Genomic DNA, 57,671 nt, shown 5'->3' with positions numbered 1-57,671 from the left:
GCGGTTTTCGCGCTGGGAGACTCCTCTTACGAAAAATTTTGCCAAGCGGGTAAAGATTTCGATTCTCAGCTTGCATCATTAGGGGCGATATCATTAACGGAACGAATTGATGCAGATGTTGAATACCAAGCGGTTGCAGATGAATGGGTTGAAAACCTCACGCAGATTTTAAAAGCTCGCGTTCCTGCTCAAAGTGATAGCCAATTATTGGCGACTCAAACAGGAAGTATCAATGAAATTCATTCATCACCTTATAGTAAAACGGCACCATTAACTGCATCGCTACTGAGCAATCAAAAGATCACCAGCCGCGACTCACAAAAAGATGTTCGCCATATTAAAATTGACCTCGGTGACTCTGGTTTACGTTATCAACCGGGTGATGCGCTAGGTGTTTGGTTCGATAATGACCCCGCTTTAGTTGATGAGCTGGTGGCTTTATTGTGGCTGCAAGGTGATGAAGAAGTCTTTATTGGCTCACAGCGTCATTCATTCCGTGATGCGCTGATTTATCAATTAGAACTGACACAAAATACCCCAGTGATTGTCGAAAAATACGCTCAGTTATCAAAAGACGATGCACTATTGTCATTAATTAGCGATAAAGCCGCTATTTTGCACTACGCACAAAATACGCCAATCGTCGATATGGTACGCCAAGCGGCATCTCAGCCAGCTGCCCAAGAATTTGTTGACCTACTGCGCCCGTTAACCCCTCGTTTGTACTCGATTTCTTCTTCCCAATCCGAGGTGGAAGATGAAGTTCATGCAACGGTTGGCGTTGTCCGCTATGAGATTGATGGTAAGGCGCGAACTGGCGGTGCTTCGGGTTTCTTAGCTGATCGCTTAAATGAGGATGATGAACTCCGTATATTCATTGAGCACAATGATAACTTCCGTCTACCACAAGACCCAAATACGCCTGTGATCATGATTGGCCCTGGTACAGGGATAGCGCCATTTCGCGCTTTTTTACAGCAGCGTGACAATGACGGTGCGACAGGCAAAAACTGGTTATTTTTTGGTAACCCACATTTTGTTGACGACTTTCTCTACCAAGTGGAATGGCAGCGCTATGTCAAAGACGGTTTATTAACCCATATTTCATTAGCGTGGTCTCGCGACCAGCAAGAGAAAATTTACGTACAAGATAAACTTCGTGAACAAGGTGAAGAAGTTTGGCAATGGTTACAAGAAGGGGCCCACATCTATGTGTGTGGTGATGCAAACCGCATGGCCAAAGATGTCGAACAGGCATTATTAGATATCGTCAGCCAATACGGGAACATGGACAGTGAAGAAGCTGATGAATTTTTAAGTGAGTTGCGCGTAATGCGCCGTTATCAGAGGGATGTTTATTAATGAGCAATGAACAACAACAAAAGCCCTTAATTGTCGAAGGTAAACTTGCAGACAGCGAACGCATGAAGCAAGACAGTAATTACCTACGTGGAACAATTAAAGATGACCTCAAAAATGGGTTAACAGGTGGTTTCGAGGGCGACAATTTCTTATTGATTCGCTTTCACGGTATGTATCAACAAGATGACCGTGATATTCGTGCCGAGCGGGCGGAACAAAAACTCGAGCCTCGCCATGCAATGATGCTGCGTTGTCGTTTACCGGGGGGCATTATTACCCCCAAGCAATGGCTGGATATTGATAAGTTTGCTACGGACCACACGCTGTATGGGAGTGTGCGCATTACGAATCGGCAAACATTTCAGTTCCATGGCATCTTAAAAGGGGATGTAAAGCCTGCCCATCAAATGTTAAGTCACGTTGGTTTAGATGCCCTTGCAACGGCGAATGACGTTAACCGTAACGTGTTATGCACCTCTAACCCTATACAATCTGAATTGCACCAACAAGCTTATGAATGGGCAAAGAAAATATCTGAACATTTATTACCGCGCACAAGTGCTTACGCGGAAATTTGGTTAGATAAAGAAAAAATAGTGACAACGGATGAAGAGCCCATTTTAGGGCAAACTTATTTGCCAAGAAAATTTAAAACCTCTGTCGTGATCCCGCCATTAAACGATGTGGATTTACATGCAAATGATATGAACTTTGTTGCGATAGCCCAAAATGGTGAGTTGATCGGTTTTAACGTGCTAGTGGGCGGTGGCCTTGCGATGACTCATGGCGATACCGCAACATTTCCTCGCTTAGCCAGTGAGTTTGGGTTTATTCCATTAGAGAAAACGTTAGCGATTGCAGAAGCGATAGTGACTACCCAACGGGATTGGGGAAATCGTACTGAACGTAAAAATGCAAAAACCAAATACACCCTTGAGCGAGTGGGAGTTGATACTTTCAAAGCTGAAGTCGAAAGGCGCTCAGGCGTAGTTTTCGAACCTATTCGTCCATATGAATTTACTGAACGCGGTGACAAGATTGGTTGGCTTAAAGGAATTGACAATCGCTGGCACCTAACATTGTTTATTGAAAATGGCCGATTGATTGATTTAGAAAATAAGCCATTAAAAACCGGCGTGGCTGAAATTGCACGTATTCACCAAGGGGACTTTCGTTTAACTGCAAACCAAAATTTAATTGTTGCGGGTGTACCCGAAAGTGAAAAAGCGGCAATTGAAGCGATTGCCAGAGCTCATGGGTTAATGAGTGATGAAATTACAGCGCAACGTGAAAATTCCATGGCGTGTGTCTCATTTCCAACTTGCCCACTTGCGATGGCAGAAGCAGAACGTTTTTTACCTGAATTTATTAGTCAGGTAGAAAATATTATGGCCGCTCATCAAGTCGCCAATGAACATATCGTTCTACGGATAACGGGTTGCCCTAATGGCTGTGGACGAGCGATGCTGGCGGAAGTAGGGCTGGTCGGTAAAGCGATGGATAGATATAACTTACATTTAGGCGGGAACCGTATTGGTACTCGTATTCCACGTATGTACCGTGAAAATATCACTAGTACAGAGATTTTAGCTATTTTGGATGAGTTAATCGGTGATTGGGCGAAAAACCGTCTACCTAATGAAGGATTTGGCGATTTTGTTATTCGCACCAATGTTGTTAAGCCCGTATTGAATTCTGCTGTTGATTTTTATGAGGTTAAGGAGGCAGTATGAGCCGACTTGAACTAGCAACACTCATCGAACTCGATAAGCCCCAACAAGTCGCTTATCTCGCTGAGTTTAATTCCCAGTTAGAAGCAATGAATGCATTGCAGCGGGTTGAGTGGGCGGTTGAATACTTACCGACTGAGTTTGTGTTGTCTTCCAGCTTTGGTATTCAAGCGGCACTGACATTACATATGGTGACGCAAATTGTGCCTAATATCCCAGTTATTTTAACGGATACCGGTTATTTGTTCCCAGAAACCTATCAGTTTATTGAAGTATTAACAGATAAGCTGAATTTAAATTTACAGGTGTATCGAGCCAAACAGTCACCTGCTTGGCAAGAAGCACTGTATGGCCAACTTTGGACGCAAGGCCTTGAGGGCATCGAACGCTACAATCAGCTTAATAAGGTTGAGCCAATGGAAAGGGCCTTAAATGAGTTACAGGCACAAACTTGGTTTTCGGGGTTACGGCGAGAACAATCAGCAAGCCGCGCAAATTTGTCTGTGTTAGGTATCGGAAAAGGGATTTTTAAAGTGTTACCCGTGATTGATTGGAACAATAAGCAAGTCTATGAATACCTAACAAAATATGGTTTACCTTATCACCCTCTGTGGGAGCAAGGGTATTTATCGGTTGGTGATACGCATACGACTCGCAAATGGGAAGAGGGAATGAATGAAGAAGATACGCGCTTTTTTGGATTAAAGCGTGAGTGTGGGCTTCATGAAAACTAAATATTCGTCATAATTCAACCCACAGCGTTGTTGGTTAATCATTCTTTAAGCCATGAATTGAGTTTAGATTGTAAATAATAGCAGACTTGATGAAATATTTGTTTAATTACAAAGGGATGGTTTTTATTAAAAATAAGCATCTCTTTATTTTTTATTATTTTTGTTTTTATTATGAAAATTAGCAGTTTGCGTTAAGTTTTGTGTATTTTGTTTAAAATTAACTTATTTTGATGGTTTTTATGTGAATTTTCTGGCTTATGCTTTTCAGTTACAAGAAAGAGCTTTTTGTCATTTCAAACCTATTGTCTGAAACCATATAGTCAACTTTATATTTCTTATAATCAGTTTATATAACGATGGGTGAGCAAGATGGATTATTTACCGTTATTTGTCGATGTCCGCACGCGAAAGGTCGTGTTAATTGGCGGCGGTGTGGTCGCAGCACGAAAAGCAGAATTGCTAATAAAAGCACAAGCGAATTTAGTGATCATCTCACCAACGTTATGTACTCCGCTTCAAACTGAATATCAACAAAATAAATTTGTTTGGTTAGCAGAAGATTACCAAACTATTCATTTAGATGATGCTTTTCTGGTTATTGCTGCAACGGATGATGCATTACTGAATGAAAAGGTTTTCTATGATGCGAATGAGCGAAAAATATTCGTTAACGTCGTCGATGACCAACCATTATGTTCATTTATTGTCCCTTCTATTATCGATCGCTCGCCAGTGATTGTGGCGATCTCTTCAGGGGGGACTGCGCCTGTATTAGCACGTTTACTCAGAGAAAAATTGGAAACGATGTTGCCAACGTCTTTGGGGAAAATGGCGGAAATAGCCGGCCGCTGGCGTCATAAAGTCAAAGAAACGTTAATGAATATGCGTGAAAGAAAACGTTTCTGGGAAAAAAGTTTTAGTGGACGTTTTGCCTCCTTAGTTGAAAAAGGGCAATTCAGCGAAGCGGAGCAACAACTGGAGCGACAACTGTATGAGCCAGATAACCACGGTGAATTAACTTTAGTGGGGGCTGGGCCGGGGGATGCAGGGTTGCTCACGTTAAAAGGGCTAAGGGTTTTACAAAGCGCGGAAGTGGTTTTATATGATCATTTAGTTAGCGAAGAAATTCTTGAATTAGTTCGCCGTGATGCAGACAAGATTTGCGTAGGTAAACGTGCAGGGGCTCATAGCGTTTCTCAAGAAGAAACCAATGCGCTGATCGTGAAATTTGCTCAACAAGGTAAAAAAGTCGTGCGCCTTAAAGGGGGGGACCCTTTCATTTTTGGGCGAGGGGGAGAAGAGCTACAAGTTGCAGCGCAAGCGGGGATCCCATTTCAAGTGGTTCCGGGTGTGACCGCAGCAATTGGTGCAGCCGCTTACGCGGGGGTTCCGCTGACTCACCGTGAACATTCACAAAGCATTACATTTATTACGGGGCATTGCCGTGAAAATGGAACTGAACTCGATTGGCAGGCACTTTCCCGAGGAAATCAAACCTTAGCTATCTATATGGGCACGGTGAAGGCCGCGAAAATCAGTGAGCAATTAATCCAATTCGGTCGAGCTCAAAATACCCCTGTAGCGGTTATCGGCTGTGGTACAAGGCGTGAACAAAAAGTCGTAACTGGCAAATTGTATGAGCTCGAAACATTAGCGCAGCAGGCTCCTGCTCCTGCTTTGATAGTGATCGGTGAAGTGGCTGCATTGCACCAACAACTCGCATGGTTTGGTTCGCAAACTGAAGATATAAGATGGCGCAGTGCCGTATTGGAACTGGCTTAAGTAAGGGGCTATCGTGAACGACAAAAAATTAACTCATTTACAGCAGTTAGAAGCAGAAAGTATTCATATCATTCGTGAAGTTGCCGCCGAATTTGCTAACCCAGTGATGCTGTATTCTATTGGTAAAGATTCTTCCGTGATGCTGCATTTAGCACGCAAGGCATTTTATCCAGGAAAGCTCCCATTTCCTCTTTTACATGTTGATACAGGGTGGAAATTTCGTGAAATGTACGAATTTCGTGATGCAACGGCAGAAAAATATGGTTTTGAGCTACTTGTTTATCGTAACCCTGAAGGGGAAAAATTAGGGATCAACCCGTTTGTGCATGGCAGTGCTAAGCACACTGATATTATGAAAACCGAGGGCTTAAAGCAGGCTTTGGATAAGTACAGTTTTGATGCTGCTTTTGGTGGTGCTCGTCGTGATGAAGAAAAATCACGTGCAAAAGAGCGGATCTACTCTTTTCGTGACCGATCTCATCGTTGGGATCCTAAAAACCAACGGCCTGAGCTATGGCATAACTACAATGGGCAGGTCAATAAAGGAGAAAGTATTCGTGTTTTCCCACTATCAAATTGGACTGAACTCGATATCTGGCAATATATCTATTTGGAAAATATCGACATTGTTCCCCTGTACTTTGCAAAAGAACGACCAGTTATTCAGCGGGATGGGACTTTATTAATGGTAGATGATAACCGTATCGACCTACAACCTGGCGAAGTGGTTAGCCAGCAAAAAGTGCGTTTTAGGACATTAGGTTGCTGGCCACTGACTGGAGCTGTGCCATCAGAAGCACAAACGCTGCCTGAGATCATAGAAGAAATGTTGATTTCCACGACAAGTGAGCGGCAGGGGCGGCTGATTGATAGCGACCAATCCGCTTCGATGGAGTTGAAAAAGCGCCAAGGTTATTTTTAGTGGGCAAGGTGAATACGCAAAGTCAGGAGAAAAATCATGGCACAAGCCGTTTATAATGAATCAATCGCTCATCAAATTGAACAGCAAGGTGGTGTAGAGCCTTATTTATTGGCGCAGCAACAAAAAGGATTATTGCGTTTTTTAACCTGTGGCAATGTGGATGATGGTAAAAGCACCTTAATCGGCCGTTTACTGCATGATACTCGCCAAATATACCAAGATCAGCTGTCAACTCTGCAAAGTGACAGTAAGCGGATAGGGACTCAAGGGGAAAAGCTTGATCTTGCTTTGCTGGTGGATGGCCTTGCTGCTGAACGTGAGCAGGGGATCACAATCGATGTAGCTTATCGTTATTTTTCAACAGAAAAGCGCAAGTTTATTATTGCGGATACCCCCGGCCATGAGCAATATACGCGCAATATGGCGACAGGCGCATCAACTTGCTCACTTTCTATTTTGTTGATCGATGCTCGAAAAGGGGTACAGGAGCAAACGCGTCGACATAGTTTTATTAGCACATTACTTGGGATCCGCCATCTTATTGTTGCTGTCAATAAAATGGATCTAGTGGATTACAGTGAAACCACTTTTGACAAAATAAAGCAGGATTACCAAAAGTTTTCGACGGAATTGCCGGTTGATTTAAAGGTATGGTTTGTCCCTATTTCAGCCCTTGATGGCGATAACATTGTGAATGCTAGCGATAATTTTAAGTGGTATCAAGGTGATACATTATTATCGATATTGGAAAATGTCCAAGTGGAACAAAAAGCCTCGGAGCAAGCTTTGCGTTTTCCTGTGCAATATGTGAACCGCCCAAATTTAGACTTTCGTGGATACAGCGGAACATTATCATCAGGGGTTGTGGCAGTGGGACAAAAGGTCAAAGTATTGCCATCCGGTGCCACCTCAGCAATCAAAGAAATTGTGACATTTTCAGGATTACAAGATTTTGCGGTGCCAGGGGAAGCGATTACATTAGTGCTTGAGGATGAAATTGATATTAGTCGTGGCGACTTGATTGTCGCACAAGATGAAATCTTACAAAGCACACAGCATGCCTCTGTCGATGTGGTATGGATGTCTGAACAGTCGTTAGTTCAAGGCCAGCAACTGGATATTAAAATTGCAGGAAAACGCAGTCGGGCAAAAGTGGAAAATATTCAATATCAAATTGATATCAATAATTTAACGCAGAAAGTGGCGACAGAGCTGCCGTTGAATGGGATTGGTTTAGTGGAATTTTCCTTTGATGAACCATTGTTACTGGAAAACTATCAACGCAATGCAGACACAGGCGGAATGATTTTTATTGATAGACTCACCAATGTGACTGTCGGAGCGGGCTTAGTCCGTGAAACACAAACCCCTGTCTTTGAACAACCCAGCGATTTTAGTGAATTTGAAATTGAGCTAAATAAATTAGTTCGCCGCCATTTCCCACATTGGGGTGCGCGCGATGTATTGGGTGGGAAATAGCACGGATGACAAAAGAAAACCATATTGTTTGGCATCAACATGCAGTAACTCGCCAGTTACGTGAGAGTAATAATGGCCACAAAGGTGCCGTGTTGTGGTTCACCGGGTTATCAGGTTCAGGAAAGTCAACATTGGCGGGGGCAATAGAGCACCAACTTACGTCCATGGGAATGAAAACCTATTTACTGGATGGCGATAATATTCGCCATGGTTTATGCGGCGACTTAGGGTTTAATGAGGCTGATAGGCAAGAAAATATCCGTCGAGTGGGGGAGGTGGCGAAGCTAATGGTTGATGCAGGGTTAATTGTTGCGACTGCCTTTATTTCACCTTTTCAAGACGATAGGCAGAAAGTCCGTGACTTATTTGAACCCGATCAATTTTTTGAGCTGTACGTGGATACCCCGGTAAGTATTTGTGAACAGCGAGACCCTAAAGGGTTATATCAACAAGCGCGGGAAGGGAAAATTAAACAATTCACCGGAATTGACTCCCCTTATGAAGAACCGCAACACCCTGAGCTGCATCTGGATGGGCAGCAACCGATTTCGGATTCCCTTTCCCAAATTATTGCGCTTTTATTGCGCAATCATGTCATTCAACTAGATTATTAATACAGCTTAAATACCCCCTTTATTTTATCCGATGGTAAAATAAGGCGGTATTTTGCGGATCAAAAACCGACTTAATCTGACTTTTTATCACAATTTTAGTATCACAGTAGCGTCAATCGTTGAGTTATGGGATGATTAGCAAATCATTTCAGGGGGCAAAATGGGTAAATTAACGCTACTATTAATTGCGATATTAGCTTGGTTACAGTATTCCTTATGGTTAGGCAAAAATGGCATACATGACTACGTACAAGTCAAAGATGATGTCGCTGCTCAGGAAATTGTAAATTCGCGCTTAAAAATGCGTAATGAACAGCTATTCGCTGAAATCAATGACTTAAATGATGGCCAAGATGCGATTGAAGAACGAGCTCGAACTGAGCTTGGGATGATCAAACCCGGAGAGTCATTTTATCGAATGGTTAAAGAAAGTAATAACCAGAAATAGACACAATAATATGATGTCAAAATAGTGTACCCATTAGCCTGATAATTTCTGATGTAAGAATTCAATAATGACAAATCCAAACCATGCCCCACAAAACAATCTCCCGCAAATTGTTGCATTGATCCCTGCGGCTGGGGTCGGTAGCCGTATGAATGCAGAGTGCCCAAAACAATACTTGCAGGTTGCAGGTAAAACAATCATTGAACACACCATAAGCGCATTGCTTGAAAATGATAAAGTGCAAGAGATTGTGGTTGCTTTGAGTGCGGAAGACGATTATTTTCAGCAACTTGCAATTGCTAATGACCCTCGTGTGACGACGGTTATTGGTGGCAAAGAGCGTGCCGATTCAGTATTAGCAGGTCTGGATTTTTTAATCACTAACCCCAACTTTTCAGATTGCTGGGTATTAGTACATGATGCCGCGCGCCCCTGCCTTCATCAATCAGATTTAAATGAAATTATTCAATTAGCAGCGGAACAAAATTGTTGTGGTGGGATCCTCGCTGCCCCAGTGCGTGATACCATGAAACGCAGCTCAACAGCCAGTCAATTAATTGACCATACCGTTGAACGTGAAGCGTTATGGCATGCCCTTACACCACAATTTTTTCCGTTAATATTATTACGGGATTGTCTAAGTAAAGCCTTGAAAGAAAACGCAGTAATCACCGATGAAGCTTCTGCGCTAGAATATTGCGGCCATCAACCGATGTTAGTGGCTGGCCGCGCTGATAATTTAAAAGTGACGCGCCCAGAAGACCTCACTTTAGCGGAATTTTATCTTTCAAGAATGAACAATTAAGGAAAAAAAATGAGAATCGGACACGGTTTTGACGTACACAAATTTGGTGGCGAAGGCCCTATCATCATTGGTGGCGTGCGTATCCCTTATGAACAAGGTTTACTTGCGCACTCTGACGGTGATGTGGTATTGCATGCGTTAACCGATGCAATTCTCGGCGCAGCTGCATTAGGGGATATCGGTAAATTATTCCCTGATACTGACCCTGCCTATAAAGGGGCGGATAGCCGAGTACTATTGAGAGACGCATTTTGCCATGTACGTGCCAAAGGGTATCGCATTGGGAATATTGATATTACCATCATGGCTCAGGCGCCAAAAATGTTGCCACACATAGCTCAAATGCGTGTGAATATTGCCGAAGACCTAGAGTGTCACATGGATGATGTCAATGCGAAAGCGACCACGACAGAACAATTAGGTTTTGTGGGTCGTAAAGAAGGCATTGCCTGTGCTGCGGTTGTTCTTTTAATAAAAGATAATAGTAATGAAAGTAATGAATGTTCAGTACCTGCATGGTAAGCCATTATCTTCTGGCACATTAAAAAGTGTCCCAGAAGATTTTATCGTCAAAGAAGACTTGGGCTTTGAGCTAGATGGCGAAGGCGAACATGTCATGGTTCGCGTGGAAAAAACAGGCTGCAATACGGTGTTCGTTGCGGAACAACTTGCAAAGTTTGCTAAAATTTCAGCCAGAGCTGTCAGTTACGCAGGTTTAAAAGACAGGCACGCTGTGACGGAGCAATGGTTCTGTTTGCAAATGCCAGGTAAAGAAACGCCTGTTTTTTCAACATGGCAGCTAGAAGGCTGCCGAATACTGGCAGTCACCAGACAAAAACGTAAATTACGTATTGGTTCCTTGAAAGGAAACCAGTTCGAAATAACCTTGCGTGATATTTCGGATGCGAAAGATGTCGAACAACGTTTACACAAAGTTGCATTATCAGGGGTACCTAATTACTTCGGTGAACAACGTTTTGGACGTGACGGGCAAAATTTAACGCAAGCGTTGCGTTGGGCAAACCAAGAAATCAACGTGCGTGAACGCAACAAGCGTAGCTTCTATCTTTCTGCTGCGCGTAGTGCCATGTTTAATCATGTGGCAAGTGAACGTATTGCAAATAATACTGCCCAACACGTGATGTTAGGTGATGCATTGCAATTAACGGGCAGAGGGAGTTGGTTTGTCGCGACACAAGATGAGTTTGCTACATTGCAACCTCGCTTAGAGTCCAACGAGTTAAGCATTACCGCGCCATTACCCGGTGATGGTGCGTTGGGAACTCAGGATGAAGCTCAGGCATTTGAAACTCAGTGTTTAGCGGATTACCAACCCTTTATCTCTTTAATGCAGCGCGAACGAGTTTCTTCAGCTAGAAGGGCGATAGTTGTTAAGCCACAAGACTTACAGTGGGAATGGTTGGATGACTCGACGGTAAAACTGAATTTTTTCTTAAACTCGGGTTGTTTTGCAACCAGTGTTGTGAGAGAAATTATTAATCAAAATGGGCAGGATAATGTCGATGCTAAAGATTTTATTGAGTAATGACGACGGGGTAAATGCGCCGGGAATTCAAACTCTTGCAGCTGCACTACGCCAATATTATCATGTTCAGGTGATTGCGCCTGATCGCAATCGTAGTGGGGCATCGAACGCATTAACATTAGATAAACCACTTAAAATTCAAACACTAAGTAATGGCGACCTTGCTGTACAGGAAGGCACACCAACAGATTGTGTCTATATTGGGGTGAATAAAGTGGTGCGCCCACGTCCTGATATTGTTGTATCTGGTATCAACTGTGGCCCTAATTTAGGGGATGATGTTATTTACTCAGGCACGGTTGCAGCGGCAACAGAAGGCCGCCATTTAGGTTTACCGTCAATTGCGGTATCGTTAGATGGGGAAACGCATTATGAAAGTGCCGCTAAAGTGACATGCGAGATCCTCGCACTTTTACAGACGAACCCATTGCGAGCAGGGAATATTTTAAATATTAATGTGCCTGATATCCCATACGAAGAAATTAAAGGTATCAAAGTTACTCGCTGTGGTAGTCGTCATGCCGCTTCTGAGGTATATAGCCTAGAGGACCCGAAAGGGAATACATTGTATTGGTTAGGTCCCGTTGGGGAAATTCGTGATGCCAGTCCTGGAACGGATTTTGAAGCCGTGAAAAATGGGTATGTTTCAATCACCCCATTACAAGTTGACCTAACCGCTTATAAAGCACACTCATTAGTGGAAGAGTGGCTTGAAAAATCAGGAGTGTCAGTAAAATGAATACAGGGCTCATGAAAGAACTTTTGGCTCAATTACGCCAACAGGGAATTCACGATGAGCGCCTATTAGATGCCATTTCACTCGTTCCGCGGGAACGGTTTGTGGATGAAGCGCTCTCCCATAAAGCCTATGATAATATCCCATTACCTATTGGTCATGGGCAAACTATTTCACAGCCGTATATTGTTGCTAAAATGACGGCACTATTGGCTTTAGCACCGGATGATCACGTTCTCGAGATAGGGACAGGCTCAGGGTATCAAACTGCAGTATTGGCACACTTGGTTAAGCATGTTTTTTCTGTTGAGCGGGTAAAAAGCTTGCAGTGGGCCGCAAAGCGGCGCCTGAAACAGCTTGATTTACATAATATTTCAACACGCCATGGTGATGGTTGGGAAGGTTGGCAATCAAAAGGGCCTTTTGATGCCATCATAGTTACTGCGGCACCAACAGAAATACCAACTCTACTATTGGGGCAATTAAAAGATGGTGGGCGAATGGTTTTACCTGTCGGTGATAAAGAACAAGCGCTGAAGCTAATTACTCGACGTGGTAATGATTACCATACGAATTTTATTGAAAAAGTTCGTTTTGTCCCATTGGTTGCCGGTGACCTCCTTTAACCTATTTGCAATGGTATTTAAAAAAATGATTATAAAAATAATCGATTTAAATTAAATATCATTGTAAAGGTTTCATTAACGCAAATAGCAGTAAAACTATTCCAAATATGATATTTTACCCAGCTGAATTCGAGGGAATAGCTTAAACTGTTAGTCATTTTCTCAAATTGTTATATTTTTAATATATTTAACTTGTTCACTATTTTGTATTTCTGCTTTAATAAGTGAAATATTTTATGATAACTCTATTGCTGACATTATTTTGAATTGTCACGTCAGATTTTTCTTCACGGGAGAAGAAGCATGAAAATTGTTAGCCCTATAAGCAGAATTCGATGGGCCGTCATCTTTTCATTTAGCGGAGCGCTATTGGCAGGTTGTTCTACACCGTATCATACAGCAGCACCTATTTCGAGTGTGAATGATAGCCAATCTAGCCAGCCAACGGTGCAAAGGACGACACCGGCCTCGTCACCAAATACGGGTATGAGCACGGCAATGCCATCGTCTCGTCCAAATTTATCAAGTAATACAAATACTCAGCCTGTAAGCCGTAGTTCAGCACCGGTAACAACTAATGGTGAAGGGCGCATAGTATACAACCGTGACTATGGCAGTATTCCAAAAGGCAGTTATAGCGGTAATAGTTATACGGTCCAGCGTGGTGATACATTATTCTATATTGCATACTTAACCGGTAATGATTTCCGTGAGTTAGCATCGAGAAACAATATTTCAGAACCTTACAGTCTAAATGTAGGGCAGGTTATTAATATTGGTAACACAAATGTGAACTCGAACACTCAATTAGCGGCAAATTCATCAAATAGTCATCAGCAAGCGGTTGATCTTCGAACAACTAATGAGTATCCTGCAAACAGTGGTGGTCAAAATTCAGGTAAGATGTTGCCTAATAATAAGAAACCTGCGACACAGGCTTCAACGACAACAACAACCTCGACAACAACCGCTTCTACTGCAGTCAGCAGTACAAATAATTCGTCAATAAAATGGCGTTGGCCAGCAGAAGGGAAAATGATTGAAGGTTTCTCTGATGCTCAAGGCGGGAACAAAGGGGTAGATATCGCCGGTTCTCGTGGTCAAGCTGTGCTTGCTGCTGCGCCAGGAAAAGTCGTTTACGCAGGTAATGCTTTGCGTGGATACGGAAATCTAATAATTATAAAACATAACGATGACTACTTAAGTGCTTATGCTCACAACGATACATTGCTTGTGCGTGATCAGCAGGACGTCACTGCGGGTCAAAAAATAGCCACTATGGGTAGTACTGGAACTAGTTCGGTTAGACTACACTTTGAAATTCGTTACAAGGGAAAATCAGTAAACCCGTTGCGCTATTTGCCGCAGCGATAAACTGGGTAGAGTGTTTTGGCATTCTACCCGCATTATCTAGGGTAGGAGTCACTGATGAGCCAAAGTTCGCTGAAAGTTAACGAGTTATACAATGACCTCGATGAAAGTAATTTAAATGACACTTTTGATGAGAGTCAGTTTAAAGAAGAGGATCTGGTTACTGAGCTAGATGACGAAATGGATTTACTCCAGAACACAAGTCAGCGTGTTCTGGATGCCACTCAAATTTATCTTAGTGAAATTGGGTTCTCACCACTCCTTACAGCAGAAGAAGAAGTTTTCTATGCAAGACGTGCATTGCGTGGTGATATCGCATCACGACAGCGTATGATAGAAAGCAACCTTCGTCTCGTTGTAAAAATATCACGCCGCTATAATAATCGAGGCCTTGCATTACTCGATTTGATAGAAGAAGGAAATCTTGGGTTAATTCGTGCCGTTGAAAAGTTTGATCCAGAAAAGGGGTTTCGCTTTTCAACATATGCAACGTGGTGGATCCGTCAAACGATCGAACGCGCTATCATGAATCAAACTCGAACTATTCGCCTTCCTATTCATATCGTTAAAGAACTCAATATTTACCTCCGTACTGCACGTGAATTAGCCCAGAAGTTGGACCATGAGCCAAGCCCTGAAGAGATCGCTGAGCAGCTAGATAAACCTGTCGAAGATGTCAGTAGGATGTTACGTTTAAATGAACGTATCACATCTGTTGATACGCCAATTGCAGGGGACTCAGAGAAATCTTTGCTTGAGGTATTGTCTGATGATAATGATTCAGGTCCAGAAAATACAATTCAAGATAATGACTTAAAAGAAAATATTGTTAAGTGGTTATATGAATTGAACCCAAAACAAAGGGAGGTTTTAGCACGACGTTTTGGGCTTTTAGGCTATGAAGCGGAAACTCTAGAAGAAGTTGGCCGTGAAATAGGGTTAACAAGAGAACGTGTTCGCCAGATCCAAGTCGAAGGTTTAAAGCGATTGAAAGATATTTTACATGGAGAAGAGCTGACCTTAGAGTCGATATTTAATATGTAGATGTTGATTCGATAGTTAAAAACCCCTATAAGCTAATGTTTATAGGGGTTTTTGTATGTAAAGAATAGAGAGTGAGCTTAATTAATGGGAACACCACTGTGAAATTTAAAATCGTCATCCGGTGTTGAAATTAATTCAGCTTCAATAATGCCAAAATAATTAACTCGTTCAGTAATATCTTGTTTGCTAATTAATTGTGCTAAGTGCAAATAATCTTGATAGTGGCGAGCTTCTGAGCGTAATAATGAAATATAAAAATTTGCAAGCTGCTCATCAAGAAATGGGGCTAATTTAGCAAAACGCTCACAAGAACGTGCTTCGATATAAGCTCCAATAATTAGTTTATCAACTAAGGTTTTTGGATCATGGGGGTCGACATGGCTCAACAACCCTTTAGCATAACGGCCTGCAGTGATGCCATCGTATGGAATATTACGTTCATGCATAATCTCTAGAACTTGGTAAAAATGATGAAGTTCCTCTTTGATTAGCAGGACCATTTTATCAATTAAATCTTGACTATAAGGTGATTGTTTTTTTGCCAATATTTGTTTAGAAACCTGATTTTTGTTTCTTAATGTATGGATGTCACCAACCCTATCATAAGCAAATGATTCATAAGGTTTAAACCATTCAAGTAGCACTGCAGCACTGTCTTTATCGACAGCATACTTGCGAATTAAAAACATCGCACTTTGCGCGGCCTTTAACTCGCATAATAAATGGTCTTTTAAGATAATGGGCAAGTTTTCAGGCAAACTCGCTTTTTTTACCCACGCATCAGGTGTTTCACATTGCAGAAACTGCCTGATTGGTGCGAGTAACTGTGCATACTCATCCATGTTAGTTATCCATATCCTTTAACCGATAAATCCAATCTAGGGCTTGGCGTGGAGTGAGTTTATCTGGATCAATTTCAGCTAGAGCCGTTAATACTGGTGATGGCTCGACATCTTCTGTGGTTAAAAAGCTCAGTTGTGCGCTATCCACATGGCTCGCATTGGCATTGTTTGAGATAACTTCAAGTTCTCTAAGTTTTTGTTTTGCCCGTTTAATCACATCCTTTGGTACACCGGCAAGAGAAGCGACAGCAAGGCCATAGCTTTTGCTAGCGGCACCGTCTTGAACGTTATGCATAAAAGCAATGGTATCACCGTGTTCAATAGCATCGAGATGGATATTGACCGCACCTTCGAGTTTCTCAGGGAGTGTTGTTAATTCAAAGTAATGGGTTGCAAATAATGTCATTGCCTTGATTTTATTCACTAAATTCTCAGCGCAAGCCCAAGCAAGAGAAAGACCATCATAGGTTGAAGTCCCGCGACCAATCTCATCCATTAGCACTAAGCTATTCTCTGTTGCATTATGAAGAATATTAGCGGTTTCTGTCATTTCCACCATGAATGTTGAACGGCCAGATGCAAGGTCATCCGAGGCGCCGACACGGGTGAAAATGCGATCGACTGGGCCTATCACCGCTTTGCTGGCAGGGACGAAACTACCGATATACGCTAACAGGGTAATCAATGCGGTTTGGCGCATATAGGTACTTTTACCGCCCATGTTTGGACCTGTGATGATCAATAAACGACGCTGCGGTGACAGCGATAATGGGTTGGAAATAAACGGTTCGCTAAGCACTTGTTCTACTACAGGGTGGCGACCCTCGGTAATTTGAATACCCGGTTTCTCAGTCAGTTGTGGGCAAGCGTAGCCTAGAGTTTGTGCTCTTTCCGCAAGGTTGGCTAGGACATCTAGCTCAGCGAGTGCTTCAGCACTGGTTTGCAACGCAGCAAGATGAGGTAATAGCATATCAAACAGCTCATCATACAGCGCTTTTTCAATAGCGAGTGCTTTTCCTTTTGATGTCAATACCTTATCTTCATACTCTTTGAGTTCAGGAATAATATAGCGTTCCGCATTTTTTAACGTTTGGCGACGGACGTAATGGATAGGCGTTAAATGGCTTTGACCGCGGCTAACTTGAATATAGTAGCCATGAACTGCGTTATAACCGACTTTTAGGGTATCGATCCCCAGTTTTTCCCTCTCACGAATTTCGAGTCTATCGAGGTAGTCGGTTGCTCCATCAGCAAGAGCACGCCATTCATCGAGTTCACTGTTATAACCTGGGGCGATAACTCCGCCATCACGTACCAATACAGGCGGCGCATCAATAATCGCTTTTTCAAGTAAGTCTTGTAACTCATCAAATTGACCAATACGATTTTGAAGAGCTTGTAAATACGAACAACTTGATTGGCTTAGTATTTGATGAATATCTTGGTATTGCTGGAATGCGTAACGCATACGGGTTAAGTCACGTGGGCGTGCGGAACGCAGTGCTAAGCGTGCTAATACACGTTCTAAATCCCCTATTTGGCGCAAAAATGGTTGCAATTCAAAACCGCATTCTTGCAATGCACTAATAGCTTGTTGGCGGTTATTTAATACTTGAATATTACGCAATGGGGTATGTAGCCAACGTTTTAGCATACGGCTACCCATTGGGGTCACACACATATCTAAAATGGCGGCAAGTGTGTTTTCTGTACCACCGGCAAGGTTTTGCGTGATTTCTAAATTGCGACGAGTCGCTGCATCCAAAATGACATTATCATTTTGTTTTTCCATCACAATACTGCGAATATGGGGCAGTGAAGTACGCTGAGTATCTTTTACATATTGCAATAGGCAACCTGCGGCTCTGAGCGCTTTATGGGCATCTTCAACCCCAAAACCGATTAAATCTTTCGTGCCAAACTGTAAACCGAGCTGTTGTTTTGCTGTATCGAGTTCATATTCCCACAATGGGCGACGACGTAGGCCTTTATTATGTTCAATTAATGCCATACTGGCGAAATCTTCGGGGTATAGAAGTTCAGCAGGGCGAGTGCGCTGCAGTTCGGCTTGTAATGCCTCTTCGTCGGCAATTTCACTAATAATAAAGCGACCGGAGGTAATATCTAATGTTGCGAAACCAAAACCTTGTTGGTCTTGCCATACCGCGGCTAAAAGGTTGTCTTGCCTTTCATTTAATAGGGCTTCATCGGTAATGGTGCCTGGTGTCACAATGCGTACTACTTGACGCTCAACTGGCCCTTTACTGGTCGCTGGGTCGCCAATTTGCTCACAAATGGCGACGGATTCACCCATTTGTACTAATTTAGCTAAGTAACCCTCTGCAGCATGGTGAGGAACACCCGCCATAGGGATCGGCTGCCCTGCGGATTGACCTCGCTTGGTGAGGGAAATATCTAACAGTTGAGACGCTTTTTTAGCATCATCAAAAAACAGTTCGTAGAAGTCACCCATGCGATAAAACAGCAGTATGTCTGAATGTTGTGCTTTTAGTTTTAGATACTGCTGCATCATTGGTGTGTGGGATTCGAAACTTTGCTTATCAGTCATAATGTTGTCTGTTCTAACGTATTGAGTTAACTAAATTCTGTGAGGTGTTCAGAGACTAAAATACCACAGATCGTCTCAAATGAGAGTAGGCAAACGAGTTAGCCATGGATTTCTCTATGGTATTACGTTGAGGTTATCGGGAGCAACGTGCATTTGGTGATAAAGTGTCTGAAATATGTATTAGTGATACAAAGGTAAAATTGATGACTAAAAATGAAATTTATGTAGGCATGTTGTTCTGGATTTTGCCTCATATTAGGAATATGCAAATTCAAGATAAAAATCTAGACTGCAGGATTAGTCTTATTACTATGAGTAAATACTAAGAATAGTCCATAAAGTTAGTGTGTTATATCGATTTTTTTATTCGTATAAGTTAAAAAGGCACTTCATATACAAATTGAGAGGTTTTTATGAAGTTAAGTACATCAAAAGCATTATTTATCGCTGCAGCAATGACTATGCCTGTGATGGTTTATGCTAGTAATGTCCCAGTACCTGGGTTAGCAACGGATCCTCTCAACGAATGCTATGAGCAGATTGCAGATGCTCCACGGACAGCAGTTCAAGCATGTTTACAAAGTAAGCTAGATAGAGCAGATGAGATGATGAGTAAATCACTTGCAGATAATGAAACTGAACTGAAAAAAATTGACTCTTCTGCAACAGCACAAGCGATTGCTTCTCTAAAAAAATCACAGGATGCTTTTCTGGCGTTCAGAACCAGTGAGTGTCAACGTCAAGGTGATGCTTTACTTGGTGGAAGCGGAATAGGGGATGTGATGTTAGCGTGTAAGGTTAAACTGACTTATTTCAGAATTGAAGCGCTGAGTCTTTAATCGTATTTTTCATTATGTATTTTGGCGCCTTTATGTATGTCATGATGCGCTATTATCTAATATAGAAAAAACGTCTTTTCCCCTTAATTAACTTCTTAATTTTTAGTAAGGGCTTTTTAGTCATATCTTATGTCGTTATTATGAATACCCCTCTTTGAGCTAATATAAGTCGCCGAGGAGTATTTTAGTTACTGAGCCGCCTTTTTCAGTTTTTCAACTTGTTCGGCGGTGACGGGTTTACCTTGTCCTCCCCACTCAGCACGTGCCCATGAAATTAAATCTGCCATTTCTTGAGGCGTTAAATCATCGGCAAAACTTGGCATGGCATACATACGCTGCCCATTCGGGAAGGTGGTGGTTGGAATACCGGTTAATACCACACTGATAAAGGTTTCAGGGCTGTCCATGGCTAGGATGGCATTACCTTTCAACGCTGGAATACCATTTGGCACACCTTCTCCGGTGATCCCGTGGCAACCTGCGCAGGTAGACATATACATCAAGCGACCGGTTTCCATGATTTGACTGACATCACCCACTTCTGGTGAGTTTGCCTCCGGTAATGGCGCTGGTGGGGCTTTGGCTCCGAGTATTTTTCCGTGTTTATCGGTCATCAAATAAATCGCCATGTCATCAACATCGCTTTTTTTCATCTGACTAGTCGAAAAATGAGTCACTGTGCTCATATCTGCAAATGCAGAGCCTTGCGGGGCATTACCTGTCAGTAAAAACTGGCTCAAGGAGGCGGTATCGTACCCATGCTTAGAAAGCGCTTCGGCCGTGATATCAGGGATCGCTAAACCGGCTTCTTCACCCCCTTGAAGTGACCGTGAAAACTCGACGCCCATCATTAGGTTACGTGGTGAGTGGCAAGCACCGCAGTGTGCCAAACCTTCGACAATATACGCACCACGGTTCCACTCGGCAGAGCGTTGCGGGTCATGGGGCGCATTTTGTTTAGGAAAGTTGAGCAAAGTCCAGAAGTTCATAAATGGGCGAACGGGTAGGACAAATACCCCGGTATTTTCTTTGTTTGGCACCGCCATTGGTGGAAGTGACATCACATAAGCATACAGGGCATCAATATCTTCCGATGTGGTCATATGGGTAAATACAAACGGCATCGCAGGGTAGAGATTACCTCTCTCTTTGCCAATTCCGTCTTTTAAAGCACGATGGAAATCAGCACGGGTATAGTTACCGATACCAAATTGCTTATCAGGCGTGATATTTGTGGAGTAAATGGTACCGAAAGGGGTTCCGATAGCACGACCACCCGCAGCCAATGGGCCTTCAGGTAATGAGTGGCAACCAAAGCAATCCCCAGCGGTTGCCAGTTCTTGCCCTCTAGGCAGTAACTTGGCGACTTCTTCTGAGGTCAGCGGTTTATCTAAATCAGGGCCGATACTGGAGGTACGAAAAGCGCCAAACAGGATCGCAAGCATTAATATTATGAATAATAAGATAATAATATAAATGCTTTTACGTAGAGAGCTGGATTTAGCCATGATGTTTCCCCCTAGTCGATCACGCAGCCAGGAGTGTCGAGAGCGACTTTCCTCACAGCTTCATAGTAGCGTACATAACCTGTACAACGGCAAATATGCTCATTGAGGGCTTCTTCAATCGCATGTTCGAGTTGGTCACGTTTCACTGGATTTTTCTTCAGTTTATCAATAAATACCGTCGCGCCCGTGACAAAACCGGGCGCACAATAACCGCATTGGAACGAAAAGTTTTCGATAAAAGCTTGTTGAATTGGCGTTAATTCAACAACTTTGCCTTGTTCATCCAGTTTGGCTTGCCCTTCGATGGTGACAATATTTTTATTGTTGAAATAATGGGCACCAAAGATACAGGTGCGGCTTTCAACCGTTGTGCCATCGGGCTGGATTTCCATAATGGTGCAAGCATGGCAGATCCCTTGTCCGCAACCAAAGTGGGTGCCAGTGAGGTCTAGGTATTCATGTAGAAACTCAATCATTGGCATCCCAACAGGGACATCAATAGGACCAATTTTTTGGCCGTTAATGGTCAGTGTTAGTGGCTTGCGCTCAATAATCGGAACGGCATTGTTGATTTTCATGAGAGTGCCTTTTTAATTTTATCTACCGTAATAGGGAATTCATAGAAACGCTTGCCTGTTGCATGGGTTAATGCATTGCTCGTCGCAGGTAAGATTGGGATCATCCCCAGTTCAGCCATGCCTTTTGGTGGCGAAGTTTCTGAGAGAGGTGGTAAGTAATCAATGGTTTGCTGCCAAACTGCCACATCTTTTGCGCGCGGTAGGACATAACGATTAAAGTTCCATGTCCCATTACCTGGTCCATTTTCATACAGTGGTAATTCTTCCATCAATGCATGGCCGATACCCATCGCGGTACCCCCTTGAATTTGGCCTGAAACCAATTCAGGGACAATCATCGTACCGGGATCCATAATCATATGGTGGCGCATGATATCGACCTCACCCGTCATCGTGTTGACGTTGAGCTCGACTAGGCAAGAAGCGGGTGTAACCGTTGTGGGGGCTGCTTTTGCGCGTTGTGTGGGTGGGTAATAGGCAATTTTACGTTTAATAAAATGGTAACCGCCAGTTGTCATCTGTTTTTTCAGCTCTTGTGGCGCACCCTCGCCATAACGAACGGATATCGCATCAAGAGGCAGATTTTTTAAGCCCACAGTTGGGATATCGAACTCTGCGCGAGCCCACTGCCAGCTGGAATAGCCGTGAACAGCAACCCCGGTGATGAGCCCCATCTCATGGGCTCTTTTGGCTAAAATGTCAAAAGGAATGGGCTTCATTCCGCCACCGCCAATACCTTCTGGGCCGACACGAATATCCGCAAACTCGACATTTAGGCCGTTGAACGCACCGCCGCCGGGGCCTTCACTCCAAATACTTTTGGCCGCAGGCCAGAGGGTATTTTCCAATAAAAAATGGCCAGCTTGGCGCGTGCCGAACCCAATGTAATAAACACCGCTCGATGAACTCATGTCAGGGATCAGAGCCGGCGTCCAATAGGGATCCGTTTTGGACAACTCGTCTTGTTTTTTCTGATCTGCCCAACTGGTTTTGAGTGGGAGTTCTTCAAATTCCGTTACACCAAACTCAACCACATCAGGGGCTTTGCTGAGTGCTTGCCACACCATCACTTGCTGTGCGGTTGTACCACCGGTACCAATCTCTTGCATACAATGGCGCATTGTTAGTTTGCCATTGATATCAAATTCGAGGGAAAGAATGGTTGGGACGCCACTAGAGCCATAAACTTGCTGCACTTGTGCGAATCCAACACCGTATAGCTTACCGGGGTTTTTCGCTTCATAATCGGCTTTGTTTTTCTCACGTTCGACCCAAATCGGGTGTTTTTCCGCGAGGTTTAACATTTCGACATTGCGAGGGTCACCGGCGATAACACCGCCTTGTGTATTCGGATAACCTTCTAAAATGGCATTACGACGGCGTAGTTCGATTGGGTCAATATTGAGGTTGTGAGCGATTTCATCGACCATCAATTCAGTGACAGCCATCGATTGCAAGGAACCAAAGCCACGCATTGAGCCCGCTTCGACAGCCGGAGTGGCCATGGCGAGAGCAGTGAGGTCTGATTTAGGGAAATAATAAATAGATTGGGCACCACGTACCGCAACGTGGGATACGGCAACGGAGAGGTTTTCACGGCCTCCACCATTACAGTTGTAAGTACCTTTTAAGACATCAAATTTACCGGTTTTTTTATCACCAATAATGGTGACATCCATCTCAATGGAGTGGCGTTTCATCCCCATTTGGAATTGTTCATAGCGGTCATTTGCCATGCGAACAGGCAAGCCATCAGCGTAGAAACTAGCAACCATCGAATAGAACGGAAAAACTGAATAGTCTTTTGAGCCGTAACCAACAGTAGAACCGGTTAATAACACAATGTTTTCGACGGAAAAATATTTGTTGTGTTTAGATAGCTCAGCAGCAGCATTGACGACACCCGCAGGAGATTGCGTTGCGGTTAAGATATGCAGCGTTTTGGTTTGTGCGTCATACCAAGTATTACAGTTATCAGGCTCCATCGCGCAAGGGTCGATGGATTGTGAAAAACCATGGCGTTCAATCACAAACTTATCAGGGTTCTGGCGAGCGGCTGCGATTTCTTGCTCAATTTGCCGTGCGTAGTCCATCGCTTTTTCTTGTTTATCAGGGCTCTTTTCTGCCTGATGCAGGGCTTGAATAAAGCCGCCACCACGATCTTTACGGATGACGGGTGGAATAGAAATGGCGTGTTTGGGGTCATAAGGTGGCCAAATAGGGGTATTGCCATCAAACCCACCTTTAATTCCTGAATCTTGATAAGGAGAAAAAATAGAAGGCGATAGTGGGGTGTCACCACCGATACGCACGTACCGTGCTGCACCGTAGTTAGCAGGCGGTTTTGGCCCTGTCACCGTTCCGTATTTTACGGTGTTTGTGGCAAAGCGTAACATCCGCTGTGCCGCACTGTATTTATCGAAATCATGATAAATCAAGATAGCAACAGGGTGGCCAATAATCGGTGGGGTATCTCCTAGGGGCACTAAAATATTGGTGCCATAGAAGCCTTTCCCCATACTGGTGTCTTGAGGGATATTTAAGCCATCACGGATAAGGTCTTCTTGTAAAACAACCTTATCAGGTTGTAGATTTGGCCCTAACATTGAAATATCAATGCCTTCAAAGGTTTTATCTGCCTCTGTCGCTTTTAACATAAAGGCATAGCTTTGTTTTTTGGGCCAGCCGGGGATGTCTTTAGCGCGGTAATCACGAGCAAAGTTTTTACGCCCAGTGACTTTTTCAACGCCATCCCAACGAAAACGTGCTTTACCGTTTTGACCAATCCAATCCGTTGATGGAGAGTCAGAATCGAGCTCCATTGCTATCGCAAAAGGGAGTTTGCCGACCATCACTGCAATACCCGCAATAGTGCCTAGTTTGATGAAATTGCGTCTAGAAATATGTCCCGACATGGTGTGCTCCCTGATTATATTTTTAGGGTTTTTATTATGAACAATGGAGATAAATAATACTTTTTAGCCATGTACTATAAGGTTGTTTTATTTCGATTAAATTAGCTCACAATTCGATGGCTAATATCAGATAGCTCAGTAAGTTACACAAATATTATGGGTATCTATAATGATATATCAAGAATCAATAAGGGGATTTATAAAACAAAGTGAATAATATTGTTGGAGTCATCTTAATATGACAGTGTTGAATAAAATAACTGAGCTTTATTAGAATATAATTTATGTAAATGACATCAATTCTTATTAATGAATAATTAAATCAATATGCATTTAATTATATAAAGTATATTTGTATTCGGTTATTAAATAGAAAACTATTGGGCTCGTTAAATACAAACAAGCCCGATAGTTCATTTTTTGTCATTATTGACGTAAAGATTTAATCTGCTCAGGGGTGACATCGGCAGGCTGTCCTCCCCATTGAACGCGAAGGAAGTTCACTAACTCGCTAATTTGTTGGTCATTTAGCTTATTAGCAAACCCCGGCATGCTTTGCATGTTTTGGTTATTAGGAAACGGTTGTTCAGGCAAACCATCTAAAATAGCGTTAATTAGGTTAGTGCTATCCGCATCACGTAATGTTGAATTCCCTTTCATGGCCACCGCCACATTCGGTTTGCCGCTACCATCATAGGAGTGGCAGCCGGAGCAGGTTTCTAAATAAATTTGGCGGCCTTGTGCGTTACCTTCCCCCATTCTTAATGGTGAAGTGGCTGGTGGGTTATCGCCCATTAAATAGGTGGCTATGGCACTATTATCTTCTGGAGTTAAATGTTGTGAACTCAGATAAATTACAGGGTGCATATCACTGTAGGCGGAACCTTGCGGCGTGAGCCCAGTCATGAAAAACTGCTGTAAATCTTCTTTTGTCCATCCTCGTTCTGCAAGCGCTTTCGGGGTAATATCTGGCGCCATAAAACGGCCTAATGCACCGCCTTTCATAAAGTTATCCAAATCCATTTCACCCAATTTCCCTCTTGGGGTATGGCATTCGGCACAATGCTCTAATACATTAACTAAATACCGGCCACGTAGCCATTCAGAGGAGCTACCTTGTGAGCTATCGGGGAGTGGTTTATCGTTAAAAAACAATAAATTCCAGCCAATCATAGCCATACGTTGGTTTAGTGGGAATGGCAATGAATTTTCAGGTGGCGCGACATCAACAGCGGGTTGACTCATCAAATAACTGTAAATAGCGTCAGAATCTTCACGAGTGATCCCTTTGTAAGAGGTATAAGGCATTGCCGGATAAAGATTTTTACTCGGCGGTGAAATTCCTTGGGTCAGTGCTTTATAAAAATCATCTTTTGTCCAGCGGCCGATACCAAAGTCAGCTGAGGGCGTTAAGTTACTGCTGTAGATGGTACCAAATGGGGTATCGAGTGGAAAACCACCGGCTAATGGTGCGCCATCAGCACTGGTGTGGCACGCAGCGCAGTCACCGGCCAATGTGAGATAACGACCTCGCTCAATTTCTTGAGGCGTCGCGGTGACTTTTTGTACCGGGCCATCTAAGGTACGGCTTTCATACCAGTAGAGCACCGCCCAAACGATGATAGCGATGGCTATCAACCATAAAATAATTCGTTTGATCATTTTATTGCCTCCTTGATAAGACCAGGAGTCGCCAGAACCACATCGCGTACCGCTTCATAATAGCGGACATAGCCCGTACAACGGCAAATATGGTTATTTAGAGCTTGTTTGATAGCCTCTTCTAAGTCTGCTTCTGCAATCGGGTTTCGCTGAAGTTCTTCAATAAATACAGTCGCTGCATTTACAAAACCTGGGGTACAGTAGCCACACTGAAAACTGAAATGCTCAACAAAAGCTTGTTGAACTGGGGATAATTTTACCTCCCCGTTTTCTTCTTTGGTGGCAGCCCCTTCGATAGTTCGAATGCTTTTATTATTGAAAAAATGTGCGCCAGTAATGCAGGTACGGATCTCTTCGCTAGTACCGGATGGATTATCTAAGATAACAACGCAAGCATGGCAGATGCCTTGACCACAGCCTAGTCGAGAACCTGTTAGGTCAACATATTCATGAAGAAAGTCGATCATCATGAGGCCTTCAGGCACGTCCATTGGTCCATACTGTTGGCCATTAATGGTTAAGGTAAGGGGAAGGAAATTTAGGCTCATGATATTACCTCTAAAATGTCTTTTGCGCGTACAGGCAAATGCAAGAAATGATGACCAGTTGCATCTGCAATGGCATTGACGATGGATGAAACCACCGGGATCATAACAACCTCAGCAACGCCTTTCGGCGGGTCAGTGTCCGAAAGTCCGGGTAAGACTTCGTTGGTTTGTTGCCAAACAGCAACGTCACTGGCAAGCGGGAGATGATAACGGTTGAAGTTCCATGTCCCATTACCGGGGCCATCTTCGTAGAGAGGTAAATATTCATGGAGCGCATGGCCGATACCCATTGCTAATCCACCTTGAATTTGCCCTGAAACCAGTTGTGGAACGATAAGATTACCGCACTCCACCACGCTATGGTGATTCAGCAATTCGACTTGCCCAGTCGCTTTATCAATGGATAGTTCGCTAACGGTAGCGACGGCACTGTAGTAAGTGACTCCGGCATTATTTCTTTGTGTATCAGGGTAATACGCTTTTTCGCGGTGGCAAACTTGGTATTCTTTATCGGCAAATCGTAGCGATAGCCCATCAATCGGTAAACGGCGGGTTTCACCCTGAATAGGAAAATCGGCTTCAGCCCATTGCCAGCGGTTAAATACGTGGCACACTGCGCCAGTTACCCCGCCCATTGCAAAAGTGCGTTCAATTAAGCGCGGTAAGCTAAGCACCTCAAGCCCATCAGCGGTTAAGCCTTCAGCAACCCAACGAGCATCCTCACGGCGAACAACGAGAGGAGCAGCTTGCCCGCCACCAATGCCTTCTTGCCAAATTGACATAGCCGCTGGCCATAACCCATGTTCGAATATAAGACGCGCTGCCGCTTCGGTGCTATGGGTGAAATAATAGGCGGAATTACTGGCACTCGCAGGTGAGCAGTAGTTCGGTGTCCATAATGGGTTTTGTGCTAAGTGGTTTTGCTCATCTTGTGACATAGCAAATGGGTTACCTGTTGAGATCATCGGTAAAATTGACCAATCAACAACGGAAAAGTGAGCTTGTTCCGCAGGCTTTCCTAACCATTTAGCGCAAACCACCGATTGGGACGTAGACATACCTGTACCAATTTCTGCACCACTATGGTAAATGGCAATTTTACCCTCGGGGGTAAGTTCTACGCGAGCAAAGGAGGATTCCGCGCCTGTTCCGAAGTCTTTTTGCACACAAGAAATCCCTGTACCGAATAGTTTACCGCTATTTTTTGCTTCGAAGTCAGCTTTACGTTTTGCTCTGTCAGTCCAGATTGGGTGCGCAGCACAGCGGGTTAACACTTCATCGGCACGAATTGCGCCGCCAGGAATTGCCCCTTGGGTATTCTTCATCCCAGATTTGATGATATTTTTAAGACGGAACTCGATGGGGTCAGCTTTGAGGAGCTTTGCGGCTTCTTCCATTAACATATCGGTTGCTGCCATGGCTTGTAAAGTACCATAACCGCGAGCTGAACCCGCATCGACCGCTCTTGATGCAATACCGACTGCTGATAAATCACTGCGGGGAATATAATAGATAGCTTGGGCACCTGTAGCCCCGACCATAACAACGGAAGGCGTAAAATTACAGCGACCACCGCCGTCACCAATAAAAGAAGCTGAAAGGGCTTCAATTTTATGTGTTTTTTTATTAACCGCTAAGGTGTAATCCATATCGAAAGCATGGCGTTTGATGGTGGATTGAAATTGTTCATAACGGTCATTAGCTAGACGAATAGGAACTCCGTCCCCATATAATGTTGCCATCGCACCATAATAGGGGAATGGAGTGTGGTCTTTAGAACCATAACCAACGGTAAAACAAGGGTGTAGGAAAATTTGTTTAATTGGGAAATGCGATTTTGCCAACATCTCTGGTAATGATTCCGCAACTTCCTGAGGGGACTGTGTCGGAATAACAAGATGGAATGACTGTGTTTTGGCGTCGTACCAACCGTTAGCGTTATCAGGCTCTAAGGCAGCAGTATCAATGGATTGAGAAAAGTATTTTCGTTTGAGCACTAACCAGTCTTCCGGTGGGTTTTCCAGTTGTTTAGCGAGCTCATCAGCATATAGCATGCCTTGTTGATCTAATTTTCCGCCTTCGCGACCTTCAGGCCAAACGGGTAAGTGCTTTTTCATGCCAATAGGGGAGATTGGCATATCTTTTAGGCTTGAATAAATATCTGGCTCATAAGGATTTTCATTGCCAATTCGCACGCCACGGTAGGTTCCCCATGGGTCTCGTTCTAATGGGCCAGTTACTGCGCCGTATTGGATAACATCGTCACGGAATTTTAAGGTTTCTTTGGCAAAACGGAATTTAGCAAAATCATGATAAATCAATAATGCGACGGCTTGGCCAAGGTAAGCGGGAGTTTTCCCTTCTGGAAGCAATAAATCATCACCATAAAATTCAGGAAAAGCAACGCCATCTTTTTCTAAGTCACTTGCGGTTACGATGCGGTCAGGCATCAGGCCATTTTTTAGTCGATCAAGGTTAAAGCCTTGGTAAATTTTATCGGCTTGAGTCACGCGGAGTAAAAATGCATGACCTTGCTGTTTTGGCCAGTGAGGGATATCTCGTGCACGGATGTCTCTGGCGAAGACTTTTTCCCCTTGGACTTTGGCAAACCCATCAATACGAAATTTGATTTGCTTGTCGACCGGGTTCCAGTCAGGAGATTGAAGGATTTTTTCTTCGAATAGCACATCAAAAGCACGGCTATACAAAGGGGCTAAATAAACAGATATTCCCGCTATAACGGCACATTTTAGAAAGTGTCTGCGGGAGAGTTCGACATTGCTTTTGCTCATAATACACCCTTACACTTATTATTATTACATCGGTATTTTTATTTTTATAGTCACATCGAAAAAATTACTCGTGTCACATTTATATTATACCTCTCTTAATAATTTTCAAATTAATGATAAGTAGTTCTTGTGATCTTACTGAATATACTTTATTTATGGGATACGCAATCAGTATATCGATTTAAAATAAAAACTATGAATATTGGTATTTTAATATTGGCAGCAGGAAAAAGTGAACGTTTTCAAAATGCTGGAGGTACAGGAAGTAAATTGAATTTCATGCTTGAAAAAAATACAGTTTTTGAGAAAACACTATTAAATTCAATCGATAGTGAGCTTCCTGTGCATGTAGTGACACGGCCTGAGAATGAAGGTGTTATTAATAATTGTTTACAATTTAATATTCCATACTCGTTGATAAATAGTAATGGGCTAGGTGAATCAATCGCATTTGGTGTTAAAAACACTTCAAATTTAGATGGGTGGATAATTCATTTGGCGGATATGCCATATATCAATAGTCATTTATTTACCCGTGTAGCGAATAAATTAAAACACCATACATTAGTCAGGCCAGTATATAATGGTTTACCAGGCCATCCGGTGGGAATATCTGCGAAGTATTATACGGAATTAATTAATCTAGTAGGTGATGATGGTGCGAAATCAATATTACGTCGCAACCTTGTTTATCAATTAAACATAAATGACGAAAATGTTGTAAAAGATATTGATTATCCGAGTGTTGATAACGATTAAGGAACGAATATGTTGCGTGAAGATGTTTTTGTTATCTCTCAAGCCCTTTCTTGGATAAAAAAAGAGCCTATATGGTTGTGTACGGTGCTAAGTACATATGGTTCTTCCCCTCGTAGCCCGGGTTCACTTCTTGTTGCAAAGGCAGATGGTCAGTATGTTGGTTCTTTATCAGGTGGTTGTATTGAGGAAGATTTTATTCAACGAATCAAAAATATTGACTATGTTAGTCACAGCCAAGTTGTTCGTTATGGGAGAGGTGGGATTGAAACTAAAGTCAACTTGCCCTGTGATGGCAGCTTAGATGTTTTGATCGAATATTTACCCAATAATGAAAAATCGCTTCATTACCTTGTTGAGATCCACAATGCGCTATTGGGTTATTCGGCCATTATCAAGAAAGTCACTTTGCCGCAGAGCGGTGAAATTCATATAGCTAATAAATCAGAGCAACCAACACAGATAGCGCGTGATGGCGATAAAATTCAGTTATATATTGCAGCTCCTCCTCGGTTAATTATCGCAGGAATTTCTACTGTCGGAGCCTATTGCGCTAATTTTGCCTTAACATTGGGTTTTGAGGTCATTATTTGCGATCACCGAGAAGACGAAATAGCGCGTTTTGCACCACAAATTCCACCCCAAGTTGAGGTTGTTTCTTTATTTCCCGCCCGCTATTTAGAAGAACAAGGTTGTTCTCCAAATACTGCCATTGTTTCCTTAACCCATGATCCCCGAATTGATGATTTAACTCTGATGGAGTCGGTTAATACAGAGGCTTTTTACATTGGTGCAATGGGATCAGTAAGAACGAGTGCTCGTCGTCGTGAACGTCTTATAGCATCTGGTGGGATGACGGAAGAGGAAATAAAGCGTATTCATGCCCCCATTGGTATTCCGATAGGTAGCAAAACACCACCTGAAATTGCTTTAGCGATAATGGCCGACATCGTTGCTTATAAAAATGGCGTGACCTCATCAGAGACTGCATATAAAACGAAAAAATTGATGGGCATAAATTAACTATTTAATATAACGTAATTTTATTTCTAATAGCTCACGCCATTTTAGATGGCGGAGCTAACTACAAATAATGTAGTTAATATATGGAGGTAATCGCTTCTCCCATTTTAACCAAATATTTTGATGCATCATACCGATCGGTAATTATTTCAATGTAAGCTGCGGTCTCCAGAGTTTCAATATGCAGTAAGGTGTCATTGAGTTCCTCGCAGGTTGTTACTTTTTTACAATACCAATCATCACACCCAAGTGCCGAAGGTAGCTGTGCATAATTCCATTTAGCAACATCGTTATAATAATATTCAGGTTCTCGACAAAATAGTCGCTCGATAAGGTAGCCATCGTTATTTAGAACAAAAATAATGGGTTTTAATCCAAATCGTGAAAATTGACTAATTTCTTGCATAGTTAATTGATGAGCACCTTCACCGGTTATTAAAATAATACGACGAGAGGGAGATGCTAAGGCTGCACCTAATGCGGCAGGCGTCGCCCAACCAATTGATCCCCATAAAGATTGCGTTTGAAAAGACGCCCCTTTAGGTAAAAGTGCAAATGCTAAGCCCATGGTGAATGTGCCTATATCACCAAATATCATATCGTTAGGTTTGAGCATTTTTTCTAATCGAGGGTATAAGAATGTTTCCGTTATTTCTTTTGTGGCTGAAACTATTGGCTCCCCAAGTGATTGTGCTCTTGGGAATGAATTTTGACTAAAAGGATAATGAGTAGGAGATATTAAATTATTCTTTAAGGCTAGAAGAATATCCTTCATATAAATATTATTGTAGCATTGGTCATCTATAATTACGTAGTTATCCATAATATGGATGATGTTTTCAGCTTTAATATTTGAGGTATAACAAGCCGTATTAAAATCTGACATAATTGTGCCGAAATTTAAAATACAATCACAACTTTCTACAAATGAAGTCACTTGTGGATTGATAAAATCACCTGCATACATTCCCATATATTGTGTGTTAGTTTCATCTAACACGCTCTTATCCATAAAGAGGGTTGTATAGGGAATTTGGGTATGTTCAATAAGGTCTTGTAAATTTTTTTCTAACCCTAAACGTAAAGAGATAGAGCCAGCTAATAGGCAGGCTTGTTTGCTATTAATTAATTTATTAATTATCAGATTAACTGTCGTTTTTAACGTTTTTAAACAGCTTTTGGGGGCAAATGATAAGGATGTATTAGTTTGTTTGATAATAGGCTGCATTGCATAATCAGCAGGTAATCCAAAATAAACTGGTCGGCGTTCATGTAAGGCGCATACGATTAACCGTTCAGTCTCTTCAATACAGTTTTCAGGGGTAATGATGGCATGAGCACAGACAATATGCTGGCTCATTTTATAAAATGCATCATAGTTTCCATTTCCTAATGTGTGATGAGCAATGCGTTGGTTTTGCTGTGATTGGCTTGGAGGCATCCCGACTAAGTGAAATATTGGTAATCTTTCTGCAAAAGAGCCCGCTATTGCATTTAGCGCACTTAGCTCGCCAACACCAAATGTTGTTGATAATGCGGCCATTCCTTTTATTCTTGCATACCCATCGGCGGCATAGGCTGCATTGAGCTCATTGCAGTTACCAACCCAACGTAAATAAGGCGTTGTACAAACCGTATCATTAATAGGAAAGGAATAATCACCTGGTACACCAAAAATATCTTCAATTCCTAAGTCATATAGTTTAGATAAAATATATTCAATCACAGTTTCGTTCATTTTATTTCTCCAATTATTAATTAATAACAGTCTTGTGATTTTTATGTTTATAAAAATAATACTAGTTAATGAGAGAAATAATAAAATATTATTCTTCGTAATAGGATTGAGTATATTTGTTAAATTAAAATATAGTGAGGGACTATTTGATAGGATGAATTAAAAAAGAACGAATAAAAGCAGTAGATTTTTATTATAAGACCTCACTGCTATTATTAAATGTAATATTAAAATTTAGCGGCTGTTACCATTATTTCAACAAGCACTTGGTCTCGAGCCATATTAGCTTCAACAGCAGCGCGGGCTGGGCTGTTTTCAACGGGCATCCATTCTTCCCATACAGCGTTAAACGCTGAAAAATCCCTTGCCATATCTTTAATCCAAACTTGAGCAGATAGAATTCGAGTTTTATTACTGTCGCTTGCAGCAAGTAAAGCATCAATTTTCGCTAAAACCTCAAATGTTTGTTGAGTTATGTCACCGGTTAGGTCATTAGGTACTTGCCCTGATAAATAAACTACCCCTGCATATTCAACGCTGTCTGCTAATCGTGGTTTCGGGTTGTTACGTTTGATGGACATGATTACCTCGTTAATCCAGTTAAAGAAATGGGGGATGTTTGTTCTGTTATCAGCTGGGTTAATATTTCCGCGCTGCCTGCGGCAAGAGTAAACCCTAAACTACCGTGTCCAATATTAAGCCATAAATTTTTATAGGCAGTTTTTCCTAATAGAGGAGGGCCTTTTGGTGTTGAGGGGCGTAAGCCACACCAACTTTCAGCATCGTTAATTTGGGGTAATTCAGGGAAGGTATTTTTTATAATATTTTTGAGTGCTTGTATTCTATTTTCACGTAAACCTTGATTGTCATAGCCAATATCAACCATTGCAGCAATGCGTAGTTGGTCATTCAGTTTGGCATAGACAATTTTATTGGCGTAATCGGTAACGTTAATTTTCGGAACAATATGCTCAGTTTGTGGGTATTCAACACTGAGGCTATACCCTTTTAACCCTAAAATAGGAGCATTAATATTCAGTGGTTTTAATAATTCGCGGCTGCCATTTCCTGCACAAACAATAAAATCGTCAGCTTGGATCGTTCCCTGGTGAGTCGCTATTCCAGTGATTTCGTTATTTTGTGTAATGAAAGATTTAACACTGTGCTGCAAACAAAGTTTAAATTTAGGTTGTGTGAGTAAATATTGCAGTAGATTTTTACAGAATAAATAACAATCAGCGCTCTCATCATCAGGGGCATATATTGCACCTACTAGCTGAGACTGTATATTTTTTAAAGAAGGCTCTAGTTCAACAATTTCAGCGGGCGTTAATACTTTTTGAAATTGTTTATTAACCGTTTCACTGGCTTTTTGGAAACTTTTATTATCACGGTGGATAATTAATTTCCCTGATTTCTCCCAAGCAAAATCAGCGATATCACCATTGCTACGCCATTTATTCATTATTTCTTGGCTCAGGAGTGATAAACGTAAAAGATGGGCACCATTAACTTTATTGGTTTTACGGTTACAAGCTAATGTGAATTGCGCTAGCCAAGACCATTGTTGTAATGAAGGCATTATTTTTAAATTTAAAGGTGAGTCACTTTTTCCCATCCAGCGTAAGCCTTGTAAAGGAACACCTGCATCAGCAAGGGGAGATACATAGCGATAGCTGAGCTGCCCACCGTTAGCAAAACTGGTTTGCATACCGACATCGGTATCTGATTCAACTAATGTTACGGTTTGGCCTGCTTTAATTAATGCATAGGCGGTGCTTAAACCAATAACACCTGCGCCAATAACCACCACATGTTTAGTCATAATAATCCGTAACCTATAAAAACCAAGATGTTATTATTTAACGGTGAATAAGCTAACTAAACAATTGAGTTTTCATTACCAGAGTATAACTTTTAGTTAACTACTTTATTTCTTTTTTCGAGTGTGGATGCCAAGGTGTTAACATAATTCTGTGCGGCTTTGGTTAATGGCTTATCAGCTCGATGAAAAACAGATACGGCAAGGTGTAAACCTTCCTGTAATGGATAAATCATCGATTCAGGTAATGTGTGCTCGGCTGAAAAAATATCGGTAATACTGCAGCCTAATCCAGCTTGGACAAATTCTGCTGCCATATGGTAGGTGTGCACACTAATATTTGACTCTGCAAACTCATGACGTTTTTGTAATAGCTGAGATAAGGAATCAGACCCAGGGTGGATCCAACGCTCTTGGTCGATATCAGTGAGGGACACTGGGGAGTGTAGTGGTAATTTGCTATCCACATAAACCAATGGGATATCCGCAATGGGGAGAACAGTAATCCCCCCTTCAATTTCAAGATTAAAGCCAATACCAATATCGAGATCTTGTTGGGTTAATAGCTGCAGAATATCCGTTGTATGATGTGTACCGATCGTGAGTTTGATATTGGGATGTTTTTTTATAAATTGCGCGGTTACTTCAGGTACTAAGTTCAGCCCTAAGCTAGGTAAGCAACCAATGGCTAATTTACCTTGTGGATCACGTGATAAATTTTGCGCTAAAATTCTGAGCCTATCTAAATTATGATAAACTTCTTTGGCTTCCTCAAATAGTAGGTTTGCCTCAGCAGTCGGAATTAATTTTCCTCTTATTCTCTGGAATAAGACTAAGCCAAGTTGTTGTTCTGCATGTTTTAAGGCCTTACTTGCCGCAGGTTGTGAGATATGTAAAACCTCCGCTGCACGAGTTAGAGAGCCACAAGTCATGACCGCATAAAAAATATCGAGATGCCTTAATTTCATTTTCAGAAACCTATTATTTGCCTTTACTCACAGAAACCAACTGTTGGTATTAATTCGCATATTCTACCGAATTAATACCAATTAATCTGAATAACTCTTCATTTTGAACTGAAAATGGTGAAGGAAATTTGGCGGTATAAATTAAAAAGAGATAAAAAAGCGAAGGCCAGGCTATATACATAGGTTATAGCCTGGCCTTTATGATTGTGCGCTAGGTAAAGTACGTACCAATTTCGAGAAAGATTTTAATTAAGATACTATTTGAAATATCGACAATAAATGCACCGACCATTGGTACCACTAAGAAGGCTTTATGAGAAGGACTAAATGCTTTAGTGACTGTTTGCATATTTGCTATTGCGGTTGGTGTTGCTCCCATTCCAAACCCACAGTGCCCAGCACTAATAACAACTGCATCATAATCTTTGCCCATCATTCTAAAGGTAATAAACGTTGCAAATAGAACCATAACCACGGTTTGTACGGCAATAATAATTAGAACAGGGCCTGCCATACTGGCTAGCTGACCGAATTTTAAGGACATTAGCGCCATTGCTAAGAATAATGACAAGGCAACGCTACCTAAAACATCAACAGTTGGTTCAAAAACTTCATGCTTAAATACATGGGTTAAGACGTTACGAATAATAATACCGACAAATAAGCACCAAACAAAGGTTGGTAATTGCATGACAGTATCTTTAAAAAACTCACTAATATAGCCACCGACAACAATACAGATAATCAGCATTGAGATGGTTTCAATAACATTATTGGCATTAATTTTTCGTTTAACACTTGGTTGTTCGAAAGCTTCGACGATTGTTTCTTTTTCGAGCTCAGTGCTTTTAGGGATTGAAACTTTTTTTAATAAATGACGAGCAACAGGGCCGCCAATTAACCCACCGAGTACTAAACCTAAGGTTGCACATGCCATGGCTAATTCAACGGCACCTGTCACACCATATTTATCAGCCAGTATTGGTCCCCAAGCTCCTGCGTTGCCGTGACCACCCGTAAGTGTGATTGAGCCTGCAATTAAACCAATAAATGGACTTTCGTTAAGCATGACTGCCATTCCCATACCAACGGTATTTTGAATCGTAATTAAGATAGTCACCGCAATAGTTAATAAGACAAGTGGCTTACCGCCTTTTATTAAACGCGAAAAATCTGAGCTCAATCCAATTGATGAAAAGAACGTAATCATTAAAATGCTTTGTAGTGAAGCATCAAAAGTAAATGAGTATCCAGCTGTTTTATCGACAATTAATAGAATGATAGCAACAATAAAACCGCCAACAACGGCTTCAGGAATATGGTTTTTTTGTAGGAAAGGAGTGTATTTTACAACAAACATACCAATCAATAGCGCCAAACAAGCGACTAATAAAGTGTAGCTGGCATCTAGGATCATTATTTTACCTCAAGTTAGTTTACCAGAACTTTCACCGTTGTTATTTAACATTAGCGATAAATTAAATTACTTTGCGTAACTTTTGTTTAACAATGAGTTTTGTTTGGGTATCTATAACTTTTAGTTAACTGCGACATTCTTATTTTTTCATTTGTCGAGTCATTAAATCCCGTAGTAAATTATTTATTTTTAATTTAACTGGTTGTTAATTATGGTTTTTTCTGTTTGGTGTGTATTTGGGTATCATTTATGTGGTGATTAATATTTGCACTGGTTTTATCTCGTGGTTATAAAGCCGTATTCAATATGAATGATGAGAAGTGTGATGTGTCGCATGTAAGACGCTTAGCAATTGTAGAAGAAGAGGAGTAATGCTGCATGATGCAGAATGAGCTTTTAGTTTATTTAATAATTCAAATGAAAATTGATGTCTTGGACATGTCATTTGGGCTCAGTATCTGAACGATTAATTGCTTTTAACCTCAGTAGAATGAATGCGAATATTATTCATTAAAATAATAGTGTAATTCTATTTAAATATTATAGCTTGGTTTTTAACCATTTCATTTGTGTCATAAAAATAAGTCATTGATTTGGTTTTAATTTTATATAAATTACTATTTATAATAGTATTAGTATCATTAAATATGATAGGAGCGATATGATGGTGACTCCCCCCCAAGCAGAACAAGCATTGGTTATTCTGCGAAAACATTTTTCTGATTCATTAATTGCAGTTTATCTACACGGTTCCTCTGTTTCTAGTGGGTTACGGCCAATGAGTGATATTGATTTACTTGTGGTGATTGATAGCCCCGTGACTGATTTTTGCCGTGAACAACTTGTACGAGATTTAATGGATATTTCTGGCTTATATCCGATTGATCCAAAAGGCCGGCGACCACTGGAAATTGTTGTATTCTTAACAAGTGAATTAAACATGCTTTCTTATCCTGCAAAATGTGAATTAATTTATGGAGAGTGGTTACGTACAGAGTACGAGCAAGGGGTATTTGAAGGACAAACTCAAGACCCTGAATTCACATTAATGTTAGCCCAAGCGTCACAAGAAGCAGTAAGTTTATGGCACAAGGAAATATACGGCTTACCTATTGTTGGCCTGCACGATATTCGCCGAGCTATGTTAGATTCACTCCCTAATTTAGAGTTATCTCTAAAAGGTGATGAGCGTAATGTTTTACTGACATTAGCACGCATGTGGTACACCATGGAAACGGGACTATTTATATCAAAGGATGAGGCTGCCATTTGGGCAATAGAACTCATGCCAGTGGAATTGGCCTCAGTGTTACTGGTAGCGAAAAAGGCCTATTTAACTGGTATTTCTGTTGATTGGGAAAATCAACAGGTGGAAGTCACCTTGTGTGCGAACTATTTAGCTGAGCGTATTCGTGTTTATTCTTAGATGCACATAGCCAGTGTGTCTTTTGATGCTTTTTTAATACCAATCAAATAACGTTTGCCTGATCTTTAATGAATTGAAAAGTGAAAGTCTTATACTGCCTTACTGTTTTATTCACGATGGAACAAAAATGACTAAAAAATCGATAAATCCAGCATCTGTCTTTAATTCTTTGCAGTATGGCTTTAGCCAAGCCGTAGAAACAACGGGAACCCGACAATTATTTCTATCGGGTCAGGTTGGTGTGAATGCTGTGGAAGAAACGGTTGCTGGCGGAATTTACGAACAAACCGTGCAATCATTAATGAATATTGAACATGTACTGCATGAGGCCGGTAGCGATTTATCTCATGTGGCTATGCTACGTATTTATATCAAAGAGGGCTTTAACAGCCATGAGGAACAAGCTGATATTGCGCGGGCATTAAAAGAAAAATTTCCAAATATGCCTCCTGCATCTTCTTGGGTTATTGTTTCAGGGCTTTCCTTGCCAGAATGGTTAATAGAAATAGAAGCTCATGCAGTTTTGAACTAAATTTATTAGAATAGAAAAGCCGACAGTGGAAGTATCGGCTTTTCTGGCACTCGTGGTATTAGTGTTTTACTAATGTTGAGAAATAATAAATAAGAGGCACTGCAAGGATCCACAAGCTTATTGGAATTTCTCTCCATTTGCCTGCAACCGCTTTGATTAAAATATAAAATAACAGCCCACCCGCAATACCCGTACCAAAACTATTAGCGATTAATGTAATCATCACCATCATTAATACTGGTAAGCCATCAGTAAAATTGCCTAAGTCCACTTTTCGTAAGCCACTAAACATATTTAGTCCAATTAAAATGAGCGCTGGAGCTGTGGCTTGGGCTGGGATCATTAATGCGATAGGCGTAAATAACAGCATTAATAAAAACATAAAGGCAGCAGCAAGGGCGGTCATACCTGTTTTACCCCCAGCTTCTGCGGCAGCGGAGGACTCAATGAGTGCAGTTGCCGCAGGAATACCTACCCACGGGCCTAATGCAGCAGCAATAGAATCAACGATAAAAGGGCGGTTAATATTTGGCATATTACCTTCTTTATCTAATAAACCGGCTTCTCCGCCAACGGCTAATGTTGTTCCCATCGTTGAAAAAAATTCAGCGGCAAAAAAGACAAATAAGAAAGGGAGAAACGCGATATTTAGTGCGCCAATTAAATCAACATGGCCTAAGACAGGGGCAACAGAATGTGGAATACCAATAAAACTTTCAGGTAATTTTGTGACGCCAAATGGAATACCCAAAAGGGTGGCAAATAAAATTGCCCATAAAATTCCGCCTGGTATTTTGCGAGCTTGTAGAGCAATGGCAATGAAAAAGCCTGCGAGTGCGACTAACGCTCCAGGAGAAAGGAAATCACCAAGCATTAATGCATTTGTTTTTGGGTTAGCGAGGACTAATCCTGCATTTCGAAAGCCTAAAACGGCAACGAAAAGACCAATTGATGCAGTTAATCCGAGTTTAATTGATTGAGGGACAGAGCGTGTAACGACTTCACGCAAGCCAAATTTAGTTAATAGAAAAAATAAGATCCCTGACCAACAAGCAATGCCTAGCCCTATTTGCCAGTCAATACCTTCACTGCCTGCAAGAGTAATACCGACAAGAACAGAACCTCCGATACCAGGGCCAACAATAAAGGGTAAGTTTGCGTAGAATGCCATTAATAAACTGGCAATAACGAAGACAATAATCGTTCCAGTGGTTGCTGCGCCTTTATCCATCCCTCCAGCGGCAAGTAAACCGGGGATCACCACAAGAAGGTAAGCCGCGGCTAAAAAACCAGTAATTCCGGCTAAACACTCTGTTTTCACTGAACTTCCACGCTCACGTAAAGCAAAGCATCTTTCCAGCCAACTCCCTGATGTTGGCTTATCTATTGAATTGTCAGCCATTAATTGGCTCTCCTATTATTATTTTTGATATTTATAGTTTTCTAAGCGTGCTTAACAGTATGGATGATTGCGTTAACGATTTGACGCGTTGTTCCATCAGTTAATCCTAAATCAGTTAAATGCGGTCCCGCATTGCATGCAAGACAAGTTCCTTCAATGGCTTTAAAGACTCGATATGGCGGCTCCCAATCTGCGATTTGACTACTTAATTCACGTAATTGACGAAATTGAGCGGCTAGTTCAGTTGCGGGTAAATCAGATAACATACCGGCAATTGGCATAGCGACATGAGCTAAAACCTTGCCATTTTGTACTAACGCCATACCTCCACCACTTTCGATTAATAAATTAGCGGCAGTGGCCATATCATCAGGATCACGACCAAGCACAACGAGGTTATGTGAATCGTGCGAATAGCTAGTTGCAATGGCTCCGCGTAATTCCCCCCAGCCCTCAAGTAAGGCTATTTGAGGTAAAGCATCGTGGCGGCCGTGACGGTGCTGAACTCGAATAAGACTGAAATTATTCGGCAGTTGTACCACGCTATTTTTGATTTGTACGTCAATTTCTCCCCACTGGGTAAAGCGTGCTCCACGAATGTGACGTAAACGCGCGCTACCATTATTGATTCCATCAATTTTTAATGTGCAATCATTTGGGGTTATTGGCGAAAGTCGCATGGTATCGCGTGGTGGTAAAATATTATCAGGGATACTTAACGTATTAATAAGTTGGTTGTTTTCTGCAATTTTTTGTCCTGATACATACACAGCTTGTGCTCTTAATATTTCCAATGAATCGAAAATGACTAAATTTGCTTTTCTCCCCGCTGCAATCAGGCCAAGGTCATGGCGTTGTAGGCGTATTGCCGCATTGAATGTGGCAAAGCGCAGTACGTCAGTTGCCGGCATTCCATGCTCGATTAAAAGGTTTAGCAACGCAATAATTCCTCCTTTTTCAATCAACATGTCGGGCGGGACATCATCTGTGCATACCGTAATTTGTGATGATAAATGAGGTAAAGATTTTAATGCGGCAACAATATCGGGAAGGAGATAAGGATGTGAGCCTCGAATTTCTAACGTAAGACCTGCACGCAGCTTTTCAAGGGCATCTTCAGCCGAAGTTAATTCATGATCAGAGGTGACACCAGCTGCCAGATAAGCTTGGAGATCAGCCCCTTTTAAACCTCTTGCATGGCCTTCTATAAGTTTGCCTGATGTAATTCCTGCATTTAAAATTTCTTCCATTCTATCACTGCCATGGAGCACACCAAACATATCCATAACTTCAGCCACACCGCGGACTTCCGGCCAACTCAGCATGGTTGACATTTCATTCCCAGCAAAATCCGCACCAGACATTTCTAAGCCAGGTGTTGATGGCACTGATGAAGGGGCTGCAACCATAACATCTAGCGGCAAATTTCGGCTAGAATCAATAGCATAACGTACACCTTCTAAACCTAATACATTGGCAAGTTCATGAGGGTCCCAAAAAACAGCTGTTGTTCCTTGAGCTAGAACTATTTCTGCATAACGAACAGGAGGTAAGTGTGAGCTCTCTAAATGGACGTGAGTGTCTATTAAGCCGGGTGAAATGAAATAGCCAGATAAATCATGGGTTTCATTTGCATCAGTACGAGTTCCTGTAGGATGAACGCTAGCAATTAGGTTGCCGGTTATCCCGATATCTGCAAGGCGAACTTCACCTGTGACCATATCGACAATATTGGCATTAGCAAGTAAAAGGTCAAAAGGTTTTTCACCTTTAGCGGATTGAATGACATGACGCCTATTTTGTTTTGTTATGCACATAAAGTTACCATTGCTACAGTTTATGACTGTTACTTTATGAGTAACGCAAACGTTTGCCAAGATGATAAAATTTATCATGCGATAAGAAATGGTTATAATGAACAGATATATTGGCTAACCCAATAAAAATAAAAGTACATTATTATGATAGAACCTTGGCAGAGACTGCCAGCACTCACGCTCAAACAACTGCAGTATTTTGTAACATTAGCAAAACTGCGTCATTTTACCGAGACAGCAAATCGTCTAGCGGTGAGCCAACCTGCTTTGAGTAGTGCTTTGCGGCAAATAGAAACGGTTATTGGAGGAAAGTTAATTAATCGCACCGCTTCATCCGTAACATTAACGGAGCTAGGCGCTGCAATTTTGCCATATGCGCAGCAAATTCTGAGTGTTTCTCACCGTGCATTTAGTGAAATTCAGAAAATCATCGTAGAGGGAGGGGATGGTACATTACGTATTGGGTTAGTTCCTTCCGTAAGTTCTTTGCTATTTCCAGCAGTACCTGAATTATTAACTCAATATTTTCCGAGGCTTAATATTGAATTTTATGACCAAACGAATGACGCTTTGGTGGAAAAGCTTATCAATCATGAAATTGATTTTGGCATTGGTGTGTTAGATAGCTCAGTGCCTCAAAATTTAAATATCTTTCCATTGCAGGATGACCCTTTTGTTGCCGTTATTCATCATGATGACCCTGTATCTGTTAATGCGTTTCACTTACCGTGGAAATTGCTAAATAATCGTGATATTGCCGTATTTTCGAAAGGAAATATTCAACGTTTAGTTGCTGCTACGGTGGAAAGTCACCGACTAAAATTAAATATTCGTTATCAAGTAGATTATATTGAAACCTTATATGGCTTAGTTCGTTCGAAATTAGCGATTGCTATTTTACCTCAGCTTTATACTGTACATTTACGTGACCCTGAATTGAAAGTTTTGCAATTACAACAACCTGAGTTAACGCGCACAGTCGCTTTAATTCGCAATAGCCAGCAAACGACACCATTAATGAATGAGGTTTTTCAGGTATTGCTAAAAGTATTGCGTGAAAATAACGTATGAGATATATCCACTAGGTTTGGTTATTATCGCATTTATCGTAAAGTTATTTTATTCGAATAACTGAATAATGGTTTCTAATACCGACAATAATATGTTAAAGAGCATCATGGATAGCTCTGGTGTTTTTAGTTAATAAATTAATTTTAAAAAGTTTTGGAATAACACTATGAATACTATACTAAAATATAGCTGTTTTGTCTTTGCAGTTATGTTGCTTTCTGCTTGTGATGATATGGATCTTTTAAGTGGTAAAGGCAAGTTTTATTATAGTAATCCAAGTGAAAACACTATTACGTTTACGCTAGATGGTAAAGATTATGACGTTTTACCCGATGATAAAGGGGTAGTTTTACTTTCTAGTGGGTTACACCAGTTAAAAAGTGATGAAGGTCATGTGACAGATTTTTTTGTTTTTGAAAATAACTCTGGCGGTATTATTAACCCAAATAATTTTGTTTATTACACATTGTCTGAAGTTTATGCCATTGATGGCAAAGAAGATAGGTTTAAACCTGCGAGTTACCCCATTACGATTAATGGACATGAGCTTGAGCTACCGGTTCACAGCTCTAATGCAACGCTTATTGATGGAAATATATTTAGGTGTAGCTATCCGATTGGCGAAAACTTTCCTGATTCAATTACACTTTATGATGATAAGTTAGATGGAAATATTAAATCCAAGTGTTTTGATAAACATGAATTAATTGTCTATTTAGATAATGAATACGGACAAAATTTATTGCCGGATCCTGCTAATCATGAAGCTACAGATTCTATCAATGTGGTATTTATGTACGGAATCCCAACAGTTACTTTTGATAATGAGGATGTACAGGTAAAGGCCGAAAAATTAATTCAGTTAGTTACACAGTTAAAAAATACCGATGATGTGAATATTCATAAAGAATTAAACCAAGAATTCCACCATGCTATCACAGAATTAGTTCAGGAGCAGGCTCGAAGCGCTGCATCAAATTCTGTTGCAGAAAATAGAAAGTATAATCATTTTATTCAAGAAATTAATGTAGTAAGAGAAAATGGTATTTGGTTAAGAGAGTAATGGCATAGATGTATTTGCTTATTTGCATTGAATTGGAAAACTATTCTTAATTAATCGTTTTTCCGAAATCAATATAAGAATATGACTATTAAGTATACAGAAAGTAGTGGTATTAAAATTTTAAATGCTACCGGATATGATAAGGCTTATCATGCTGTAAATAAAGTGGTGGAAACTAAACAAATATTTGCGCCAATACCAGAGGACTAGAAACAGGAAGTCGAAGCGAATGTGAAGGAACGTAAAAAATAATACTGTGTTTAATTAAAAAGAAATGATATCGCTTCGAATAAAGCCCTTACGGCAAATGCAATAAGAGCTTCCATTTTATAAATATAATTAGCTAGTTTGTTTTAAGGCTGTAAACATTTTTTCAGCAAGTGTGTCTTGTGCCGATTTAACACCTGGTAGTACAAAATAGTATCCACCACCAAAAGGCTTAATATAACGTTCAAGTGGCTCGCCATTGAGCCGTTTTTGAGTGTCAATAAAGCCTGTCTTTAAATTTTGTTGAAAAGAGACAAAAACTAAGCCCATATCGAGAGTTCCTGTTTCGGTTAACCCCAGTGAATAGCTATAACTTCTTCGCCTTAGTTTTGCGGTATAACGTTCAGGGTTACGAGGCTCTGCACGGCGCATATGGGAATCAAATAAAATACGGTCACCATGAGGATCTTTTTCAAACTCAGGATCATCATGCTCATTTTTCATGCCGATGGGTGCTCCTGAGTCTTTATGTCGGCCAAAATCATTTTCTTGATCTTCTAATGGTGTTCTATCCCAAAACTCTAAATTAAAGCGAATAAGGCGTACAGCTTGGTATGTCCCTCCGTCGCACCAAGATGGTTCTTGGCTACCTTTTGTTATCCATATTAATTCGTTCATTAACGAATTGTCATCGGCAGGCGCATTTCCTGTTCCATCCTTAAAACCAAAAAGGTTGATAGGAGTTGAGTGGTTATCAATATCCCGTGCAGGTAAGAAGCCATCGATTTTCCAGAGGGGAAAGCTGTAAGGAGAAATATGCCGTAGAATATCACGTAATGCATAAATAACGCTTTCTTGGCTATTTGCACATATTTGCAAAAGGAGATCACCACCACACCATTTTTGCTCTAACCGGTCGTTAGGGAAACTGGTCATTTCACTAAGATGCTTAGGTTTGATTTTATTTAAGCCGAACCGGTTATCAAAAAGAGAATTTCCTAAAGCAACGGTGATGGTCAGTGAGTCGGGTTGTTGTTGTGTTCCAAGAATACCTGACTCTGCGGGAGGCATTTTATCATTATTGATTAAAGGCTCTTTTTGGGGTTGGGTTAAATAAGCAATACGTTGAGTTAGTAAAGTAAACACAGTCTGTAATTCTTCCACGGAATTCGCCGTGATATTAAATGCGACAAAGGTGGCATTTTTGGGTTCAGGCGTTAAAACACCAGCTTGATGCAGCCCAATATAATTAATTGTTTTGTCATAGGTGAGTTGGCAATTGGAGATTTTCCCTTGCGCTTTTAATGTTGGGGCTGCCAAAACGGCACTACTAACTGCGAGCATTTTTAGGGCATTACGCCGAGACATTCCGTTGGTTTGTAATATATTTCTAAGTTTAGCTTGCATAAATATATGCCTTAATATTTATAGTAAACATCGACATCGAGCTCAGCACGTAATTTCGCTAAGGTTTCGGCTTGCTGAGTGAGTAATGAATAAAGCGCCATTTTGTCTTTTAATTGTAATTGGCTATAAGGTTGATATGTGGTATCTGAAGCTTGATATGGCTGCATTATTTGGTTAATCAGTTGGTCATTTTTCTGTATCTTTTGAAGTGTCTCTGGCGTGATAAAAGGCTTAAGAACCTCAATGATTTTTTGTGATCCTTTTAAATTAGCGGCAATATCAGTTAAATCAGACAAACTGTAGATATTTTCTTTACCACCCAATTTCGTTTCTAAGATCATTTCAATAAAATCAGCTGAGGCTTGTACGAGCTTTGGTATTTCAATGGTTTCGGTTGCTACTCGTTTATATAAATCACGCCCTTTGAGTAATAGCTCTTGGTTTGCGGCTAAAGCAAGTTTTGCATTTTTTTGCTTAAATAATTGGTACTCAACAAGATGAAACCCTGTAAATCGGTAATCGGTTTCTTTATCGAGAAAATAATCGGCTCTTGGATTAATTGTCCTATCTGTATTACCAAATAAAATAATGATAGGGCGCACGGTTTCATAGTGCTGGTGAGCTTGAATATATGCAGTTTGAGCTTGTTGTAGCTTTCCTTGCTGTAAACTCTGTTGCAATAATTCCAACTGTGTGACCATTTTTGCCAGCTCAGTATTAGCAAAGATTAAATAGGTTTGGATTGCATGTTGATATTTTTCTGGAGTGGGTATATCCCCTTTAGCAATAATGATGTTATCCCCTGTTTGCACAGGGGATCTCAGTGCTTTACTTTGAACCAAAGTAGGCAGCGAAACACTGAATATTAAGCTAAAAGATATCCATTTGATATTCCGTCTCAGTGAGCTAGACATTTTTTTTGCTCCGAGCAAACAATGGGATCACAATAGCCCAATAAAGGACAAAGGTAATGACGCTGAGCCAAATAGGTTGTGAACGATAAGCAAAGAAGGAAGAGATAAAATTGCCAGCGATACCAGAATCATCAAGAAATACAGTTGTATCCCAAGCGGGGTAAATTAAAAAATCAGGGATAGTAAAATCATATTCGATTAGTAAGTTTGCACTTTCTTCTACACCTTTAAGTAACAGAGATAATGCGAGGAATAATAGAATAACTCCTGTAACTTTAAAGAAGATAGACCACGAAACTAAGCGATTTGTTAATAAGAAGATATAAAGTGTAAGGCCTGCAATTGCAATCCCACCACCTACCTCGATAAAGAAAGCCGACGCATTAGATGTAGTGAGTGACATAATAAAGCTAGATAAAAAGACGACGATCTCACTCCCTTCACGGGCGATGGCAATGGCTATAATCAATGCGGCTCCCCACCAGTTATGATGAGCAGCATTACGGCTAATTCCTGATTCAATTTCTGATTTCATTGAGCTGCCATGTTTGTTCATCCAATACACCATTTGGACAATCAGAACGCAGGCGAGTAATTCCATAAAAATCATGAACAGTGATTGCCCCGTATCATCAAGGACATTGAATACGCCATAAATCAGAAGTGCGAGTAAGATGGAGGTAATAACCCCGATAGCGACGCCAGCCCAAAGGTATTTCATACCGTTTTGTGCGTCAGGGTGGCGTTTAATCCACGCATAAATAATGCCAATGACAAGTAGCGCCTCAAAGCTTTCACGCCAAACAACAAATAGAACTTGTCCCATATTAAATCCTTTTATTTCGCAATGATCTCGCCTTTGGGGTGAGAAAGGTGGAAGTCATCAAAAAAAGAATAGGTACCGGGTTTTAGGGGGGCGATAACAACAACTGAACTTGCTCCAGGTGCTAAAACTTTTTCTTTTCTTAACTGAATGCTTTCAAATTCTGCGGGCTCAGTGCCTGTATTGGTAATTTTGATTCGGATAATCGTTTTTGCGGGGACTTCCAGAACACGTGGGATGAGGTCACCATTTTTCATTTCTAATTCGACAGTGTATTTTTCGGCCGCTAATGAAGATAGGGGAATTATTGTACAAACGATAACCAGTAAAAAACTCAGTAATGTTTTCATTTTGGCTTGGTTTATCCTTTAATAAGTACAAACAAAAAAGGGCTTACGCAAGAAAATGTCCTTGGTTAAGCCCTTAGCTAATTTCGATTAAAATTAGTAACTACCTTTACGGCCAACACCTGCGTAGTCAAAGTCCCAAGAGACTTCGAAAGGTTGGAACCAAGGTGCCACACCCGTTTCTTTGTCAATATGGCGTCCAAAGGCGACATCTTTATTGTGTGATGGTGGATAAATTTTATAGGTGACACGGTATTTACCATTGCCATCTAATTTTATGTTCTCCCCATAATGAGGACCATCACTGGCTACCATAGGCATAAATGTGCCCGTTTGAGTTTGTGGTTTGTCACCGAGTTTGGTCACCGAATATTCAATGGTTAGGTAAGGGATCCAATCACCTTCTGCGAAGCCATTTGGGTTATCTTCAACCGCGTGGATATCTGCTTCTAAGTGGACATCTGCTTTATCAGCCGCTAAGTGAGACATCGCATGATGGCCTTCTTCGGTATCCATTGTAATGGGTTGTAGATAAACACCTTGGATTTCCATTCCGTTTTTGATCACAGGGTGACCGAGAGGGTACTCTTGAGCTAATGCAGAGATTGAAAACAACGCGAGACCTGAAACAGCAGCTTTGTAGGCGAGTTTCATTATTTTCGTCCTTACCATAAGTGATATAGAGCTGTAATGATAATCATTACTATTACTAAAAAACAAGTGGTAATTTACGGTAAGTAAATGACTCGCCGCTAAAAATGGTTGTTTTTATATAAAAATCTAAGCGTTATAAAAAGTTATTATTCTTTAAAAAATAACTTGGTAATAATGTGTTCTATTAGGCAGTTTATTATTGTCTACATGATATATTTTGCAGGTGTGAATTTTATTGCGAAAGAACACTTCATTCATTTTGTTGAAAATAAAGGTATAGCCATGCAACGACGTTATCTTGATTGCTCTGCTTCAGAAATTGCAAAACTCAATAAAAAGAACCTATTAGAATCAATTAAAGCAAGTGAAGGGCGAATTTTGGTTTCTGAAACCATAGGCACAATTCAACCCGTATTAATGACAGTGACGAATGCTGAATTAGCCGCAAGCCAAGGTGCCGATATCCTGTTGCTGAATGTTTTTGATGTTAATCAACCGATTATGCAAGGTCTGCCCGAAGGGGTTGAACCTGAGGAAATCATTCGCACACTTAAGCGTTTAACGGGACGAGCAATCGGTGTTAATTTAGAGCCTGTACCTGAGGGCTTTAATAATCCGACACAAGATGCGCAGTGGAAAATGTCAGAAGGGCGATTAGCAACAGTAAAAAATGCCCTGAAATTAAAAGAAATGGGCGCAGATATCATTGTTTTAACAGGAAACCCTGGAAATGGCGTCACTAATCAGGAAATTAACCAGAGTCTTAAAGAGCTTAAAGCTGTTGTGGGTGAAGATATTGTGCTTATCACAGGAAAAATGCACGCTGCGGGAGTTTTGAATGCCTCGGCTGAGCAACTCATCACAGAAGATGATATTCGTACTTTTATTAACAGTGGTGCAGATATCATTTTGCTCCCAGCACCGGGAACGGTCCCTGGGATCTCGTTAGAATTTGTGCAAAAAATGGTGGGTTATTGTCACTCTCAAGGTGTGATGACAATGACGGCGATTGGCACTTCTCAAGAAGGTGCAGATCTGCAAACTATTCGGCAAATTGCATTAATGTGCAAAATGGCTGGGACAGATTTACACCACATTGGTGATTCAGGATATAACGGAATTGCATTACCTGAGAATATTTTAAACTATAGTATTGTGATCCGAGGCGTTCGGCACACGTATTCACGTATTGCTCGTTCAGTGAATCGTTAATTGATATTTTTTAGGTGATTTTTACAAAAGTGCTTTGTAGAAATCGCCTATATCAGCAAGATTTCCATTTCCTATTTGAGCCCTAAATACAGATTATTTTTGATAAAAATTTATACAATTCCCGCTATTCTTCAGGTAAAATTTCGCCCATTTTTTAAAACAATATTTATAACACAATAAAAGAAGTGAGCTATGTCGCAAAATACTAATCCGGTACCAAAAATTGGTTTCGTCTCTCTTGGCTGCCCAAAAAACCTAGTTGATTCAGAACGTATTTTAACTGAATTACGCACAGATGGTTATCAAGTGGTTCCAAGCTATGATAATGCTGATTTAGTCATTGTGAATACCTGTGGATTTATCGATAGTGCAGTGCAGGAATCGTTAGAAGCGATAGGGGAAGCACTGAATGAAAACGGTAAAGTGATTGTGACAGGATGCCTTGGTGCGAAAGAGAACCAAATTCGTGAAGTGCATCCAAAAGTATTAGAGATCACCGGCCCACATAGCTATGAGCAGGTACTTAACCATGTGCACCACTATGTTCCAAAGCCAGAACATGACCCTTTCTTGAGTTTAGTCCCAGAACAAGGGGTAAAACTGACACCGAAACATTATGCTTATTTAAAAATTTCGGAAGGGTGTAATCATCGTTGTACTTTTTGCATTATTCCTTCAATGCGAGGGGACTTAGATAGCCGTCCAATCGGGGATGTGTTAAATGAAGCTAAGCGTCTGGTCGCTTCAGGAGTCAAAGAGTTACTGGTTATTTCCCAAGATACTTCTGCATATGGTGTTGATGTTAAAAATAAAACGGGTTTTTGGGATGGTCAGCCTGTAAAAACTAGCATGGTGGGGTTATGCGAACAACTTGCTTCAATGGGCGTATGGGTGCGTTTACATTATGTTTACCCTTATCCACATGTTGATGATGTTATCCCGTTGATGGCAGAAGGTAAAATTTTACCTTACTTAGATATTCCATTACAGCATGCAAGTCCGAAAATTTTAAAATTAATGAAACGCCCCGGTGCCGTTGAAAGAACACTTGAGCGGATTAAACGTTGGCGTGAAATTTGCCCTGAACTCACCTTACGTTCAACATTTATTGTGGGATTTCCCGGTGAGACAGAAGAAGATTTCCAAATGCTATTAGATTTCTTATTGGAAGCTAAGTTGGACCGAGTCGGCTGCTTTAAGTATAGCCCTGTCGAGGGAGCGAAAGCGAATGAGTTAGCTGATCAAGTCCCTGAAGAGATTAAAGAAGATCGTTATCATCGTTTTATGCAATTACAACAGCAAATTTCTACACAGCGATTACAAGATAAAATTGGTAAAGAAATTTTGGTTATTATTGATGAGGTTGATGATGAAGGTGCGATTGGCCGTAGTATGGCTGATGCACCAGAAATTGATGGTATGGTTTATCTTAATGGTGAATTTGGAGTTAGCGCAGGAGACATAGTGAAAGTATTCGTTGAGCATGCAGATGAATATGATCTGTGGGGGAGTATCGCTACTTCGTAATTTGATGAAAGCGTTCTAAAAGTCGATGTGGCTAACTTAGGTAAATTAAGTTAGCCATTTTGTTTTTTAGCACATTGATATACTGCTTTTAATTGTAAAATTGATGTGGATCAATGGTTTTAAATCTATCAATTAATAACTTGATCTAGAATATAAAAATTAAATGGTAAGTTGACATAATCAGATAACTCTTATCGAAGAATAAGGATAACTATGTCAACCCATTTAACATTTCCAACTACAACACCTGTAATAAAAAGTAATTATAATTCATATGATTACGAAAATATCGTGAAGCTTGCTTATACAACCATTGAGGATGGATTGGCCTCATTACATGATAACAATATTTGTAGTTCCCTAATTAGCACTGATGGAAAAACGCTTTGGCTTAGTAATGAGTTTAGCGGTAATTTTGAAATAGCAAACTTGTTATCAGATAATTTAACTTGTGGAGCGCAAGTTAGGTTATACGCAGCTCCAATTGAGCTACATGGAATTTTTTATTATTTAGCGCCAGTGTATTCACACACAGATGAGACGGTATTAGTTGTCGCTATATCTTCAACTCAGAATTGTTGCAATGTTTTGTTTGCGCTTACGCAATCTTTGGCAAGAGAAGTGAGTGAAAAATTGAAATTTCACTATTATGAACAAGGAAATTTTAAGGTCGATAAGCAAGAGCAACGATTCGCTAACTTGGATATTCACTCAGTTGAGAAAGCGTTGATTATTGAAGTTGCGCAAGCTTGTAAAGGTAAAATTCAGCAAATGCATAAAGTCCTCAATATGGGACGGACAACGTTATGGCGCAAATTAAAGCAATACGAAATTAATATTAAAGATTACAAATAGCTTCTCTCATGTGTTTTGAAAAATAAAAAAATAGCGCTTTCGCATATTTTTGTGGGCAACAATAAAGCAAAAATAGCGAAGCGCGCAAGACATACCAACATTTTGAAAAATAGCCAATAGATAAATAAAGCATAACCTACCTGCTAATATCGTTACTTGATGTATCGAGAAAAGAAAATGAAAACGACGCTCATTATGCAGAGATTTGGTAAAGCAGTATGTTGTTTTTAGCTTTTTTTTTTTAGATTTATGATGGGTGAATAGGAGCGAGAAAGGTTATTGTCTTACTAAAAAATGGTGTGATAGAAAACATTTTATCTTAAATCGTATTTCAATAACCCAAAAAAATATTATTTTATCTTGTAAGTATTAGCAGTTATTATTCCTATTCGAATTATCAAGTTACTTGATTTTTTATCAATAATAGAGTGAAGCTGTTGTTTATCAGATATGAAGATAAAATTTTATTTCAGAACTGACAGAACTTTAATCTATACTTATCTAAAATATAGTATATTTCGTATCCCTCATATAATTAACTTCTGATGGTTTAGAATAAAACCATCAGAAATAATAACGCTATAAAAAAGTAAACATATCATATGAATTAAAAATATTTAGGATAAGTGTTGATGTATTCGTATTCTTGAATAAGTTGTGGTAGCGATTTAATACCTAATTTTGTATAAATGTTAGAGCGATGAACCTCTACAGTTCGTGGTGATAAAGACAGTTTTTCAGCTGTTTCTTTACTCGTATTGCCCTCTAAGATCATATCCATAATTTCTCTTTCCCTAACTGAAAGACGGTTAAATTTATCAGAGAGATGAGTATATTTCTTATGCTTTTCATGCAAGCTTAAAAACAATTCCGTTGCACTATTTATGGAGTTTAAAATTTCAACCTCCTTGAAAGGAAAGGGAAAAAAGTCAAAACTTCCAGCTTTGAAACTCTCTCGACACAAACTGACAGAAGGCTCTTCGGCAAGCACAATGAAGGGAACAATACCAAATGAATTATTTATATTGGTTAATCGCCTAATACGATTTTCATCATTGTTTAAGAATAATAAAATGCATTCTTTTACATTATCTTCATTAGGGTAAGTATAATTACTCACAAACACTTCTTCATTATTATAAAATCTAAAGGTAAAGCCAAAAGATTCCATCATTAATTTCAGTTTATTCTTAAAGACATTATCACTTTCTACAATTACATGAATGGTGTTATTCATCACCATACTCCTGTTAAACTGATTTGATATTCATATCAATCTGATAAAATACGTAGATAAATAAAGTGAAATTTAAATTTCACAATAATATTTTCTACTGATCGTTGTTTTTTTTATAATGTATTACCGACATTAATTTATATTAAAAACATCATCTAGTTAAATTTAATATAAAAATAGAAACAATAGTTAAAGTTTGTGTCATTGAGTAATATTCGATTAATGATGTGTAACATTTTAGGTGAATTTACTTATTAAATGTGTTTTTTAGCATAATGTGATAGACAGAAATACTGTTAAAGCTAATCAATAGTATCTTAAAACATTAGTCATAAAAAGTCTTAGATGTGCACTTTATGCTATTTTCTTAGGTGGTTGTACTTAACTTGTGAATTGACGAAGATTAAGTACTTTTTATATCTAACATGTTAGAATTTATTTTCACCCAGTTTTGATGAGTGGATATACTTAATGGCTTCTTTAAAAGACGTAGCGCGACTTGCAAATGTTTCATTAATGACAGTATCACGGGCAATTAATAACCCTGAGTTATTAAGACCTGAAACCTTGAAACAGGTCCAACAAGCTATTGAGTCACTCAATTATATTCCTGATTTTTCTGCACGAAAGATTAGAGGAAAAAGTTCTCGGGTTTCAACAGTTGGCGTTTTGGCCCTGGATACAGCAACAACCCCATTTTCTGTGGAAATCATTCTATCCATAGAGCAAACCGCGAGGCAATTTGGCTGGAGTAGCTTTGTTGTTAATATTACATCCAGTGAAGACAGTGAAAGAGCTGTCCGACAACTATTATCTCAGCGACCAGATGGTATTATTTATACAACAATGGGGCTTCGAGAAGTGACTATTCCTGAAGCATTACATAATAATCGTTTGGTGTTAGCTAATTGCATAGATAAAAAAGGGCAATTTCCAGCTTATGTGCCAGATGATTTTAATGGCCAATTTAATGCAGTAAATCGTTTAATAGAGAAAGGGTATCGAAATCCTCTCTGTCTTTATATTCCACAAGAGACTCTAGCTGGAAAAATGCGCCGTGAAGCCGTGGAGTCTGCATGGACAAAGGCTAATTTGCCGCTATCATCGCTTCAGCAATACCATTTAGAGTTAGGTGATGAACACTATTTAGATGTGATAGCTTTAATTAATAGTCATTTTGATAATAAAAAACCAGATTTTGATGTCATTATTTGTGGAAATGATCGTATTGCTTTTTTAGCTTATCAAGTACTGCTTAGTCATGGTTTGCGTATCCCTAAAGATATTGCAGTACTTGGCTATGATAATATGATAGGTGTTGGAGAACTGTTTTATCCACCATTAAGTACAGTTGTGTTGCCGCACTATCAGTTAGGCCAACAAGCCGCTTTGCATATCATAGAGGAACGGCAGCAAAATTGTGTTGAATATGTTGCTTGCGATTTATTAGAACGTGATTCTTTTTAATTTTGTTGAGAAAATTAAACCTAATAAACTGCTATTCAATTGATTTTTTGAGTTACCAATAAATCGTTGTTTCTAAGAAGTTTTATTTTCTGCATTTTGGCGTATGATACGAAGCTAATATTATTTAATCAGATCGTATTGTGGATAAATTATGTTGCTTCGTTCGGGAGTAGCTCTTGCTATTTTTTCCTATATCTTATGGGGAATAACACCATTATTTTATCGTTTACTTCCCGGTGCTGAACCTTTAGAGCTGCTTGCACAACGTCTTATCTGGTCTGTACCGATACTTTTTTTTGTTCGCTTAATTATTAAAAACAAATCTTTGTGGCGCCAGGTATGGTCTGATAAACGGTCGATAATCCTCTGTTTATTTAGTTCGTCGGTGATGGCGATATCTTGGACAACATTTACCTACGCATTAACTCATGGGCAGGTGTTAGCCGCTAGCCTTGGGTATTTTATTAATCCATTATTTTCTATTTTACTGGGGGTTTTTTTTCTTCGCGAACGGCTTGTTCTCGCAGAAAAAATGGCTGTTATTTTTATTTGTGCGGGGGTTGGTTACCAAATTTGGCAGTATGGCGAGTTACCTATTTTAGCGTTAGTTATGGGGAGTGCATTTGCGATATATGGGTTAATTCGTAAATTTATTCGATTTGATGTGATTACGTCTTTATTTCTAGAGGCACTTTGGCTACTTCCTATCGCAATAGCGATCACGTGGTGGTTAGTATCTAATGGTTTAAGTGAAGTAGCACAAGGCGATTGGCAAATCAAAATTCTTTATATGTTGGCCGCTCCTGTTACGATAATTCCGTTGCTCTTTTTTACAGCTGCAATTAAAAGAACATCATTAACAGTGATCGGATTGGCACAATATATAGAACCAACAATTCAATTTTTATTAGCCGTATTTTTATTTAATGAGCTATTTGATTGGGTTAAAGGCATCAGTTTTTCACTTATCTGGATTGGTTTAATGTTTTGTGTGTTCGCTATTTTACGCAAACAATATATTAAATTTTCACATAAAGAACCCTTTATTACAGGGCGTGATAAAACACCACTAGATTAATTTATTGATGTTGTTATCAAGTGCTTATGAGTTTTTTGTTTTGTGGTCTTTTATCCTTGATAGTAAAAGCAAACGATTGCGTATATAATTGGAATTAACTTTTTGTCGGTAGGGGCATCAATTATGAATCAATTAGGTACTGCACTGTGTCAATCAGCAACAAAAGTGATGTTGTTAGGTGCTGGGGAGTTAGGCAAGGAAGTGGCGATTGAGTGTCAACGGTTGGGCATCGAAGTTATTGCCGTTGATCGCTATGATAATGCACCTGCAATGCATATTGCGCACCGTAGTTATACGATAAACATGCTTGATGGCGAAGCGCTGAAGCAAGTCATTTCAATTGAAAAACCCGATATTATTGTACCTGAAATTGAAGCGATTGAGACACAGGTATTAATGGAACTTGAACAGCAAGGGCAAAAAGTAGTCCCGTCTGCGAAAGCCATTGTTCTGACTATGGATAGAGAGGGGATCCGCCGATTAGCCGCAGAAGAGCTGAAGCTACCAACATCAGAATACCAATTTGTGGATAGTAAACCTGATTTTGTCACCGCGGCAACGAAAATTGGTTTTCCTTGTATTGTTAAGCCCGTGATGAGTTCATCAGGTAAGGGGCAAAGTGTGATCCGTTCTCAAGATGAATTAGATCAGGCTTGGGATTACTCACAACAAGGTGGGCGAGCAGGGCAGGGACGTGTTATTGTTGAAAAAATGGTCAATTTTGACTTTGAAATCACATTGTTAACGGTCAATGCGGTAGATGGTATTCACTTTTGTGCACCAGTGGGGCATCGACAAGAAAAAGGGGATTATCGTGAGTCTTGGCAGCCACAGTACATGAGTGAGGTTGCATTGAAAAAAGCGCAGGACGTTGCTGAGAAAATTGTTACCTCTTTGGGGGGATATGGAATATTTGGTGTTGAATTATTCGTGTGTGGTGATGATATCATTTTTAATGAAGTTTCACCTCGCCCTCATGATACGGGGATGGTGACACTTATTTCACAGAGTTTATCTGAATTCGCATTACATGTTCGGGCATTTCTTGGGTTCCCAATAGGTGTGATCCGCCAATATGGGCCGAGTGCTTCAGCCGTTATTTTACCCAATTTACACAGTCAAAATGTCGTTTTTTCAAATATTGGTATAGCGTTAGGGTCTGATACCCAATTACGATTATTTGGTAAACCTGAAATTGCAGGAACTCGCCGATTAGGTGTTGCTTTGGCGATTGCTGATTCTATTGAAAGTGCATTAGATATGGCCAAAAAAAGCGCTAATATAGTGTGCGTTTCTGGTTGATTTTGATAAGGTTATGCTCATTCACTTTAATTGAGTGAGCGCTTGTCTATTAAGATAATAACGATGATTTACTCTACTTAAAATGCCCCATCAATACTGTCGTAATAGCTGCTTGCTTCGATTATTTTAAAGTGACCACTTAACATGTTTTCAT

General features: G+C 40.5%; 49 protein-coding genes (1 of these 49 running past the window's edge). 28 read left to right on the top strand and 21 right to left on the bottom strand.

Going from position 1 to position 57,671, the window contains the following annotated elements; translation table 11 throughout:
* The 15 genes from cysJ to rpoS all read left to right on the top strand — a co-directional run.
* Positions 1-1,362: the 3' portion of an NADPH-dependent assimilatory sulfite reductase flavoprotein subunit gene (gene cysJ / locus PSF42_RS17855; protein WP_272680471.1), read on the top strand. Its footprint begins 444 nt before the window's first position; 1,362 of the gene's 1,806 nt are visible here — the last part of the coding sequence; the start codon falls outside the window, past its left edge; the stop codon is at positions 1,360-1,362.
* Positions 1,362-3,095 carry an assimilatory sulfite reductase (NADPH) hemoprotein subunit gene (cysI, locus tag PSF42_RS17850; protein ID WP_272680470.1) on the top strand — a complete coding sequence of 578 codons (1,734 nt, stop codon included), beginning with the start codon at positions 1,362-1,364 and terminating at the stop codon, positions 3,093-3,095. The genes cysJ and cysI overlap by 1 nt, the downstream gene beginning before the upstream one ends.
* Positions 3,092-3,826, top strand: coding sequence for a phosphoadenosine phosphosulfate reductase (gene cysH / locus PSF42_RS17845; protein ID WP_272680469.1), 735 nt, complete (start codon positions 3,092-3,094; stop codon positions 3,824-3,826). The genes cysI and cysH overlap by 4 nt, the downstream gene beginning before the upstream one ends.
* 369 nt (positions 3,827-4,195) lie before the next feature.
* Positions 4,196-5,608, top strand: coding sequence for a siroheme synthase CysG (gene cysG, locus PSF42_RS17840; protein ID WP_125893891.1), 1,413 nt, complete (start codon positions 4,196-4,198; stop codon positions 5,606-5,608).
* Between the two features lie 13 nt (positions 5,609-5,621).
* Positions 5,622-6,530: a sulfate adenylyltransferase subunit CysD gene (gene cysD / locus PSF42_RS17835; RefSeq protein ID WP_125893893.1), complete on the top strand. Its 909-nt coding sequence runs from the start codon at positions 5,622-5,624 to the stop codon at positions 6,528-6,530.
* Positions 6,531-6,566: 36 nt separating this feature from the next.
* Positions 6,567-8,009, top strand: coding sequence for a sulfate adenylyltransferase subunit CysN (gene cysN / locus PSF42_RS17830; RefSeq protein WP_272680468.1), 1,443 nt, complete (start codon positions 6,567-6,569; stop codon positions 8,007-8,009).
* Between the two features lie 5 nt (positions 8,010-8,014).
* Positions 8,015-8,623, top strand: a complete 609-nt coding sequence (gene cysC, locus PSF42_RS17825) for an adenylyl-sulfate kinase (protein WP_125893897.1) — start codon at positions 8,015-8,017, stop codon at positions 8,621-8,623.
* Between the two features lie 160 nt (positions 8,624-8,783).
* A complete protein-coding gene (gene ftsB, locus PSF42_RS17820) occupies positions 8,784-9,071 on the top strand; it encodes a cell division protein FtsB (protein ID WP_004260736.1) in 288 nt (95 codons plus the stop codon).
* Positions 9,072-9,138: 67 nt separating this feature from the next.
* Positions 9,139-9,876, top strand: coding sequence for a 2-C-methyl-D-erythritol 4-phosphate cytidylyltransferase (ispD, locus tag PSF42_RS17815; protein WP_125893899.1), 738 nt, complete (start codon positions 9,139-9,141; stop codon positions 9,874-9,876).
* Positions 9,877-9,885: 9 nt separating this feature from the next.
* The gene (ispF, locus tag PSF42_RS17810; RefSeq protein WP_004260732.1) at positions 9,886-10,398 is read left to right on the top strand and encodes a 2-C-methyl-D-erythritol 2,4-cyclodiphosphate synthase; all 513 of its coding nucleotides are present in this window, start codon (positions 9,886-9,888) and stop codon (positions 10,396-10,398) included.
* Positions 10,364-11,422 (top strand): tRNA pseudouridine(13) synthase TruD, encoded by a 1,059-nt coding sequence (gene truD, locus PSF42_RS17805; RefSeq protein ID WP_248466914.1) that lies wholly within the window; start codon positions 10,364-10,366, stop codon positions 11,420-11,422. Before ispF ends, truD begins: the two co-directional genes overlap by 35 nt.
* Positions 11,400-12,161 carry a 5'/3'-nucleotidase SurE gene (gene surE / locus PSF42_RS17800; RefSeq protein WP_125893903.1) on the top strand — a complete coding sequence of 254 codons (762 nt, stop codon included), beginning with the start codon at positions 11,400-11,402 and terminating at the stop codon, positions 12,159-12,161. Before truD ends, surE begins: the two co-directional genes overlap by 23 nt.
* Entirely contained in the window at positions 12,158-12,784 is a 627-nt protein-coding gene (locus PSF42_RS17795) for a protein-L-isoaspartate(D-aspartate) O-methyltransferase (protein ID WP_213914309.1), read from the top strand. Before surE ends, PSF42_RS17795 begins: the two co-directional genes overlap by 4 nt.
* 303 nt (positions 12,785-13,087) lie before the next feature.
* Positions 13,088-14,158 carry a murein hydrolase activator NlpD gene (nlpD, locus tag PSF42_RS17790; RefSeq protein WP_272680467.1) on the top strand — a complete coding sequence of 357 codons (1,071 nt, stop codon included), beginning with the start codon at positions 13,088-13,090 and terminating at the stop codon, positions 14,156-14,158.
* 54 nt (positions 14,159-14,212) lie between these two features.
* Positions 14,213-15,199 carry an RNA polymerase sigma factor RpoS gene (rpoS, locus tag PSF42_RS17785; RefSeq protein WP_125893908.1) on the top strand — a complete coding sequence of 329 codons (987 nt, stop codon included), beginning with the start codon at positions 14,213-14,215 and terminating at the stop codon, positions 15,197-15,199.
* Between the two features lie 77 nt (positions 15,200-15,276).
* Here rpoS and miaE read toward each other — a convergent pair whose 3' ends face one another.
* Both miaE and mutS read right to left on the bottom strand, forming a co-directional pair.
* Positions 15,277-16,041, bottom strand: a complete 765-nt coding sequence (gene miaE, locus PSF42_RS17780; protein ID WP_125893910.1) for a tRNA isopentenyl-2-thiomethyl-A-37 hydroxylase MiaE — start codon at positions 16,039-16,041, stop codon at positions 15,277-15,279.
* Between the two features lies 1 nt (position 16,042).
* Positions 16,043-18,610, bottom strand: a complete 2,568-nt coding sequence (gene mutS / locus PSF42_RS17775; RefSeq protein ID WP_272680466.1) for a DNA mismatch repair protein MutS — start codon at positions 18,608-18,610, stop codon at positions 16,043-16,045.
* Positions 18,611-19,023: 413 nt separating this feature from the next.
* Between mutS and umoC the strand changes: the two genes are divergently transcribed.
* The gene (gene umoC, locus PSF42_RS17770) at positions 19,024-19,449 is read left to right on the top strand and encodes a lysozyme inhibitor LprI family protein (RefSeq protein ID WP_102140101.1); all 426 of its coding nucleotides are present in this window, start codon (positions 19,024-19,026) and stop codon (positions 19,447-19,449) included.
* A 188-nt stretch (positions 19,450-19,637) separates the two neighbouring features.
* Here the strand turns inward: umoC and PSF42_RS17765 are convergent, their stop codons facing one another.
* The 6 genes from PSF42_RS17765 to PSF42_RS17740 all read right to left on the bottom strand — a co-directional run bounded on the left by PSF42_RS17765 (position 19,638) and on the right by PSF42_RS17740 (position 29,452).
* Positions 19,638-20,957, bottom strand: coding sequence for a cytochrome c (locus PSF42_RS17765; RefSeq protein WP_272680465.1), 1,320 nt, complete (start codon positions 20,955-20,957; stop codon positions 19,638-19,640).
* Between the two features lie 11 nt (positions 20,958-20,968).
* The gene (locus tag PSF42_RS17760) at positions 20,969-21,535 is read right to left on the bottom strand and encodes a (2Fe-2S)-binding protein (protein ID WP_272680464.1); all 567 of its coding nucleotides are present in this window, start codon (positions 21,533-21,535) and stop codon (positions 20,969-20,971) included.
* Positions 21,532-24,450 (bottom strand): xanthine dehydrogenase family protein molybdopterin-binding subunit, encoded by a 2,919-nt coding sequence (locus PSF42_RS17755; RefSeq protein ID WP_272680463.1) that lies wholly within the window; start codon positions 24,448-24,450, stop codon positions 21,532-21,534. The genes PSF42_RS17760 and PSF42_RS17755 overlap by 4 nt, the downstream gene beginning before the upstream one ends.
* A gap of 426 nt (positions 24,451-24,876) precedes the next feature.
* Positions 24,877-26,112 (bottom strand): c-type cytochrome, encoded by a 1,236-nt coding sequence (locus tag PSF42_RS17750; RefSeq protein WP_125893957.1) that lies wholly within the window; start codon positions 26,110-26,112, stop codon positions 24,877-24,879.
* Positions 26,109-26,660 (bottom strand): (2Fe-2S)-binding protein, encoded by a 552-nt coding sequence (locus PSF42_RS17745; protein ID WP_272680462.1) that lies wholly within the window; start codon positions 26,658-26,660, stop codon positions 26,109-26,111. The genes PSF42_RS17750 and PSF42_RS17745 overlap by 4 nt, the downstream gene beginning before the upstream one ends.
* Entirely contained in the window at positions 26,657-29,452 is a 2,796-nt protein-coding gene (locus PSF42_RS17740) for a xanthine dehydrogenase family protein molybdopterin-binding subunit (protein WP_272680461.1), read from the bottom strand. The genes PSF42_RS17745 and PSF42_RS17740 overlap by 4 nt, the downstream gene beginning before the upstream one ends.
* A 195-nt stretch (positions 29,453-29,647) precedes the next feature.
* On the opposite strand from PSF42_RS17740, the gene PSF42_RS17735 reads away from it, so the two are divergent.
* On the top strand, positions 29,648-30,211 hold the full coding sequence (locus tag PSF42_RS17735; protein WP_213914302.1) for a nucleotidyltransferase family protein: 564 nt from the start codon (positions 29,648-29,650) through the stop codon (positions 30,209-30,211).
* A gap of 9 nt (positions 30,212-30,220) precedes the next feature.
* Positions 30,221-31,231, top strand: a complete 1,011-nt coding sequence (locus PSF42_RS17730) for an XdhC family protein (protein WP_272680460.1) — start codon at positions 30,221-30,223, stop codon at positions 31,229-31,231.
* 76 nt (positions 31,232-31,307) lie between these two features.
* On the opposite strand, the gene PSF42_RS17725 is transcribed toward PSF42_RS17730, so the two are convergent.
* The 5 genes from PSF42_RS17725 to gltS form a co-directional block, all read right to left on the bottom strand.
* Positions 31,308-32,969 carry an alpha-keto acid decarboxylase family protein gene (locus PSF42_RS17725; RefSeq protein ID WP_272680459.1) on the bottom strand — a complete coding sequence of 554 codons (1,662 nt, stop codon included), beginning with the start codon at positions 32,967-32,969 and terminating at the stop codon, positions 31,308-31,310.
* A 227-nt stretch (positions 32,970-33,196) separates the two neighbouring features.
* Positions 33,197-33,550, bottom strand: a complete 354-nt coding sequence (locus tag PSF42_RS17720) for a RidA family protein (protein WP_272680458.1) — start codon at positions 33,548-33,550, stop codon at positions 33,197-33,199.
* A 2-nt stretch (positions 33,551-33,552) separates the two neighbouring features.
* A complete protein-coding gene (locus tag PSF42_RS17715; protein ID WP_248466896.1) occupies positions 33,553-34,794 on the bottom strand; it encodes a D-amino acid dehydrogenase in 1,242 nt (413 codons plus the stop codon).
* Between the two features lie 92 nt (positions 34,795-34,886).
* Positions 34,887-35,759, bottom strand: a complete 873-nt coding sequence (locus PSF42_RS17710; RefSeq protein WP_125893971.1) for a LysR family transcriptional regulator — start codon at positions 35,757-35,759, stop codon at positions 34,887-34,889.
* A gap of 211 nt (positions 35,760-35,970) precedes the next feature.
* A complete protein-coding gene (gene gltS / locus PSF42_RS17705) occupies positions 35,971-37,176 on the bottom strand; it encodes a sodium/glutamate symporter (protein WP_213914297.1) in 1,206 nt (401 codons plus the stop codon).
* Positions 37,177-37,837: 661 nt separating this feature from the next.
* On the opposite strand from gltS, the gene PSF42_RS17700 reads away from it, so the two are divergent.
* Positions 37,838-38,602: an aminoglycoside adenylyltransferase domain-containing protein gene (locus PSF42_RS17700; RefSeq protein ID WP_272680457.1), complete on the top strand. Its 765-nt coding sequence runs from the start codon at positions 37,838-37,840 to the stop codon at positions 38,600-38,602.
* A 127-nt stretch (positions 38,603-38,729) separates the two neighbouring features.
* Positions 38,730-39,134: a RidA family protein gene (locus PSF42_RS17695; protein WP_272680456.1), complete on the top strand. Its 405-nt coding sequence runs from the start codon at positions 38,730-38,732 to the stop codon at positions 39,132-39,134.
* A 58-nt stretch (positions 39,135-39,192) separates the two neighbouring features.
* Here the strand turns inward: PSF42_RS17695 and PSF42_RS17690 are convergent, their stop codons facing one another.
* Together PSF42_RS17690 and PSF42_RS17685 are read right to left on the bottom strand one after the other, a co-directional pair.
* Entirely contained in the window at positions 39,193-40,536 is a 1,344-nt protein-coding gene (locus PSF42_RS17690; RefSeq protein ID WP_125893979.1) for an NCS2 family permease, read from the bottom strand.
* 41 nt (positions 40,537-40,577) lie between these two features.
* The gene (locus PSF42_RS17685; RefSeq protein WP_272680455.1) at positions 40,578-42,353 is read right to left on the bottom strand and encodes an adenine deaminase; all 1,776 of its coding nucleotides are present in this window, start codon (positions 42,351-42,353) and stop codon (positions 40,578-40,580) included.
* 144 nt (positions 42,354-42,497) lie between these two features.
* Here PSF42_RS17685 and PSF42_RS17680 point away from each other — a divergent pair, with 144 nt between their 5' ends.
* Both PSF42_RS17680 and PSF42_RS17675 read left to right on the top strand, forming a co-directional pair.
* Complete coding sequence (locus PSF42_RS17680) at positions 42,498-43,424, top strand: LysR family transcriptional regulator (protein WP_125893983.1); 927 nt, start codon at positions 42,498-42,500, stop codon at positions 43,422-43,424.
* A gap of 166 nt (positions 43,425-43,590) precedes the next feature.
* Positions 43,591-44,487, top strand: coding sequence for a hypothetical protein (locus tag PSF42_RS17675; protein WP_125893985.1), 897 nt, complete (start codon positions 43,591-43,593; stop codon positions 44,485-44,487).
* Between the two features lie 339 nt (positions 44,488-44,826).
* Here the strand turns inward: PSF42_RS17675 and efeB are convergent, their stop codons facing one another.
* The 5 genes from efeB to PSF42_RS17650 form a co-directional block, all read right to left on the bottom strand.
* Entirely contained in the window at positions 44,827-46,101 is a 1,275-nt protein-coding gene (efeB, locus tag PSF42_RS17670; RefSeq protein WP_272680454.1) for an iron uptake transporter deferrochelatase/peroxidase subunit, read from the bottom strand.
* Between the two features lie 11 nt (positions 46,102-46,112).
* On the bottom strand, positions 46,113-47,015 hold the full coding sequence (locus PSF42_RS17665) for an EfeM/EfeO family lipoprotein (protein ID WP_272680453.1): 903 nt from the start codon (positions 47,013-47,015) through the stop codon (positions 46,113-46,115).
* Positions 47,008-47,841 carry an FTR1 family iron permease gene (locus PSF42_RS17660; RefSeq protein WP_272680452.1) on the bottom strand — a complete coding sequence of 278 codons (834 nt, stop codon included), beginning with the start codon at positions 47,839-47,841 and terminating at the stop codon, positions 47,008-47,010. Before PSF42_RS17660 ends, PSF42_RS17665 begins: the two co-directional genes overlap by 8 nt.
* Before the next feature lie 11 nt (positions 47,842-47,852).
* Positions 47,853-48,188: a cupredoxin domain-containing protein gene (locus PSF42_RS17655; RefSeq protein WP_125893992.1), complete on the bottom strand. Its 336-nt coding sequence runs from the start codon at positions 48,186-48,188 to the stop codon at positions 47,853-47,855.
* Between the two features lie 93 nt (positions 48,189-48,281).
* Complete coding sequence (locus PSF42_RS17650) at positions 48,282-48,839, bottom strand: iron transporter (protein WP_004913787.1); 558 nt, start codon at positions 48,837-48,839, stop codon at positions 48,282-48,284.
* A 282-nt stretch (positions 48,840-49,121) separates the two neighbouring features.
* Between PSF42_RS17650 and PSF42_RS17645 the strand changes: the two genes are divergently transcribed.
* The 3 genes from PSF42_RS17645 (at position 49,122) to PSF42_RS17635 (ending at position 52,433) form a co-directional block, all read left to right on the top strand.
* A complete protein-coding gene (locus PSF42_RS17645; protein ID WP_125893994.1) occupies positions 49,122-50,051 on the top strand; it encodes a DUF7916 family protein in 930 nt (309 codons plus the stop codon).
* Between the two features lie 192 nt (positions 50,052-50,243).
* Complete coding sequence (rimO, locus tag PSF42_RS17640) at positions 50,244-51,578, top strand: 30S ribosomal protein S12 methylthiotransferase RimO (RefSeq protein WP_272680451.1); 1,335 nt, start codon at positions 50,244-50,246, stop codon at positions 51,576-51,578.
* Between the two features lie 213 nt (positions 51,579-51,791).
* A complete protein-coding gene (locus PSF42_RS17635; RefSeq protein WP_272680450.1) occupies positions 51,792-52,433 on the top strand; it encodes a helix-turn-helix domain-containing protein in 642 nt (213 codons plus the stop codon).
* Between the two features lie 607 nt (positions 52,434-53,040).
* On the opposite strand, the gene PSF42_RS17630 is transcribed toward PSF42_RS17635, so the two are convergent.
* Positions 53,041-53,670, bottom strand: a complete 630-nt coding sequence (locus PSF42_RS17630; protein WP_272680449.1) for a response regulator transcription factor — start codon at positions 53,668-53,670, stop codon at positions 53,041-53,043.
* Positions 53,671-54,141: 471 nt separating this feature from the next.
* Here PSF42_RS17630 and PSF42_RS17625 point away from each other — a divergent pair, with 471 nt between their 5' ends.
* The 3 genes from PSF42_RS17625 (at position 54,142) to purT (ending at position 57,517) form a co-directional block, all read left to right on the top strand.
* On the top strand, positions 54,142-55,137 hold the full coding sequence (locus PSF42_RS17625; RefSeq protein WP_125894002.1) for a LacI family DNA-binding transcriptional regulator: 996 nt from the start codon (positions 54,142-54,144) through the stop codon (positions 55,135-55,137).
* Between the two features lie 151 nt (positions 55,138-55,288).
* A complete protein-coding gene (gene rarD, locus PSF42_RS17620; RefSeq protein WP_272680448.1) occupies positions 55,289-56,215 on the top strand; it encodes an EamA family transporter RarD in 927 nt (308 codons plus the stop codon).
* A 123-nt stretch (positions 56,216-56,338) separates the two neighbouring features.
* Complete coding sequence (gene purT / locus PSF42_RS17615; RefSeq protein WP_272680447.1) at positions 56,339-57,517, top strand: formate-dependent phosphoribosylglycinamide formyltransferase; 1,179 nt, start codon at positions 56,339-56,341, stop codon at positions 57,515-57,517.
* Positions 57,518-57,671: the final 154 nt, after the last annotated feature.

The organism is Providencia sp. PROV032 (genome assembly GCF_028484875.1).
Classification (GTDB): Bacteria; Pseudomonadota; Gammaproteobacteria; order Enterobacterales; family Enterobacteriaceae; genus Providencia; species Providencia rettgeri_E.
Note: the sequence above shows the minus strand (reverse complement) of the source record. Positions and strands in the feature narration are given on the sequence as shown.

Bases quoted from the DNA above. Each gene is read 5' to 3' on its own strand.
- cysI (WP_272680470.1), top strand. From the start codon at position 1,362: ATGAGCAATGAACAACAACAAAAGCCCTTAATTGTCGAAGGTAAACTT.
- cysH (WP_272680469.1), top strand. From the start codon at position 3,092: ATGAGCCGACTTGAACTAGCAACACTCATCGAACTCGATAAGCCCCAA.
- cysG (WP_125893891.1), top strand. From the start codon at position 4,196: ATGGATTATTTACCGTTATTTGTCGATGTCCGCACGCGAAAGGTCGTG.
- cysN (WP_272680468.1), top strand. From the start codon at position 6,567: ATGGCACAAGCCGTTTATAATGAATCAATCGCTCATCAAATTGAACAG.
- cysC (WP_125893897.1), top strand. From the start codon at position 8,015: ATGACAAAAGAAAACCATATTGTTTGGCATCAACATGCAGTAACTCGC.
- ftsB (WP_004260736.1), top strand. From the start codon at position 8,784: ATGGGTAAATTAACGCTACTATTAATTGCGATATTAGCTTGGTTACAG.
- ispD (WP_125893899.1), top strand. From the start codon at position 9,139: ATGACAAATCCAAACCATGCCCCACAAAACAATCTCCCGCAAATTGTT.
- ispF (WP_004260732.1), top strand. From the start codon at position 9,886: ATGAGAATCGGACACGGTTTTGACGTACACAAATTTGGTGGCGAAGGC.
- truD (WP_248466914.1), top strand. From the start codon at position 10,364: ATGAAAGTAATGAATGTTCAGTACCTGCATGGTAAGCCATTATCTTCT.
- surE (WP_125893903.1), top strand. From the start codon at position 11,400: ATGCTAAAGATTTTATTGAGTAATGACGACGGGGTAAATGCGCCGGGA.
- PSF42_RS17795 (WP_213914309.1), top strand. From the start codon at position 12,158: ATGAATACAGGGCTCATGAAAGAACTTTTGGCTCAATTACGCCAACAG.
- nlpD (WP_272680467.1), top strand. From the start codon at position 13,088: ATGAAAATTGTTAGCCCTATAAGCAGAATTCGATGGGCCGTCATCTTT.
- rpoS (WP_125893908.1), top strand. From the start codon at position 14,213: ATGAGCCAAAGTTCGCTGAAAGTTAACGAGTTATACAATGACCTCGAT.
- miaE (WP_125893910.1), bottom strand. From the start codon at position 16,041: ATGGATGAGTATGCACAGTTACTCGCACCAATCAGGCAGTTTCTGCAA.
- mutS (WP_272680466.1), bottom strand. From the start codon at position 18,610: ATGACTGATAAGCAAAGTTTCGAATCCCACACACCAATGATGCAGCAG.
- umoC (WP_102140101.1), top strand. From the start codon at position 19,024: ATGAAGTTAAGTACATCAAAAGCATTATTTATCGCTGCAGCAATGACT.
- PSF42_RS17765 (WP_272680465.1), bottom strand. From the start codon at position 20,957: ATGGCTAAATCCAGCTCTCTACGTAAAAGCATTTATATTATTATCTTA.
- PSF42_RS17760 (WP_272680464.1), bottom strand. From the start codon at position 21,535: ATGAAAATCAACAATGCCGTTCCGATTATTGAGCGCAAGCCACTAACA.
- PSF42_RS17755 (WP_272680463.1), bottom strand. From the start codon at position 24,450: ATGTCGGGACATATTTCTAGACGCAATTTCATCAAACTAGGCACTATT.
- PSF42_RS17750 (WP_125893957.1), bottom strand. From the start codon at position 26,112: ATGATCAAACGAATTATTTTATGGTTGATAGCCATCGCTATCATCGTT.
- PSF42_RS17745 (WP_272680462.1), bottom strand. From the start codon at position 26,660: ATGAGCCTAAATTTCCTTCCCCTTACCTTAACCATTAATGGCCAACAG.
- PSF42_RS17740 (WP_272680461.1), bottom strand. From the start codon at position 29,452: ATGAGCAAAAGCAATGTCGAACTCTCCCGCAGACACTTTCTAAAATGT.
- PSF42_RS17735 (WP_213914302.1), top strand. From the start codon at position 29,648: ATGAATATTGGTATTTTAATATTGGCAGCAGGAAAAAGTGAACGTTTT.
- PSF42_RS17730 (WP_272680460.1), top strand. From the start codon at position 30,221: ATGTTGCGTGAAGATGTTTTTGTTATCTCTCAAGCCCTTTCTTGGATA.
- PSF42_RS17725 (WP_272680459.1), bottom strand. From the start codon at position 32,969: ATGAACGAAACTGTGATTGAATATATTTTATCTAAACTATATGACTTA.
- PSF42_RS17720 (WP_272680458.1), bottom strand. From the start codon at position 33,550: ATGTCCATCAAACGTAACAACCCGAAACCACGATTAGCAGACAGCGTT.
- PSF42_RS17715 (WP_248466896.1), bottom strand. From the start codon at position 34,794: ATGACTAAACATGTGGTGGTTATTGGCGCAGGTGTTATTGGTTTAAGC.
- PSF42_RS17710 (WP_125893971.1), bottom strand. From the start codon at position 35,759: ATGAAATTAAGGCATCTCGATATTTTTTATGCGGTCATGACTTGTGGC.
- gltS (WP_213914297.1), bottom strand. From the start codon at position 37,176: ATGATCCTAGATGCCAGCTACACTTTATTAGTCGCTTGTTTGGCGCTA.
- PSF42_RS17700 (WP_272680457.1), top strand. From the start codon at position 37,838: ATGATGGTGACTCCCCCCCAAGCAGAACAAGCATTGGTTATTCTGCGA.
- PSF42_RS17695 (WP_272680456.1), top strand. From the start codon at position 38,730: ATGACTAAAAAATCGATAAATCCAGCATCTGTCTTTAATTCTTTGCAG.
- PSF42_RS17690 (WP_125893979.1), bottom strand. From the start codon at position 40,536: ATGGCTGACAATTCAATAGATAAGCCAACATCAGGGAGTTGGCTGGAA.
- PSF42_RS17685 (WP_272680455.1), bottom strand. From the start codon at position 42,353: ATGTGCATAACAAAACAAAATAGGCGTCATGTCATTCAATCCGCTAAA.
- PSF42_RS17680 (WP_125893983.1), top strand. From the start codon at position 42,498: ATGATAGAACCTTGGCAGAGACTGCCAGCACTCACGCTCAAACAACTG.
- PSF42_RS17675 (WP_125893985.1), top strand. From the start codon at position 43,591: ATGAATACTATACTAAAATATAGCTGTTTTGTCTTTGCAGTTATGTTG.
- efeB (WP_272680454.1), bottom strand. From the start codon at position 46,101: ATGCAAGCTAAACTTAGAAATATATTACAAACCAACGGAATGTCTCGG.
- PSF42_RS17665 (WP_272680453.1), bottom strand. From the start codon at position 47,015: ATGTCTAGCTCACTGAGACGGAATATCAAATGGATATCTTTTAGCTTA.
- PSF42_RS17660 (WP_272680452.1), bottom strand. From the start codon at position 47,841: ATGGGACAAGTTCTATTTGTTGTTTGGCGTGAAAGCTTTGAGGCGCTA.
- PSF42_RS17655 (WP_125893992.1), bottom strand. From the start codon at position 48,188: ATGAAAACATTACTGAGTTTTTTACTGGTTATCGTTTGTACAATAATT.
- PSF42_RS17650 (WP_004913787.1), bottom strand. From the start codon at position 48,839: ATGAAACTCGCCTACAAAGCTGCTGTTTCAGGTCTCGCGTTGTTTTCA.
- PSF42_RS17645 (WP_125893994.1), top strand. From the start codon at position 49,122: ATGCAACGACGTTATCTTGATTGCTCTGCTTCAGAAATTGCAAAACTC.
- rimO (WP_272680451.1), top strand. From the start codon at position 50,244: ATGTCGCAAAATACTAATCCGGTACCAAAAATTGGTTTCGTCTCTCTT.
- PSF42_RS17635 (WP_272680450.1), top strand. From the start codon at position 51,792: ATGTCAACCCATTTAACATTTCCAACTACAACACCTGTAATAAAAAGT.
- PSF42_RS17630 (WP_272680449.1), bottom strand. From the start codon at position 53,670: ATGAATAACACCATTCATGTAATTGTAGAAAGTGATAATGTCTTTAAG.
- PSF42_RS17625 (WP_125894002.1), top strand. From the start codon at position 54,142: ATGGCTTCTTTAAAAGACGTAGCGCGACTTGCAAATGTTTCATTAATG.
- rarD (WP_272680448.1), top strand. From the start codon at position 55,289: ATGTTGCTTCGTTCGGGAGTAGCTCTTGCTATTTTTTCCTATATCTTA.
- purT (WP_272680447.1), top strand. From the start codon at position 56,339: ATGAATCAATTAGGTACTGCACTGTGTCAATCAGCAACAAAAGTGATG.